General features: G+C 67.0%; 47 protein-coding genes (1 of these 47 cut by a window edge). 19 read left to right on the forward strand and 28 right to left on the reverse strand.

Annotated elements, in window-relative coordinates; all coding sequences use genetic code 11:
• The 4 genes from IFR23_RS16365 to IFR23_RS16380 all read right to left on the reverse strand — a co-directional run.
• Positions 1-2,026: AAA family ATPase (locus IFR23_RS16365; protein ID WP_192976820.1), on the reverse strand; the 2,026-nt coding region annotated here is incomplete at its 3' end.
• 265 nt (positions 2,027-2,291) lie between these two features.
• The gene (locus tag IFR23_RS16370; protein ID WP_056051660.1) at positions 2,292-3,032 is read right to left on the reverse strand and encodes a thioredoxin domain-containing protein; all 741 of its coding nucleotides are present in this window, start codon (positions 3,030-3,032) and stop codon (positions 2,292-2,294) included.
• A 26-nt stretch (positions 3,033-3,058) separates the two neighbouring features.
• Positions 3,059-3,724, reverse strand: coding sequence for a thioredoxin domain-containing protein (locus tag IFR23_RS16375; protein WP_192976821.1), 666 nt, complete (start codon positions 3,722-3,724; stop codon positions 3,059-3,061).
• Positions 3,724-4,287 (reverse strand): DUF721 domain-containing protein, encoded by a 564-nt coding sequence (locus IFR23_RS16380; RefSeq protein WP_192976822.1) that lies wholly within the window; start codon positions 4,285-4,287, stop codon positions 3,724-3,726. The genes IFR23_RS16375 and IFR23_RS16380 overlap by 1 nt, the downstream gene beginning before the upstream one ends.
• Positions 4,288-4,313: 26 nt before the next feature.
• Between IFR23_RS16380 and IFR23_RS16385 the strand changes: the two genes are divergently transcribed.
• Genes IFR23_RS16385 through nudC form a run of 3 tightly spaced genes read left to right on the forward strand, consistent with a single transcriptional unit; the run spans position 4,314 to position 7,596 of the window.
• Entirely contained in the window at positions 4,314-5,363 is a 1,050-nt protein-coding gene (locus IFR23_RS16385; protein ID WP_446740924.1) for an A/G-specific adenine glycosylase, read from the forward strand.
• The gene (locus IFR23_RS16390; RefSeq protein ID WP_192976823.1) at positions 5,360-6,712 is read left to right on the forward strand and encodes a serine hydrolase domain-containing protein; all 1,353 of its coding nucleotides are present in this window, start codon (positions 5,360-5,362) and stop codon (positions 6,710-6,712) included. The genes IFR23_RS16385 and IFR23_RS16390 overlap by 4 nt, the downstream gene beginning before the upstream one ends.
• Positions 6,713-6,717: 5 nt before the next feature.
• On the forward strand, positions 6,718-7,596 hold the full coding sequence (nudC, locus tag IFR23_RS16395; RefSeq protein ID WP_192976889.1) for an NAD(+) diphosphatase: 879 nt from the start codon (positions 6,718-6,720) through the stop codon (positions 7,594-7,596).
• A 155-nt stretch (positions 7,597-7,751) separates the two neighbouring features.
• On the opposite strand, the gene IFR23_RS16400 is transcribed toward nudC, so the two are convergent.
• Together IFR23_RS16400 and IFR23_RS16405 are read right to left on the reverse strand one after the other, a co-directional pair.
• The gene (locus IFR23_RS16400) at positions 7,752-8,750 is read right to left on the reverse strand and encodes an LLM class flavin-dependent oxidoreductase (RefSeq protein ID WP_192976824.1); all 999 of its coding nucleotides are present in this window, start codon (positions 8,748-8,750) and stop codon (positions 7,752-7,754) included.
• A gap of 98 nt (positions 8,751-8,848) precedes the next feature.
• A complete protein-coding gene (locus IFR23_RS16405; protein ID WP_192976825.1) occupies positions 8,849-11,173 on the reverse strand; it encodes a S8 family peptidase in 2,325 nt (774 codons plus the stop codon).
• Positions 11,174-11,307: 134 nt separating this feature from the next.
• On the opposite strand from IFR23_RS16405, the gene IFR23_RS16410 reads away from it, so the two are divergent.
• The 5 genes from IFR23_RS16410 to IFR23_RS16430 all read left to right on the forward strand — a co-directional run bounded on the left by IFR23_RS16410 (position 11,308) and on the right by IFR23_RS16430 (position 16,764).
• Complete coding sequence (locus IFR23_RS16410) at positions 11,308-11,985, forward strand: pyrimidine 5'-nucleotidase (RefSeq protein ID WP_192976826.1); 678 nt, start codon at positions 11,308-11,310, stop codon at positions 11,983-11,985.
• Positions 11,982-12,800, forward strand: coding sequence for a 2,3,4,5-tetrahydropyridine-2,6-dicarboxylate N-succinyltransferase (gene dapD / locus IFR23_RS16415; protein ID WP_192976827.1), 819 nt, complete (start codon positions 11,982-11,984; stop codon positions 12,798-12,800). The genes IFR23_RS16410 and dapD overlap by 4 nt, the downstream gene beginning before the upstream one ends.
• Before the next feature lie 113 nt (positions 12,801-12,913).
• Positions 12,914-13,885 (forward strand): class II fructose-bisphosphatase, encoded by a 972-nt coding sequence (glpX, locus tag IFR23_RS16420; protein ID WP_107963207.1) that lies wholly within the window; start codon positions 12,914-12,916, stop codon positions 13,883-13,885.
• Between the two features lie 243 nt (positions 13,886-14,128).
• Entirely contained in the window at positions 14,129-14,860 is a 732-nt protein-coding gene (locus IFR23_RS16425; protein WP_192976828.1) for a CPBP family intramembrane glutamic endopeptidase, read from the forward strand.
• Between the two features lie 53 nt (positions 14,861-14,913).
• The gene (locus tag IFR23_RS16430) at positions 14,914-16,764 is read left to right on the forward strand and encodes a CocE/NonD family hydrolase (protein ID WP_192976829.1); all 1,851 of its coding nucleotides are present in this window, start codon (positions 14,914-14,916) and stop codon (positions 16,762-16,764) included.
• A gap of 139 nt (positions 16,765-16,903) precedes the next feature.
• Here IFR23_RS16430 and IFR23_RS16435 read toward each other — a convergent pair whose 3' ends face one another.
• From IFR23_RS16435 to IFR23_RS16455, 5 genes are all read right to left on the reverse strand, one after another.
• A complete protein-coding gene (locus IFR23_RS16435; protein WP_056065813.1) occupies positions 16,904-17,665 on the reverse strand; it encodes an ABC transporter permease in 762 nt (253 codons plus the stop codon).
• Positions 17,662-18,591 (reverse strand): ABC transporter ATP-binding protein, encoded by a 930-nt coding sequence (locus IFR23_RS16440; RefSeq protein ID WP_192976830.1) that lies wholly within the window; start codon positions 18,589-18,591, stop codon positions 17,662-17,664. The genes IFR23_RS16435 and IFR23_RS16440 overlap by 4 nt, the downstream gene beginning before the upstream one ends.
• 144 nt (positions 18,592-18,735) lie before the next feature.
• Positions 18,736-19,446 (reverse strand): DsbA family protein, encoded by a 711-nt coding sequence (locus tag IFR23_RS16445; protein ID WP_192976831.1) that lies wholly within the window; start codon positions 19,444-19,446, stop codon positions 18,736-18,738.
• Entirely contained in the window at positions 19,443-20,798 is a 1,356-nt protein-coding gene (locus IFR23_RS16450; protein WP_192976832.1) for a M48 family metalloprotease, read from the reverse strand. Before IFR23_RS16450 ends, IFR23_RS16445 begins: the two co-directional genes overlap by 4 nt.
• Before the next feature lie 611 nt (positions 20,799-21,409).
• Positions 21,410-24,355 carry a ribonuclease E/G gene (locus IFR23_RS16455; protein ID WP_192976890.1) on the reverse strand — a complete coding sequence of 982 codons (2,946 nt, stop codon included), beginning with the start codon at positions 24,353-24,355 and terminating at the stop codon, positions 21,410-21,412.
• A gap of 552 nt (positions 24,356-24,907) precedes the next feature.
• Between IFR23_RS16455 and IFR23_RS16460 the strand changes: the two genes are divergently transcribed.
• Together IFR23_RS16460 and IFR23_RS16465 are read left to right on the forward strand one after the other, a co-directional pair.
• Positions 24,908-26,149 (forward strand): N-acetylmuramoyl-L-alanine amidase, encoded by a 1,242-nt coding sequence (locus tag IFR23_RS16460; RefSeq protein ID WP_192976833.1) that lies wholly within the window; start codon positions 24,908-24,910, stop codon positions 26,147-26,149.
• 162 nt (positions 26,150-26,311) lie between these two features.
• Positions 26,312-28,285: an OPT family oligopeptide transporter gene (locus tag IFR23_RS16465; protein WP_244655741.1), complete on the forward strand. Its 1,974-nt coding sequence runs from the start codon at positions 26,312-26,314 to the stop codon at positions 28,283-28,285.
• Positions 28,286-28,569: 284 nt separating this feature from the next.
• Here the strand turns inward: IFR23_RS16465 and IFR23_RS16470 are convergent, their stop codons facing one another.
• From IFR23_RS16470 to queF, 3 genes are all read right to left on the reverse strand, one after another.
• Positions 28,570-29,853 (reverse strand): glycoside hydrolase family 130 protein, encoded by a 1,284-nt coding sequence (locus tag IFR23_RS16470; RefSeq protein ID WP_056051630.1) that lies wholly within the window; start codon positions 29,851-29,853, stop codon positions 28,570-28,572.
• A 64-nt stretch (positions 29,854-29,917) separates the two neighbouring features.
• Positions 29,918-32,188 (reverse strand): glycosyltransferase family 4 protein, encoded by a 2,271-nt coding sequence (locus IFR23_RS16475; protein WP_192976834.1) that lies wholly within the window; start codon positions 32,186-32,188, stop codon positions 29,918-29,920.
• A gap of 158 nt (positions 32,189-32,346) precedes the next feature.
• Positions 32,347-32,805 carry a preQ(1) synthase gene (gene queF / locus IFR23_RS16480; protein WP_056411723.1) on the reverse strand — a complete coding sequence of 153 codons (459 nt, stop codon included), beginning with the start codon at positions 32,803-32,805 and terminating at the stop codon, positions 32,347-32,349.
• Between the two features lie 164 nt (positions 32,806-32,969).
• Between queF and IFR23_RS16485 the strand changes: the two genes are divergently transcribed.
• From IFR23_RS16485 to IFR23_RS16505, 5 genes are all read left to right on the forward strand, one after another.
• A complete protein-coding gene (locus tag IFR23_RS16485; RefSeq protein WP_192976835.1) occupies positions 32,970-34,517 on the forward strand; it encodes a cryptochrome/photolyase family protein in 1,548 nt (515 codons plus the stop codon).
• A gap of 24 nt (positions 34,518-34,541) precedes the next feature.
• Entirely contained in the window at positions 34,542-35,384 is an 843-nt protein-coding gene (locus IFR23_RS16490; RefSeq protein WP_192976836.1) for a sulfurtransferase, read from the forward strand.
• Entirely contained in the window at positions 35,381-36,577 is a 1,197-nt protein-coding gene (gene metC / locus IFR23_RS16495; RefSeq protein ID WP_192976837.1) for a cystathionine beta-lyase, read from the forward strand. Before IFR23_RS16490 ends, metC begins: the two co-directional genes overlap by 4 nt.
• Before the next feature lie 18 nt (positions 36,578-36,595).
• On the forward strand, positions 36,596-37,243 hold the full coding sequence (gene bluB / locus IFR23_RS16500; protein ID WP_192976838.1) for a 5,6-dimethylbenzimidazole synthase: 648 nt from the start codon (positions 36,596-36,598) through the stop codon (positions 37,241-37,243).
• 221 nt (positions 37,244-37,464) lie between these two features.
• Positions 37,465-38,313: a TorF family putative porin gene (locus IFR23_RS16505; RefSeq protein WP_192976839.1), complete on the forward strand. Its 849-nt coding sequence runs from the start codon at positions 37,465-37,467 to the stop codon at positions 38,311-38,313.
• Between the two features lie 386 nt (positions 38,314-38,699).
• Here the strand turns inward: IFR23_RS16505 and IFR23_RS16510 are convergent, their stop codons facing one another.
• The 7 genes from IFR23_RS16510 to IFR23_RS16540 all read right to left on the reverse strand — a co-directional run bounded on the left by IFR23_RS16510 (position 38,700) and on the right by IFR23_RS16540 (position 45,660).
• Entirely contained in the window at positions 38,700-39,113 is a 414-nt protein-coding gene (locus tag IFR23_RS16510) for a DUF3035 domain-containing protein (RefSeq protein ID WP_107963220.1), read from the reverse strand.
• Positions 39,106-39,609 (reverse strand): signal peptidase II, encoded by a 504-nt coding sequence (gene lspA, locus IFR23_RS16515; protein ID WP_192146736.1) that lies wholly within the window; start codon positions 39,607-39,609, stop codon positions 39,106-39,108. The genes IFR23_RS16510 and lspA overlap by 8 nt, the downstream gene beginning before the upstream one ends.
• A complete protein-coding gene (gene ileS / locus IFR23_RS16520; protein ID WP_192976840.1) occupies positions 39,602-42,517 on the reverse strand; it encodes an isoleucine--tRNA ligase in 2,916 nt (971 codons plus the stop codon). The genes lspA and ileS overlap by 8 nt, the downstream gene beginning before the upstream one ends.
• Before the next feature lie 68 nt (positions 42,518-42,585).
• Positions 42,586-43,509, reverse strand: coding sequence for a bifunctional riboflavin kinase/FAD synthetase (locus tag IFR23_RS16525; protein WP_192976841.1), 924 nt, complete (start codon positions 43,507-43,509; stop codon positions 42,586-42,588).
• Between the two features lie 123 nt (positions 43,510-43,632).
• Positions 43,633-44,097 (reverse strand): dihydrofolate reductase, encoded by a 465-nt coding sequence (locus tag IFR23_RS16530; protein ID WP_192976842.1) that lies wholly within the window; start codon positions 44,095-44,097, stop codon positions 43,633-43,635.
• Between the two features lie 195 nt (positions 44,098-44,292).
• Positions 44,293-44,811: a hemerythrin domain-containing protein gene (locus IFR23_RS16535; RefSeq protein ID WP_192976843.1), complete on the reverse strand. Its 519-nt coding sequence runs from the start codon at positions 44,809-44,811 to the stop codon at positions 44,293-44,295.
• A gap of 54 nt (positions 44,812-44,865) precedes the next feature.
• Positions 44,866-45,660: a thymidylate synthase gene (locus IFR23_RS16540; protein ID WP_192976844.1), complete on the reverse strand. Its 795-nt coding sequence runs from the start codon at positions 45,658-45,660 to the stop codon at positions 44,866-44,868.
• 85 nt (positions 45,661-45,745) lie between these two features.
• On the opposite strand from IFR23_RS16540, the gene IFR23_RS16545 reads away from it, so the two are divergent.
• The gene (locus IFR23_RS16545; protein ID WP_192976845.1) at positions 45,746-46,138 is read left to right on the forward strand and encodes a JAB domain-containing protein; all 393 of its coding nucleotides are present in this window, start codon (positions 45,746-45,748) and stop codon (positions 46,136-46,138) included.
• Between the two features lie 361 nt (positions 46,139-46,499).
• Here IFR23_RS16545 and IFR23_RS16550 read toward each other — a convergent pair whose 3' ends face one another.
• The 3 genes from IFR23_RS16550 to IFR23_RS16560 form a co-directional block, all read right to left on the reverse strand.
• A complete protein-coding gene (locus IFR23_RS16550; RefSeq protein ID WP_192976892.1) occupies positions 46,500-47,195 on the reverse strand; it encodes a class I SAM-dependent methyltransferase in 696 nt (231 codons plus the stop codon).
• A 23-nt stretch (positions 47,196-47,218) separates the two neighbouring features.
• Positions 47,219-48,346 carry a peptide chain release factor 2 gene (prfB, locus tag IFR23_RS16555; protein WP_056051599.1) on the reverse strand — a complete coding sequence of 376 codons (1,128 nt, stop codon included), beginning with the start codon at positions 48,344-48,346 and terminating at the stop codon, positions 47,219-47,221.
• 134 nt (positions 48,347-48,480) lie between these two features.
• Positions 48,481-51,000, reverse strand: a complete 2,520-nt coding sequence (locus IFR23_RS16560; RefSeq protein WP_192976846.1) for a penicillin-binding protein 1A — start codon at positions 50,998-51,000, stop codon at positions 48,481-48,483.
• A gap of 399 nt (positions 51,001-51,399) precedes the next feature.
• Here IFR23_RS16560 and hrpB point away from each other — a divergent pair, with 399 nt between their 5' ends.
• Together hrpB and IFR23_RS16570 are read left to right on the forward strand one after the other, a co-directional pair.
• Entirely contained in the window at positions 51,400-53,928 is a 2,529-nt protein-coding gene (gene hrpB, locus IFR23_RS16565; protein ID WP_192976847.1) for an ATP-dependent helicase HrpB, read from the forward strand.
• 9 nt (positions 53,929-53,937) lie between these two features.
• Entirely contained in the window at positions 53,938-54,219 is a 282-nt protein-coding gene (locus tag IFR23_RS16570; protein WP_056051595.1) for an ETC complex I subunit, read from the forward strand.
• A gap of 86 nt (positions 54,220-54,305) precedes the next feature.
• Here IFR23_RS16570 and IFR23_RS16575 read toward each other — a convergent pair whose 3' ends face one another.
• Genes IFR23_RS16575 through IFR23_RS16590 form a run of 4 tightly spaced genes read right to left on the reverse strand, consistent with a single transcriptional unit; the run spans position 54,306 to position 56,938 of the window.
• Positions 54,306-54,809, reverse strand: a complete 504-nt coding sequence (locus tag IFR23_RS16575; protein ID WP_192976848.1) for an NUDIX hydrolase — start codon at positions 54,807-54,809, stop codon at positions 54,306-54,308.
• Complete coding sequence (locus IFR23_RS16580) at positions 54,806-55,471, reverse strand: TPM domain-containing protein (RefSeq protein ID WP_192976849.1); 666 nt, start codon at positions 55,469-55,471, stop codon at positions 54,806-54,808. The genes IFR23_RS16575 and IFR23_RS16580 overlap by 4 nt, the downstream gene beginning before the upstream one ends.
• 1 nt (position 55,472) lies before the next feature.
• Complete coding sequence (locus tag IFR23_RS16585; protein ID WP_192976850.1) at positions 55,473-56,330, reverse strand: TPM domain-containing protein; 858 nt, start codon at positions 56,328-56,330, stop codon at positions 55,473-55,475.
• 11 nt (positions 56,331-56,341) lie between these two features.
• The gene (locus IFR23_RS16590; RefSeq protein WP_192976851.1) at positions 56,342-56,938 is read right to left on the reverse strand and encodes a LemA family protein; all 597 of its coding nucleotides are present in this window, start codon (positions 56,936-56,938) and stop codon (positions 56,342-56,344) included.
• Positions 56,939-57,041: 103 nt separating this feature from the next.
• Between IFR23_RS16590 and mscL the strand changes: the two genes are divergently transcribed.
• On the forward strand, positions 57,042-57,223 hold the start of the coding sequence (gene mscL, locus IFR23_RS16595; protein WP_056065888.1) for a large conductance mechanosensitive channel protein MscL. It continues 289 nt past the right edge of the window; the window shows 182 of its 471 coding nt (coding positions 1-182); its start codon is at positions 57,042-57,044; its stop codon lies beyond the right edge, outside the window.

The raw sequence follows: 57,223 nt of genomic DNA on the forward strand, positions 1-57,223 counted from the left end.
CGGCGGCGGCGCGGTCTTCCTGGCGGAGGGCGTCGCGCGCGGCGGTTTCGGCGCGTTGCAGGGCGGCGCGGGCGGTTTGCGACTCGCCTCTAGCCTGGGCGATGCGCTCGTCGATCGCGGCGCGGGTTCGTTCGGCGTCGTCCAGCGCTTTGGCTGCGACGGGGCGGGCGGCCTGGAGCGCGGCGAGGCGGTTGCGGCGGACGAGGCGTTCGGCGGCGGCTGCGCCGGTGCCGGTTGCGGTGAAGCCGTCCCAGCGGCGGAGTTTGCCGTCTCGGGTGACGATGCGCTGGCCGACGGCGAGGTGTTGCTGGCCGTCGGTGTCGACGACGAAGACCTGCGCGAGCCTGCGGGCGAGAGCGGGGGGCGCGTCGACATGCTTTGCCAGCGGTTCGGCACCGGCGGGCGCGGCGGGGTCGTCTTCGCGGGGTTCGGCGCCTGCCCATGCATTGAGGTTGGTGTCGAGATCGTCGCCGAGCGCTGCGGCGAGCGCGCGCTCGTAGCCGGTGCTGGCCGAGACGTGGTCGAGCAGCCGGTCGCGGCCGCTGCGCTGTGTTGCCTTGGTGAGCGCCGTTACTTCGCTGTCGATCGCGGCGAGGTCTGCGCGGGCGCTGGCACGGGTGGTTTCGGCGGCGTCTCGCGCACTGGTCGCGGCGGCTTCGTCGGTGTCTGCCTGGGTGATGGTTTGGCGGGCGGACTCTGCTGCGGCCGTTGCGGCGCGTCGAGCTTCGGCGGCGGTTTCGCGCTCTGCGGTTAGCGGGGCGGGGTCGCCGAGGGCGCGGAGGGCGGCGGCGATTTGGGCGGCATCGCGGTCGGCGCGGTCGGCGCGGGTCCGGGCGGCGGCGAGGGCTGCGCTGGCGACACGGACTTCTGCGGCGTCACGGGCTTGCGTGGCGAGCGCCTGGGCCAGCGCGACTTCTGCGTCGCGGGCGCTGCGTTCGGTTTCGGCGAGTGCTGCGTCGAGATCGGGGATCGCGGCGGTGGCGTCGGCGATCGCGGTGTCGAGCGTCTTGGCTTCGTCGGCGAGGCGGGCGAGCGCGGCGGCGGCGTCGCTGGCGAGCGATCCTTCGCGCGCGCGGTCGTCGGCGATCCGGGCGCGGGCGTCGGTGAGGTCGGCGATCCTGCGCTCGACGTTGGCCTTCTCGGTTTTTAGCGCGGCGAGGCGGTGGGCGAGATCGCCGACCAGGTCGCGCGCGGCGAGCGCTGCGGTGCGGGCGGTGGCGACGGCTTCGATCGCGCGGTGCTGGTTTGCGGCGGCTGCGCGTTCGGCTTCGGTGATTGCGCGGACGCGGGTTTCGGCGGCGGCAGCTTCGGCCTTGGCGGCATCGGCTGCGGTGGCGGCTTCGCGCCATCGGGCGAACACTGTGCGCGCTTCGGCGACGCGAATCTGCGCGGAGATGAGGCGGTAGCGTTCGGCGGCGCGGGCTTGGCGTTTCAGGGTGGCGGCGCGCGCGTCCTGGTCGGAGATGATCTCGTCGAGCTTGGCGAGATTGGCTTCGGTGGCGCGGAGTTTCCCCTCGGCGTCCTTGCGGCGGACGTGGAGACCGGCGATCCCGGCGGCTTCCTCGAGCATCGCGCGGCGGTCGGCGGGTTTGGCGGCGATGACCGCGCCGATCTTGCCCTGGCTGACGAGCGCGGGCGAGTGCGCGCCGGTGGCGGCGTCGGCGAACAGGAGCCCGACGTCCTTTGCGCGGACGTCGCGGCCGTCGATCCGGTAGGCGGAGCCGGCGCCGCGCTCGATCCGGCGGACGATCTCGCGTTCGTCACCGGCTATTTCGGCGAGGATAGAGACTTCGGCGAAGTCGCGGGGGGGGCGGGTGGCGGTGCCGGCGAAGATGACGTCTTCCATGCCGGCGCCGCGCAGGGATTTCGCGCTCGCCTCGCCCATCGTCCAGCGGAGCGCTTCGAGGAGGTTGGATTTACCGCAGCCGTTCGGGCCGACGACGCCGGTGAGGCCTGGTTCGATGCGGAGGTCGGCTGGGTCGACGAAGCTCTTGAAGCCGGTGATGCGGAGGCGCTTGATCTGCATTCTTGCGCCCCCCGACGGTTGGTTGTGATCGTGTGCCGAACCGCCGAGCTTGTTTCCCCGCGAAGGCGGGGACCCAGTCTGGGCTCCCGCCTTCGCGGGAGAACAAGGAAGAGCTGCCGTTAGTCCGAACTCCACCTCCCCCGGCGGAGGCCGGGGCCCAGTTGGAGAGGTGGCAGCAACGGAACGCAGCGCTGATCAGCGACGTCCCCCAACTGGGCCCCGGCCTTCGCCGGGGTGGTACGTGTGGATGGAGAGGACGTGCGTCTTACGCCCCAGCCGCCTTCAGCGCCTTCTCCATCTGATCCCAGCTCACGACCTGATCGAGCTTCTTGTCGTTGATCAGGAACGTCGGCGTGCCAGTCACGGTACCGGCCTGCATCGCGTTTTCGGTCGGCTTGGCCATCACTTCGAGCTGCTTCTGATCCGCGAGGCAGGCGCGCGCCTTCGCTTCCGGGATCCCGCGCTGCTTGACGAAATCGATCGCGCCCATCTGCTCGGCGAGTTTGGTCGCGACGACCGTCGGCGGCTGGTTGGCGAGCGCCTTCTGCTGGTCGGGGGTCATCGCCTGGAGCTTGTCGAGGAAGGCGATCTGGTTGCCGTACATCTGCTCGAGGATCGGGAAGAACGGCGCGACGCCGCCACACTGGCCGAGCAACGTCAGCGCCACGTCGGGTGCGCCGTGGACGAGGAAGTCGCGGAATTCGAAGCTGACCTTCCCGGTCGAGACGTACTTTTCCGTCAGTGGCTTGTAGGCTTCGCGGCCGAACGCGCCGCAGGTCGGGCACGAGCGCGCGCCGTATTCGACGAGCTTGATCGGCGCGTTCGGGTTGCCCATCAGGTAACCCTCGGGGGTCTTCACGACGGTCTCGGTCCAGTTCTGGCCGGCGGGGGCTGCGGCGGCTGCTACCGGTGCGGCGGCGGGCTGGTCGACGTTACCGGTCGAATCGTTCTTCGAGCAGGCGGCGAGCGCGAGCGGCAGGACGGCGAGCGTGGTCAGGAACTTCATCGGGTTACTCCAGTGGATCACGTGAATTAACGGGCGCCGGCCTTGCGGAGCGCGGGTTCGAGCTGTTCCCAGCCGACATGCGGGACGAGTCTGCCGTTGAGGTAGAAGGTCGGCGTCGAGTCGATCTCCTTCGGCGCGTCGGCGGTCAGTTTGACGATGCGGTCGATCTCGGGCTGGTTGGCGAAGCACGCGTTTATCGCGGCGTCCGAGAGCCCGCGTGCCTTGATCATCGCGGTCAGGCCGGAGCCGTCTGCGTTGGCGCGGATCTGGGCCGAGGCGGGGTACATCGCGAGGCGCGCGGCGTTGCCCTGCTGGTATTCGATCCCGCGCTCGAGCCATTGCGGTTGCGCGGCAAAGATCGCGGACGAGGTGGCGGAGAAGCCTTCAGGGCCGGTGCAGCGCGCGAGGATCGCTGCCGACAGGTCTAGACGGTCGCGGATGAAGTGGCGGAATTCGAGGCTGGTCGAGCCCGATGCGATCATCTGGCGCTTCAAGACGGGTTCGGACTTCACCGAGAAGTCGGCGCAGTGCGAACATGTGTAGCTCGCATACTCGACGAGCTTCACGCGCGCGGCGGGGTTGCCGATCAGGTAGGCGCCCGAGGGGAGGATACGCGCGGTCTGCGACCAGTCGCGCTTCGGCGCGGCGCCGGTCAGCAGGAAGAGGGCGAAGACAGCTAGAAGGACGCGCATCAGTTGATCCTGGGAAGGCCGTGCGTCGAGGCGACGCCGGCGGCGAGGGATTCGAGGACGGCGCGCAGTTCCGGATCGGCGATGCCCTTCAGGCTCATACCGAGATCGACGGGGACCGGGCGGATCGAAGGCGGCGCCTTCCGCGGGACGGGGGCGGCGACCTCGCCCTGGCGGATCGCGACCTTCACGATGGCTGCGTAACCGAAGAAGCGGTTCACGCGCTCGATGATCTCGGGCGCGATGTGCTGCATCATCGGTGCGTGCGCGCCGCGGACGGTGAGGGTCAGGACGCCGTCCTGTTTCTTGCCGACCGGGAAGCGGATCGATTCGGGGATGCTCGCGCCCGCCAGTTTCGCGCCGACGATCTCGGGCCAGCGGCTGACGATCGACGACTGGACGAAGCCGAATCGCCGGAATGCCGCGCCGCCGATCGCGGGCAACAGCTCGGCGACCGCGCGCGAGCGGTTCTCACGCGGGGCGTCGGGGTCGGTCCTGCCTTTCACGCGCTTCGTCGCCGGCTTGGGCGTCGCAGATTTAGGCACGGAAACGGGCGGCTTGCTCATCTGCGAACCCATGCCATAGGCGACGCGTGAACGCCAAGCGCTCTTCGGTCTCCGGGGCCCTGCTCGACTGGTATGACGCGCACCGTCGCGACCTGCCGTGGCGCGCGAAGCCGGGCGAGGCGGTCGATCCGTACCGGGTGTGGCTGTCCGAGGTGATGTTGCAGCAGACGACGGTGGCCGCGGTGACGCCGCGGTTCCTCGCGTGGACCGCGCGGTGGCCGGATTTCGCGAGCCTGGCGGCGGCGGACGATGCCGATGTCATGGCGGCTTGGGCGGGGCTTGGGTATTACGCTCGGGCGCGCAATCTGGTGAAGGCGGCGAAGGCCGTGGTCGCGGAGCATGGCGGCGTGTTTCCGCGAACCGAGGTGGAGCTGCGCGCGCTGCCGGGGCTGGGCGCCTATACGGCCGCTGCGGTGGCGGCGATCGCGTTCGGGGAGCGCGCGGTGGTGGTCGATGCGAATGTCGAGCGAGTGGTCGCGCGGCTGTTCGCGATCGAGACGCCTTTGCCGGCCGCGCGCCCTGCGATTCGGGTCTCGGCGGACTCGATCACACCGGATACTCGGCCGGGCGACTTTGCGCAGGCGATGATGGATCTGGGGTCGGGGATCTGCACGACGCGCGCGCCGAAATGCCTGTTGTGTCCGATCCGCGCGTTTTGCGAAGGCTTTGCGCAGGGCGCGCCCGAGCGGTTGCCGGTGAAGGCGAAGAAGGCGGCCAAGCCCCAGTGGTACGGGACGATATTCTGGCTGGAGCGCGACGGGCAGGTGTTGCTGGTGCGACGGCCGGACAAGGGTCTGCTCGGCGGGATGCGGGCGTTTCCTACCGGGCCTTGGGGTGACGCTGTGCCCGGTTTCGAGGACGCGCCGGCGCAGGCGGATTGGCGGATGCTGGACGAGACCGTCGCGCATGGATTTACGCATTTCGATCTGCAACTGACGCTTGCGGTGGCGACGGTCGAGGCGCATCAACCGCGCGTTCCAACGGCAAGCGAATGGTGGCCGATCGACGAGCTGGATACCGCCGGGCTCCCGACCGTTTTCGCCAAGGCCGGCAAAGCCATACGGAGAGCTGCATGAAATTGGTGCATTGGATTTCGACGGGCGGACTTGCCGCGCTGGCAGCCGCCACGGCTTATGCCCAACAGGCGCAGCCGCGTCCGCAGGTCAGCCCGCAGGCTCGGTCGACGCCGCGGATGACGATCCCGGTCAACGCATTGCTGCCTGCCACGTCCGCACTGTTCGATAGTTACGTTGCGCAGGACAAGATACCGGGGATCGTCGGTGCGTTCGGGGTTGGCGACGGTCCGACGCTGTTCCCGTCGGCGGGCAAGATCAGCGACGATCCGAATGCTCCGGCGGCAGGCCCCGATTCGCTGTGGCGCGTCTATTCGATGTCCAAGCCGATCACCGGCATGTCGGCGATGATGCTGGTCGAGGACGGCAAGCTCAATCTCGACGATCCTGTCAGCAAATATATACCCGCGTTCAAGGACATGAAGGTGGCGACCAGTCCCGACACGTCGCTCGCCACGCGGCCGGCGACGCGGCCGATCACGATCCGCAACCTGCTGACGCATACCGCCGGGCTCGGCTACACAATCATCACCAAGGGGCCGCTGCTCAAGGAATATGAGCGGCTCGGCATCCTGCCGCTGTCGGTCAGCGCGGCGATGGAAGAGAAGATGCGGCCCGTCCGGCCGACGTCGCTCGAGGAATTCGCCAACCGCGTGGCGACGCTGCCGCTGATCGCCGAGCCGGGGACCAAGTGGAGCTATTCGATCGGGCTCGACGTGATGGGCCGCGTGATCGAGGTCGCGAGCGGCATGAGCTTCGAGCGGTTCGTGCAGACGCGGTTGTTCGATCCGCTCAAGATGAAGTCGAGCTTCTGGCAGGTGCCGCAGCGCGAGGTCGGGCGGCTGGCGACCAACTATGCGTTTGTCGGCGACACGCGGACGCCGCTCGATCCGGCGGCGAACTCGGTGTTCCTGCAGAAGCCGAGCTTTCCGTATGGCGGCGCCGGCCTGGTGATGTCGGCACGCGATTATGACCGGTTCCTGCACATGATCCAGGACGGCGGCATTCTCGACGGCGTGCGCGTGATGAAGCCAGAGACGATCGCGCTGGCGACGTCGAACCTGTTGCCGGCGGGGGTGACCTATGGCGGCGTGAGCGGTGGTACCGGCGGGACGAAAGGCAGCAACATGGGCTTTGGCGCGGGCGGTTCCGTGGTGCTGGCCACCACGCCGAACGGGCCGGGCAAGGGCACCTATGCCTGGGGCGGCGCGGCGGGGACGATAGCCTGGGTCGACCCGGTCAAGCGGTCGCGCGGCAACGTGATGGTCAATTACTTCCCGGCGGATCGTATTCCGTTGCGTGAACAGGTCGTCGCGGCGCTGATGCAGGATGCGGCGAGGTTGCGCCGATGAGCGTGATGGAGGCACCTGGGTTTACCGGTGGGACGCTCGACCGGTCCGATGCGCTGCGTCACGACCCCGAAGGGCTGGCGGCGGCGCAGCGCGACTGGCGTGCACGGCTGCTGGTGCTCGATGGGTTGCTGCCGGGCACGACCGATGACGGGCATCTCGCCTGGACTTCGGTGGCGGATATGCCCGAGGATGCCGAGGCGATCCTGCTAGGGCTCGACGAGAGCGGGCGGCCGCATTTCGCGGCGCTGCTGGCGGGCATGCGCGTCGACAACGCGCCGGCGATGCGGTCGCCCGCGCTGATGGCGGTGCTGGCTGCGCTCGCGCCGGGTGAGGCAGCGACGTACGCTGGCGCACGGAGTGTTATCGACTGGCATGTCCGGCATGGCTTCTGCGCAAAGTGCGGATCGCCGACCGAGATGTTCCGGGCGGGGTGGGCACGGAAGTGTCCGAACTGCGGGACCGAGCATTTCCCGCGCGTCGATCCGGTGGTGATCATGATCGCCGAGCATGACGGGCGTGCGCTGCTCGGGCGGGGCAAGGGCTGGCCACCGGGGCGGTATTCTGCACTCGCCGGTTTCGTCGAGCCGGCCGAATCGATCGAGGAAGCGGTTGCGCGCGAGATCCTCGAGGAGTCGGGCGTTCGGGTCGGCAAGGTCCGGTATGTCGCGAGCCAGCCCTGGCCGTTTCCGTCTTCGCTGATGATGGCATGCGTTGCCGAGGCGGAGGACGATGCGATCACGCTCGATGTGAACGAGCTCGAGGATGCGATGTGGGTGCCGCGCGAGATGGTGCGCGCAGTGTTGCGCGGGGAGGAGGGGCCGTTCGTGGCGCCGCCGCCCTATGCGATTGCGTATACGCTGCTCAAGGAGTGGGCGGGGGAATAGGTCGCGAGCCTCCCGCGTGCACCACCCCGGCGGAGGCCGGGGTCCAATTGGAGAGGTCGCAGTAACGACGTGCTGCCCTCCGTTACTACCTTCCCCCAATTGGGCCCCGGCCTCCGCCGGGGTGGTGTCTTAAGCGGGAGCGGTTCGCGGCCGACTTACGCAGCGATCTTCAATTCCTGCATCACGTCGGCGGTGATCGACAAACTCCGCTTGCGTGCCTCGTGGTCGTAGATCGCGCTGGTCACCATGACCTCGTCGACGCCGGTCCGCTCGACGAACGCCGCTATGCCGCGCGCGACCTTGGCCGGGCTGCCGACCGCCGAGCATTGCAGCACGTGGTCGAGGATCTGGTTGCCCTGCGCGCCGAGCGACTCGCGATAGCCGGCGAGCGGCGGCTTCATCTGGCCGGGGTTGCCGGTGCGGAGCGCGACGAACGACTGTTGCTGCGAGCTGGCGAGCAGTTCGGCTTCCGCGTCGGTTTCCGCTGCGAACACGTTGAAGCCGGCCATGACGTGTGGCTTGGCGAGGCGTGCCGAGGGGCGGAAGTCGCGGCGGTAGATCGCGAGCGCGGCATCGAGCGCATCGGGCGCGAAATGCGAGGCGAATGCGTAGGGGAGCCCGAGTGCCGCCGCCAACTGAGCGCCGAAGGTGCTGGAGCCTAGGATCCACATCTCGACGTCCGCACCTGCGCCCGGGGTCGCGACGATGCCGGTCTGGCCGTCATTGGCGAAGTAGCTCTGGAGCTCCATCACGTCCTGCGGGAAGGCGTTGGCGTCGGTTTCCAGCGTGCGGCGCATCGCGCGGGCAACGCGCTGGTCGGAACCGGGCGCGCGGCCGAGGCCGAGATCGATGCGGCCGGGGAACAGCGCGTCGAGCGTGCCGAACTGCTCGGCGATCGTCAGCGGCGCGTGGTTGGGGAGCATGATGCCGCCCGAGCCTACGCGGATCGTCTTCGTGGCGGCGGCGATGTGCGCGATCACGACGGCGGTCGCGGCCGACGCGATGCCGGTCATGCCGTGATGTTCGGCGACCCAGTAGCGCTGGAACCCGACGCTCTCGGCGTGCCGCGCGAGGTCGGCCGCGTTGGCGAGCGATTGGGAGACGGTGCCGCCTTCGATGACGGGGACCAGATCGAGCAGGGAATAGCGTGTCATGCGGCAGAGATAGGTACCGAGCGGTAGCTTATCCAGTGATTGCGCCAAATGGTTTGTTCGGCTGACCTCTACACCCCTCCCTTCCGGGGAGGGGAGAGTTAGAAGCCCAGACTATATCGCATCGCCATGCCGTAGTCGTTCGGGAGCGCCGCGAAGTTACCGGGGTCGCGGCGGAAGAACAGGTTGGTGTCCAGGCCACCGCCGAGTGCGAGGACGCCGTAGCGGAATTCAACGTCGAGTTCGCGGCCTTGCGGGGCGAGGTTGAGGCGTTGGGTGGTCCAGTTGGTGACGGTACCGGACGTGTAATCGTAATAGGTCGGGAGGGCGAGGTCGATGCCGCCGCGGGCAACGCGCAACGGTTGCGCGATGCGGAGGCCGATGCTGTCGTGGGCGAACACGCCGTCCTTGCCGATGTCGGCGGCGAAGGCGTTGGTGCGGACGAGGCCGTCGCCGCCGAGACCGCCGCGGACCGCCGCGCGGGTCCAGCCCTGGCGCATCGATCCGCCGATGCTCCAGCCGCTCCCCGCATCGAACCGTGCCTTGGTATCGACGAACCACGTTGCCGCGCGGGTCGCGCCGAGCGCGGCGTCGAAGCGCGCGCCGAGGACGGTGTCGCGCTCGTCCATCCGCGTCGCGGCCACCATCGTCGACAGCGCGCCGAAGCGGCGGTCGACGGTCAGCGAGGCACGATTGTAGCCCGAGCGCTGCCAGCGGTCGCGCAGGCGGAAGTCGCCGTCACGCTGCGTCAGGACGTCGCCATTCTCGATTCCGGCGGTGACCCCGAACCCGCCGAAGCTCTGCCGCATCGCGCTCGAGGCTCTCGTGTTGCTGTCGAAGCCTAGGCCGCCGGTGTTGGCGATAAGGAAGGCGGGTTCGGACTGGCCCGACAACTGCGCACTGAGCGCGCTCGATCCTTGTGCGAAGCCGAACCCGAACGACAGCGTGCTGCCGAGTTTCTGCGTCACCATGCCGGCGATCGCGCGCGCGCTGGTCGCGTCGGCGTTGGAGAGGGACGTGCGATCGAGCGCGACGTCGCCGTTCGCGCGCGGCGCTAGCGTCATCGATACGGTCATGCCGCCCTGCGCCAGCGCGACCGTGCGGAATCGCGACTGGAGCGCGCCGCCGAGCGATCGTTCCGGGCTGCGGCGCGCGATCGTCTTGGCGAGGTCGATCGCGAACGCGCGGCTGTAGCCGTCGAGGATTACCGCGCCGAGTTCGCCTTGGGTCGCGTCGCCCATCGGCGCGGAGAGGGTGGCGTTGCCGCTCATCGAGACGACCGCTTTCGATCCCGCGATCGAGGTCGTGCCGAGCGGCTGGAACGCGCGCGTGAGGTCGAGCACGCCGTTGCCGTAGACCGCGTCGACGCCCGGCGCGCCGGCATCGCGTGCGCTCTTGAACAGGATGTCGACGATCTGCGCGCCGGTAAGGTTGGGGAAGGCCTGTGCCAGCAATGCGACCGCGCCGGAAATCTGCGGCGCGGCGAACGAGGTGCCGGACCAGAGATAAGGGGTATCGGTCGCGTCGGGCGCGCGGACGCTTTCGCCGACCGCGGTGAGGAAGTGCGCGGCGCCGGTGCCGGCCCGGTCGCTGAACGTAGAGATGCCGTCGGTGGACCCGACCGAACCGGCGATGATCACTTGGTTGCGCGCTTGCGCTTCGCTGGCGACGTTGGTGAAGGGGTCGGGGTTGACCGAACCGTCATTGCCCGCGGCGATCACGACGACGAGCCCCGCGGCGGTCGCGCGGCCGATCGCGTCCTTGAGGCTTTGCGGCATGTCGGAGCCGCCGAGCGAGATGTTGACGACCGTTGCACCCGCCGTGCGTGCCGCGTCGAGGCCGCGGGTTATCGCGTCGGTCGGAAATTTGCAGCCCGTATCCTCGTCATCCTTGCTGGCGGTGGCGCAGGTGCCGGGGCGGTCGGCGCGCAGGACGATCAGCGTCGCGTCGAACGCCACGCCGTGCGAGCCCGCGCCGTTTCGCCGTCCCGCGAGCGTGAACGCGACCGCGGTGCCGTGGCCGCCTTCGTCGTCGATCGTGCTGTTGCCGGCGACATCCTGCGATGCCGAGGAGACGCGGGAGCCGAACTCCTGGCTCTGCAGGTCGATGCCGCTGTCGATCACGCCGACGTTGACGCCCCTGCCAGTGGCGCCGACGTTATAGGCGGCGAGCGCGTTCATCGAGACGGCGCCGACGGTCGCACGGTATTCGGCAGTGTCGTTTGTCGAAGGTGCCGGCGTGGGGGTTGGCGTAGGCGTGGGAGCAGGGGTCGGCGTCGGCGTAGGGGCTGGAGTTGGCGTGGGAGACGGCGCTGCTGGTGGGGTCGGGGTGCTGTTGATGCCGCCGCCGCCGCCGCCGCACGCCGCGAGCAGGACCGTCGTCCCCAATGCCGCCGACCGCAACAGGCCAGCTTTTACGCCGTACATGAACGTCACCCCTTTGTGATCTTGATAACCTATTGGAATTGAAAGCGTTGAGCGATCGTAAACATCGGCCTTGACCGCGCCGGGGACAGAGCCGGCTTGTCGTCTAGCGACGCTCTGCTTAGAGGTTCCGATCGATGCCTGTCCGCCTTGACCCCCGCCTCGACCATGTCCGCAACTGGATCTTCGATCTCGACAACACGCTGTACCCGGCGAGCGCGGACCTGTTCGCGCAGGTCGACGCGCGGATGACCGGGTTCATCCAGGATCTGCTGGGGCTCGAGCATGACGAGGCGCGGCGCGTGCAGAAGGGATATTTCCACAATCACGGCACGACGCTGTCGGGGTTGATGGCCGAGCACGACGTCGATCCGCACGCGTTCCTGGCGCATGTCCACGACATCGAGATGGACGTGATCGAGCACGACGCGCCGCTGGTGGCGGCGATCGCCAAGCTGCCGGGGCGCAAACTCGTCTTCACCAATGGCGACACGCCGTATGCGGCGCGGATACTGGAGCGGCTCGGGTTGAGCGAGAGCTTCGAGGCGATCCACGACATTCACGCGATGAACCTGATGCCGAAGCCGCATGCCTCGGCCTATGCAGGGTTCTGCGCGGCGTTCGACATCGATCCGCGGGAGTCGCTGTTCGCGGACGACATGGCGCGCAACCTGACGCCGGCCAAGGCGATCGGGATGACCACCGTGTGGATCGACAACGGCTCCGAGCAGTCGCCCGATGCGGCGCGCGATCATATCGATTTTACCGTGCCGGTGCTTGCGCCATGGCTCGAAACCATCCTGGAGACATCATGACCTTGCAGACCATCATCGACGCCGCCTGGGACGACCGCGCGAACCTGGGGCTCGAGACGAAGGGCGAAGTGCGCGACGCCGTCGAGTCCGCGCTGGCGATGCTGGACGCGGGGACTGCGCGCGTTGCCGAGCCGACGGCTGACGGCTGGCAGGTGAACCAGTGGCTCAAGAAGGCGGTTCTGCTCTCGTTCCGGCTCAACGACAACGTCGTGATCGACGGCGGTTCGGCGGGCGCACCGGGGTTCGACAAGGTGCCGTCGAAGTTCGCGGGCTGGGGTGAGGCGGAATTCCGCGCGGCGGGTATCCGTGTCGTGCCGGGCGCGGTCGCGCGGCGCGGGAGCTTCATCGCCAAGGGTGCGATCCTGATGCCGAGCTTCGTCAATATCGGCGCGTATGTCGGTGAGGGGACGATGGTCGATGCGTGGGCGACGGTCGGGTCGTGCGCGCAGATCGGCAAGAACGTGCATCTGTCGGGCGGTGCCGGCATCGGCGGCGTGCTCGAGCCGTTGCAGGCGGATCCCGTCATCATCGGCGACGGCGCGTTCATCGGCGCGCGTGCGGAAGTGGCCGAGGGCGTCCGCGTCGGCGAGGGCGCGGTGCTGTCGATGGGCGTGTACCTCGGCGCCTCGACCAAGATCATCGATCGCGCGACCGGCGAAGTGTTCAAGGGCGAAGTGCCGCCGTACTCGGTGGTCGTGCCGGGCTCGATCGGTGGCGGCGACGGCAAGCCGGCGCTGTACTGCGCGGTGATCGTCAAGCGCGTGGATGCGCAGACACGCTCGAAGACCAGCATCAACGACCTGCTGCGGGACTGACGGCGCGCGCCCCACGTCTCGTCTCCCACGTCTCGTCCCGGCGAGGCTCGTGTCGGGTCGACAACGACGCGGACGCTGCCTATCCGGGACGAAACATACCGAGGAGAAATATTTTGACCGCTGCCGCCAGCCAGGTTCTCGACCGCGTTCTCGTCCTCGAAATGGTCCGCGTGACCGAAGCTGCGGCGATCGCCGCCTCCACGCTCGTCGGTCGTGGCGACGAGAAGGCAGCGGATGCGGCCGCGGTCGAGGCGATGCGCGAGGCGCTCAACTCGCTGTACATGGACGGCACCGTCGTGATCGGCGAGGGCGAGCGCGACGAAGCCCCGATGCTGTTCATCGGCGAGAAGGTCGGCTCGGCGATCGGCAAGGGCCCGAAGATCGACATCGCGCTCGATCCCTTGGAAGGCACGACGATCTGCGCGACCGCGGGGCCGAACAGCCTTGCCGTGCTGGCGATCGCCGAAGAGGGCGGGCTGCTCAACGCGCCCGACGTCTACATGGACAAGATCGCGGTGGGCCCGGGTTATCCCGAGGGCATCATCGATCTCGACAAGACGCCGACTGAGAACATCAACGCCGTCGCCGCCGCCAAGGGCGTGCCGGCGCGCGACTTGATCGTGTGCGTGCTCGACCGGCCGCGTCATGAGGCGCTGATCGCCGAACTGCGCAAGGTCGGCTGCGGGATCATGCTGATCGGTGACGGCGACGTCGCCGGCGTGATCGCGACGTCCGATCCGGAGACCACGGTCGACGTGTATATGGGTTCGGGTGGTGCTCCCGAGGGCGTGCTGGCGTGCGCTGCGCTGCGCTGCGTCGGAGGGCAGTTCAAGGGGCGGTTGCTGTTCCGGAACGACGACGAGCGTGGACGCGCTGCGAAGTGGGGGATCACCGATCTCGACAAGCAGTATGACCTGTCCGAGTTGGCGAAGGGCGACTGCATTTTCGCGGCGACCGGGGTTACCGATGGCTCGCTGCTGGCCGGCGTGAAGCGGAAGAAGGGCAAGATGACCACCGAGAGCGTGGTTATGCGGGCGTCTTCGGGGACGGTGCGTTGGGTCAAGGGTGAGCATCGGACTGACTGATCTCCCGATACCACCCCGGCGAAGGCCGGGGCCCAATTGGGAAACGCCACTAACGGAGCGATGCGCTTAGTTACTCTGGACGTTCCAATTGGGCCCCGGCCTTCGCCGGGGTGGAGCGTTGGGTCAGGGTGGTGACTCAACCACCATGCTTCCCCGCGAAGGCGGGGACACAGACTGGGCTCCCGCCTTCGCGGGAGAACATAACGGCCGAGCGGTGGAACGCATGAGGGACGAAGTGTCGGCATGATCCTGCCCAACGTCCTCCTCCTCGTCACGATCATGAGCCTCGTCTGGTTCCTCAAGGGCGACCTGCTCGGCTACCGCCGGATAAAGCGCCTCCCTGACACAGCCTCGCGCCAGAAGACCTACCGCCTGTGGGTCGCCAAAGCCGCGATCGCCTTCGTCCTGCCGGCGGTGATCGGACTCACGCTACTCGGACGCCTCGACGCGCTCCTCACGGTGCCGCCCGAGTTCGACACCCTCCGCACGCTCCTCCCTAGCTTCGAAGGCGACAGCCGTGCGGAACTGCTCGGCATGATCGGCGGCAGTGCATTCGGTGGCTTGATCATCGGCGCGGTGCTCGCGACGCGGGGCAACTGGCGGATCCTCAAGACGATCGGCAACGTCGGCTCGCTGCTCCCGCGCAACCGGCCTGAGATCGCGCATGCCGCCGCAATGTCGATCGTGGCGGGCGTTTCCGAGGAGCTCGCCTTTCGCCTGTTCCTGCCGCTGCTGGTCGCGCTCGTATCCGGCAGCGCGTTCGTCGCGTTTGGCGTCGCGGTGGCGGCGTTCGGCGCGATGCATCTGTATCAGGGGCGGGCGGGCGTGATCGCGACTACGCTGGTCGGCGCGCTGATGGCGGCAGTCTATCTGATGACCGGCGAACTGTGGCTGGCGATGGTCCTGCACGCGCTGATCGATCTCAATTCGCTGGCATTGCGACCGGCGCTGACCGGAGCATGGCGCGCGGCTTGACTTCGCACGCTCGGGTTCGTCCAATCGTGGCACGGTCCACGAAGGGAAATTCCATGTCGCGTCACGCCCTCCTGCTCGCGCTTGCCGTCACCGCAGCCGTCCCGGCCGCCACGCTCGCGCAGACCGCGCCGCAAACCGTGACCCAGTCGCCCTTTACCTTCGAGGAGGTGATGGTGCCGATGCGTGACGGGGCGAAGTTGCAGACGGTGATCATGCGGCCGCGCGGAATCACCGGGCCGCTGCCGATCCTGCTCCAGCGGACCCCCTACGGCGTGCCCGATGCGCCGTTTCCCACCGCCGATCGCTTCGCGCCGTTGATGAAGGACGGCTATGTCTTCGTCTTCCAGTCGATGCGCGGGCGGTTCAGGTCCGACGGCGTCTTTACGCTCTCGACCGCGGTCCACCCCGGTGATCCTAAAGCGGTCGACGAGGCTACGGATGCGTACGACACCGTCGGCTGGCTGGTGAATAATGTTCCGGCCAACACCGGCAAGGTCGGCATGTGGGGCGTGTCGTACCCCGGTTTCGCCGCCGCCGTCGCGCTGGCGAACCCGCATCCGGCGCTGAAGGCGGTATCCCCGCAGGCGGCGTGGATCGATTACTGGCAGTCGGACGATCTGCACCGCAACGGCGCGCTACGGTTGAGCTATGCGACCGACTGGGTGTCGTCGCTGCAACTCGACAAGACGAAGAATTCCGACTTTGCGTATCCGAGCGATACGTACGACTATTTCCTCAAGGTTGGCTCGGCGGAGGCAATCGATCGCAACGTGTTCAAGGGGCGCGTGCCGATGTTTACGGCGCTGCTCGATCATCCCAATCACGACGGCTTTTACACAGCGCAGCGCTGGACCGACGCGCTCGGGAAGACGACGGTGCCGACGCTCAACGTCGCCGGGTTCTGGGATCAGGAGGATCCGTGGGGCTCGTGGCAGATTTACGCCAAGCAGAAGCGCAATGATCCGAACCATCTGGCGCAGATGGTGGCGGGGCCGTGGCGGCATGGTGGGTGGCAGGGGGTGGCGGATCACCTTGGTCCGATCCCGCTCGGAACGGCGAGTGGCACCCAGTTCCAGGAACAGATCCAGGCGCCGTTCTTTGCATACTGGCTGCACGGCAAGGGCCCGCGGCCGGACTTCGCGGCGAAGATGTTCCAGTCGGGCTCGAACGTGTGGAAGACCTATGCGGCCTGGCCTCCGACGGGCGCGAAGGCGACGAACCTGTACCTGCATGCGGACGGCAGCCTGTCGTTCACCGCGCCGGCGGCTGGCGAAGGGTGTCGCGATTACGTGTCCGATCCGGCGAACCCGGTGCCGTTCCGCCGGCGGCCGATGTCGGCGACCTATGCCAGCCCGGATTGGGCGTGGTGGGAGGCGGACGACCAGCGCTTCGTCGATCACCGGCCCGATGTGCTGGGGTATGTGTCGGAGCCTCTGACTGCCGACCTGACCGTGACGGGGGCGCTGTCGGCGACGTTGCAGGCGTCGACGAGCGGGACCGACAGCGATTTCGTGGTGAAGCTTATCGATGTGCTGCCCGACGATACCGAGTCGATGACGGGGCGTAGCCTTCAGCCGGGCGACTATGCCCGGACGCTCAACGGGTATCAGTTGCCGATCGCGATGGAGGTGCGGCGTGGGCGCTTCCTGGCGAGCGATACGGCGCCGCAGCCGCTGGTACCGGGGAAGGTCGTCGCGTGGGATGTGCCGCTGCGTGACCACGACCATGTCTTCAAGGCTGAGCACCGAATCATGGTGCAGGTGCAGTCGAGCTGGTTCCCGATGATCGACCGCAACCCGCAGTCTTTCGTGTCGAACATCGGGCGGGCGAAACCGGGGGACTATGTGAAGGCGACGCAGAAGGTCTGCGCGGGATCGCGGATTACGTTGCCGGTTATGCGGTAGGGTTTGCGGACAGTTGCCCACCCCGGCGGAGGCCGGGGCCCAATTGGAAAGGTCGAGGTAACGGAGCGCGGTCCTTCGTTATCACCGTCCCCCAACTGGGCCCCGGCCTCCGCCGGGGTGGGGCTTGCCAGTCTTCAGCTCAGTTCTTCATTCGCCAGCCGGTCTTGAAGATCCACGCGATCGCGATCAGGCACACCGCGAGGAAGCCCGCCGTCACCGCGAGGCTGACCCCGACCGCGACGTCGCCGACCCCGAAGAAGCTCCAGCGGAAGCCGCTCACCAGGTAGACGACCGGGTTGAACAGGCTGAACGTGCGCCACGGCTGGGGCAGCATGTCGATCGAGTAGAACGCGCCGCCGAGGAACGTCAGCGGCGTGATCAGCAGCGCGGGGACGAAGTTCAATTGTTCGAAGCCGTTGGCCCAGACGCCGATGATGAACCCGAACAGGCTGAACGCGACCGCAGTCAGGATCAGGAACGCGATCATCGCGAACGGGTGCTCGATCCGCAGCGGCACGAAGAATGAGGCGGTCGCGAGAATGATCAGCCCGAGGATCACCGACTTGGTGGTCGCCGCGCCGACATAGCCGATCACCATCTCCATCGCCGAAACGGGCGCCGACAACAGCTCGTAGATCGTGCCGGTGAATTTGGGGAAGTAGATGCCGATCGACGCGTTCGAGATGCTCTGCGTGAGCAGCGACAGCATGATCAGGCCGGGGACGATGAAGCTGCCGTAACCGACGCCGCCGACCTGCTGCATCCGGCTGCCGATCGCGCCGCCGAAGACGATGAAATAGAGTGAGGTCGTGAGAACGGGGGTGACGAGGCTTTGCCACAGCGTGCGCAGCGCGCGCGCCATTTCGAAGCGATAGATCGCCCAGATGCCATGGGTATTCATGCACGTTCTCCGACGAGATCGACGAAGATGTCTTCGAGGCTCGACTTGCTGGTTTCGAGGTCCTTGAAGCCGATGCCGAGTTCGGCGAGTTTGCGCAGCAACGAGGGAATGCCGGTATGATCGGCCTGCGCGTCGAACACGTAGCGCAGGCGTTTGCCGTCGTCCTCCAGTGACACGTCCCAGTCGGCGAGTTCCGGGGGAAGCGCCGTCATCGGGTCCTGGAGCGCGATGTCGAGTTCGCGCTTGCCGAGCTTCTTCATCAGCGACGCCTTGTCGTCGACGAGCAGCAGCTTGCCCTTGTTGATGACCCCGACGCGGTCGGCCATTTCCTCGGCTTCCTCGATGTAATGCGTCGTCAGGATGATCGTCGTGCCGCCTTCGCGCAGGCGGTGGACGAGCTTCCACATGTCGCGGCGCAGCGCCACGTCGACGCCGGCGGTGGGCTCGTCGAGGAACAGGATCTCGGGCTCGTGCGCGAGCGCCTTGGCGATCAGGACGCGGCGTTTCATGCCGCCGGAGAGTTCGCGAATCTTCGCGTCGCGCTTGTCCCAGAGCGAGAGGTCGCGGAGCACCTGTTCGATGTAATCGCTGTGGCCCGAGCGGCCGAACAGGCGGCGGCTGAAGGTGACGGTGGCGAGCACCGTCTCGAACATGTCGACGTTGAGTTCCTGCGGCACGAGGCCGATGCGGCTGCGCGCCTGCTTATAGTCGCGGATCGCGTCGTAGCCGGCGACCTTGATCGTGCCGGCGGACGGCGTGACGATGCCGCAGATGATGCTGATCAGCGTCGTCTTGCCCGCGCCGTTGGGGCCGAGGAGAGCGAAGATCTCGCCTTTCTGGATGTCTAGGTCGACTGGGTGGAGGGCTGTGGTGCCGCTCTTGTAGGTCTTGGTGACGCCCGCGATGGACAGGATCGGTTCGGTCATTGGCACCCCTTTTTGTGAGGGGAAGATGGGGGTGGCGGGGTGGGAAAGTAAGGGCTGCCGCCTTGTTCTCCTGCGAACGCAGGAGCCCAGGATACCGGGCGTCGCGCTTTGTAACCCTGGGCTCCTGCGTTCGCAGGAGAACGGTTAGCCGGCGCGGGCGGCTGCTACGGCTTTTTGCAGGTCTTCGAGCGGCAACGCGCCGGATAGGACCCGGTCGCCGACCACCCAGCTCGGGGTACCAGTCATGCCAAGTTTGGCGGCGGTTTCCATGTTCTTGGCGATCTCGGCGTCGGCTGTCTTGGTGAAGCTCGCCTGCGTCGTGTCGACCCCGGCCTTGCTCGCAGCCGCGGCGATCGAGGCGTCGCTGACCGGGCCGCCGGCGTAGAGCGCGTCGTGGAAGGTGGCGAACTTACCCTGTTGTGCGGCGGCGAGGCTGGCGCGCGCGGCGATGCGGCTTTCGGCGCTGAGGATCGGGAGTTCGCGGAAGACCACGCGGACTTTCGGGTCGGCGGCGATCAGCTTGGCGATCATCGGCAGGCTCGCGCGGCAGTATCCGCAATTGTAATCGAAATACTCGACGAGCGTGACGTCGCCCTTGGGGTTGCCGGCCCAGGCGCTGCCGAACGGGGTGATGATCGCGTCGCGGTTCGCGGTGACGGTCTTGCCGGACTCGCGGTCACGGAGTTTCTCCATCGCCTCGGGCAGGATCTCGGGGTGCGCCAGCACATAGTCGTGGACGATCGATTCGACCTGCGCGCGCTCGACGCCGCCGCCCTGACGATCGAAACCCCAGACCGCGAGGCCTCCGATGACGGCGCCGGCAATAGCGATCGCCGGGAATGTAAGTTTGCTCATTTGCGGCGCTTATACTGCTTGGGATTGTCGTCCATCTCGTTCTGCGCGGCCATCGCGATGTCCTGCGCGCGAATCCAGTCGGTGGTGTTCGCCGGGATGTTGGCGAGGGCATATTGCGCGCTCGCCGACGCGGTCCGCATGTCGCCGCCCATGCTCGCGCGCTCGGCGGTGGCGAGCGCGGCGCGCGCTGTGTCGCCGGTCAGTTCGTAGACGGTGCCGAGCTGCATCCAGGCGAACGGATTCTGGTCGTCGCGACCTACCGCGGTGCGCAGGACCCTGGTGGCCTCGGGGTAGTTCGCCTTGTTCTCGGTCGCGATCAGTGCGTGGCCGAAGGTGGTGGCGATCAGCGGGTTGTTGCGAGAACCCTCCGTGGCTTCGCGCAGGGGAATTAGCGACTCGGTTGGTTTGCCCGCTTCGAGCAGGATCTGCCCCTTGATCTCGAGGAAATACGGATCGGTGGGCTCGGCCTTTACCAGTGCGTTGGCTTCGGCATCGGCTTTCTCAGGGTAGCCCGCTTTGTGATACGCGTAGGCGCGGGCGTAGTGTGCGTAGATCGACTGGTTGCTGGGCGGGTAGGCCTGCAGCGTCTGGTCGGCGGGCATGACGTAGCCGGCGAGCTTCGCCTTCACGCGGCGGAAGCGTTCCTCCAGCGCGGCGTCGGGCTTGTTGGCCCAGGCGGGCGAGGCTTGGAGGTCGGCGGTGAGGGTGGCGACACGCTCGCCGGAGAGCGGATGCGACTGCATGAAGGGATCGATGTTGGCGGTGCCGAAGCGGTATTCCTGCTGCTGCAATTTCTTGAAGAAGCTGAGCATGCCGCGGCCCGAGACGTTCGCCTCGCGGAGGAATTTCGCGCCGGTCGCGTCTGCGGTCGATTCCTGGACGCGGCTGAACGAGAGATAGCTGCCCATCGCCGCCTGCTGACCTGCCGCCATGATGCCGGCGCCGGCCTCGCCGCTGCCGGCTGCCATAGCCGCGAGGCCGAGGACCATCGAGAGCAGGTACATGCCCATTGCCGGCTTGGTGCCGCGGTCGGCGAGGACGACATGGCCGTCGGCGATGTGGCCGAGCTCGTGCGCGATGACGCCCTGGACTTCGTTGGCGTTGTCGGCGGCCTGGATGAGCCCTGAGTGGACATAGACGGTCTGCCCGCCAGCGACGAACGCGTTGATCGACTCGTCGTTGATGAGGACGACCTTCACGTCGCGCGTCGAGAGCCCGGCCGCCTTGATCAGCGGGTTCGACATCTCCGCGAACATGGTTTCGGTCTCGGCGTCGCGGAGGATCGACTGGGCCTGGAGGGGCGTCGTCCAGAGGAGGAGGGCGGTGGCTGCGGCGGCTGTTAGGCGCTTCATATTACGGGGTATCGTCGATTGGGGGCGGAGGGGCAATGGTCGTGCGGTCGGGCGTGCGGTGGAGTGAAGTACAGGAAGTGCAGACGCTGGGAGCTGTTTTGCGGTTGGTGGGAGTGTGGGTGGCATTGGGGGAGGGGAGCAGGGTTTGGGTGTGTAGGACAGGGGTTTGAGGGTAGCGCGCCTTAAGAGGTTGCTGCGCCAGCTATCGGCCACTTACTCGGCAATTGGTTCCCTCCCTGGCTAGCAGGCCACCGCCCCGGCGGAGGCCGGGGTCCAATTGGGGGACCGGGCTAACTGAGGGTGGCGCTTCGTTATTGGCACCTTTCCAATTGGGCCCCGGCCTTCGCCGGGGTGGTGGTGGGTGGGGGGAGCTCGGCGTGCATCATCAGAGGAGCTAGAACACAAACCTCGCATCTCCCCCTGGTCTTGTTCACCCGCGAAGGCGGGTGCCCAGTCTGGGTCCCCGCCTTCGCGGGGATACAAGCTTTTCTCGTTCGCCACGTGAGGCATTGGGCGCTCACGGATATCGTGCTGCCGGAGGATCGCTCCCCACAAACGAAAACGGGCGCGGCCTTTCGGTCGCGCCCGTTCTTTGGTCTCAGCGTCCGGGGTTAGCCGAAGGTGCGCTGCCACCAGCCGCGGCGGGGGGCGCCGTCGGGGTCGTCGTTGGTGTCCGAAGTCGCGACGTCCTGTGGCTGGACTTCGGCCTTGGGCGGGGTGGTTGCGATCGGCTCGGCGAGGGGTTCGCTGGTCGGGGCGGCATCGCCGGCATCGACCACAGCTGCTTTCCGCGGACGGCCGCGGGGCTTGGCGACCTTGGCAGGCGCTTCCTCGACGACCGGCGCTTCCACCGCCGGGGCTTCGGCCACCGCGTCCGACGCCTTGCGACGCGCACGCTTGGGCTTTGGCGCCGAGGCTTCGATGGTCTCGGCGGGCGTTGCGCTCACCTCGTCCATCGTAGCCTCCGCAACCGCCTCGCGACGGCGACGACCGGGCTTCGGTGCAGCTGGCTCGGCCGCGACTGGCTCCGGGGCGATCGGCGCCGGAACCACTGGCTCCGGTGCAACCGTCTCGGCGTCCGCTTCGACCGCACGTGGCTTGCGACCACGACGTGCCTTGGGGGCTGCATCGGCGACCGCCTCGGCGATGTTCGCCGCTGCGGCTGCTGCACGAGCACGCGGACGACGGCGCATCTTCGGACCCTCGGCGACTTCCGCCACCGGGGCTTCTTCGACGGCGGGCTCGAACGCGGGTTCGTAAGGCGGCTCGGCATAGGTCGACTCGACCGGCTCGTACGCTTCCGGCTCGGGGGCCTCGGCGATCAGCTGGGCGTCGTCGACGCTGCTGACGGCGACCGACTGGCCGTTCTCGGCGCCCTGCTCGTTACGGCGACCGCCGCGACGTCCCCGACGACCGCGACGACGACGGCCTTCGCCCTCTGCGCCATTGGCCTGCTCGGATGGCGCACCAGCCGAGACCATTTCGCCACCGCCGACTTCGACGATCTCGCCCTCGACCTCGTCGATTTCCTCGACATTGGTGTCGGCGTCCTCGAAATTACCGTCGTCGTTGACGCCCTCAGCTGCACCTTCCTCACCGGGACGTGCGCGACCGCGACGACCGCGGCGACGACGGCGCTTCTTGCCGCCTTCACCGTCGGCATCGCGAGCCTCACGGGGCGCACGCTGCTCGCCATTGCCTTCGCGGGGCTCACGACCCCCCTCACGACGGCGCGGCTGCTCGGCCTCGGCCTCCTCGACTTCCTCTTCCTCGATCTCGTCCTCGATCTCCTCGGGGAGGTCGTCTTCGTCTTCCTCGATGATCTGGACGAACTTCGGCGCGTGCGCGGGCGGCGGGCCACTGGCCTCGACCGTCATGTGCGCGCCTTCCTCGTCCTGGCCGGGGATGATCTCGACGATCACGCCGTAGCGATCCTCGATCTCGGCGATGTCGGCACGCTTGCGGTTGAGGATGTAGACCGCGGCTTCCTGGCTCGCGCGCAGGGTGAGCAGCGAACCGCGACCGCGGGCGGCCTCGTCCTCGATGAGGCGAAGCGCGGAGATGCCCGACGACGATGCGGTGCGAACGAGGCCGGTGCCCTCGCAATGCGGGCAGGCGCGCGTCGACGCTTCGAGCACGCCGGTGCGCAGGCGCTGGCGGCTCATTTCCATGAGGCCGAACGACGAGATGCGGCCGATCTGGATGCGCGCGCGATCGTTCTTGAGCGCCTCCTTCATCGCCTTCTCGACCTTACGGACGTTGGAATTGTTATCCATGTCGATGAAGTCGATGACGACGAGCCCGGCCATGTCGCGCAGGCGGAGCTGGCGGCCGATTTCCTGGGCGGCTTCCAGGTTGGTCGCGGTCGCGGTCTGCTCGATCGAATGCTCGCGCGTCGAACGGCCGGAGTTGATGTCGATCGAGACGAGCGCCTCGGTCGGGTTGATGACGAGGTAGCCGCCCGACTTCAGCTGGACGACGGGGTGGTACATCGCGGCAAGCTGATCCTCGACGCCGGCGCGCTGGAACAGCGGCACGGGATCGGCGTAATGCTTGATGCGCCGCGCGTGCGTCGGCATCAGCAGGCGCATGAACTCGCGCGCCTGGCGATAGCCGTCCTCGCCCTCGACGATGACCTCTTCGATTTCCTTGTTGTAGATGTCGCGGATCGCGCGCTTGATCAGGTCGCTGTCGCCGTAGACGAGCGCGGGGGCCGACGCCTTCAGCGTGGCCTCGCGGATGCCGTCCCAAAGACGGGCGAGGTAATCGAAGTCGCGCTTGATCTCGACCTTCGAGCGCTGGAGGCCCGCGGTGCGAACGATGCAGCCCATCGATGGCGGCAACTGCATGTCGGCCATGATCGTCTTGAGGCGCTTGCGATCGCCCGCGTTCGAGATCTTCCGCGAGATGCCGCCGCCGTGCGACGTGTTCGGCATCAGCACGCAGTAGCGACCGGCAAGGCTCAGGTACGTGGTCAGCGCCGCGCCCTTGTTGCCGCGCTCCTCCTTGACGACCTGGACGAGCAGCACCTGACGGCGATGGATCACGTCCTGGATCTTGTAGCGGCGGCGCAGGTTCATGCGACGCTCGCGCAGGTCCTCGACCGCGGCATCGTCGGCGCTTGGCTTGCGCTTGCGACGGGGTGCTTCGCCGCCTTCGAGTTCCTCGGCGACGTCGGGGTCTACACCGCCATCGTCCTCGAAGCGCTCGATGTCGTCCTCGTCGTCACCCTCTTCGTCGTCCGAGTCGTAGTCGGCGCGCAGGGCGGCTTCCTCGGCGGCGTGCTCTGCTTCTTCACGGAGCAGCGCGTCGCGATCTTCCTTGGGGATCTGGTAGTAATCGGGGTGGATCTCGCTGAACGCGAGGAAGCCGTGGCGATTGCCGCCGTAATCGATGAACGCCGCCTGGAGCGACGGCTCGACCCGCGTGACCTTGGCGAGGTAGATATTGCCCTTGAGCTGCTTGCGTTCGGCACTCTCGAAATCGAATTCCTCGATCCGGTTACCCTTGACGACTGCGATCCGGGTCTCTTCCCGGTGGCGTGCGTCGATCAGCATGCGCGTTGTCATTGTAGATTCTCCGCGCGCGCGCCGGGCCTGTCGGCAGCCGTCGCGCGCTTGATGGTGGTGCGGTCGGGCACGGACGCCCGGACTCGCGTATGGTATGCGAAACTGCCTCTGCGCGAAGTGCATGCCGCGGGAACTCTCCCTGCGGCGCCCGCACGACCGCGAGTCCGTCGGCGAAGGCCGGTCGGAGTGCGGGGCGGGGGGAATGCGTCATTCGAGCGTCAACCTGAATTGCCGCGCCGGCGAGAATCCGCTGGCGGGCGTCGAGACCGGCGCGTCGCTGGTAAAAACTAGGCGACACACGGCTGTACGACAGGACTAGCACTGCATACCCGATCTCGCAACTAGCCCCGGAACCGTCGCTTTCGCGGGCGTTTCGGCTCGAAATAGGGGCAGCGAGGCGCAGACTTGCCGGGGCGGCAGAGCCTTGCCGGCAAATACATGGCAAACGGCAAATTAACCGCACTGCGCAACCGCGTCTTGTGATGCGAGGCGCTATCGCTCGCTCACAGAGATCGGATGTATCGATCAAAGGGGTGTAGCATGGGTTTTCGCTGGACCGGCGGCAGGGCCGCACGGCAAGGACGCGAGGTGTTGAGGGTCATCGCCCTCATCGCCGGCTGGCTGGCGAGCGTCCCCGCCTGGGCGGCGACCGTGCAGAGCGTCGCGATCAGGGACGGGCGGATCGTCATCCGCTTCGACGAGGCGGTCGGCGATGCCGCCAGCCGCGTTCTGACGGGGCCGCGCCAGATCGCGGTCGACGTGTCGGGCGCTACTCCGGGGCGGGAGATCACCGCGCGCGGGCTTGTCACCGGCGTCACGCAGATGCGCAGCGGGCGATCGGGCATGCGGATGGTGTTCGATCTGGCCGAGCCGGCGATCGTCACCGACGGCGGGTTCGACTCCGACGGGCGCGAGCTGACGCTGGCGTTGCGCACGGTCGATTACGACCAGTTCGCGGAGGCCGGGATCGCCGGGCCGCTGAACTTCTTCCCGTTCAATTTCGGGGCTGCGTCGCGGCCGAAGTACAAGGTGTCGGTGCCGGTGCCGCCCAAGGCGCGGGGCATGAAACTGCCGCGCGTGCAGGGCGACGATACGCGGCCGCTGGTGGTGATCGATGCGGGACATGGCGGCGTCGATCCCGGCGCGATCGGGCCTAACGGCCTGCGCGAGAAGGACGTGACGCTGAAGGTCGCCAAGGCGATCCGCGACGAGTTGCTCGCATCGGGGCGCGTGCGCGTGGCGCTGACGCGGAACGACGACCGCTACCTGATTCTGCGCGAGCGGTATGGGGTGGCGCGGCGGTTGAAGGGTGACCTGTTCATCTCGATCCATTGCGACAGCACTGGGTCGGAGAACGCTACCGGCGCAACGGCGTACACGTTGTCGGAGGTGGCGTCGGACAAGGAAGCGGCGCGGTTGGCTGCGCGCGAGAACAAGGCGGACGTGATCTCCGGCGTGAACCTCGGCGAGGCGCCCGCGGACGTGTCGTCGATCTTGATCGACCTGACGCAGCGCGAGACGATGAACGCGTCGGCGACGTTTGCACGATTGCTCGGGCGCGAGGCCAGGCCGTTGATGCCGTTGAAGGCGAACTTCCACCGGATGGCGTCGTTGATGGTCCTGAAAGCGCCGGACATGCCGTCGATCCTGTTCGAGACGGGGTATATCTCGAACCCGCAGGATGCCGCATTCCTCGACAGCGAAGAGGGGCGGCACCGGATCGCGGAGAGCGTCACGCGGGCGGTGGAGGTGCATTTCGCGCGGCGGATGGCGGCTCGGTAGGGTTCGGGGAGGGGGTACTCGCTCCTCCTTGTTCTCCCGCGAAGGCGGGAGCCCAGTCTGGACTCCCGCCTTCGCGGGAGAACAGGCTAGTTACGGTCGATACTGTTTCCTCTGATCGCACATCATGCCACAAGTCGCCCAAATTGCTTTGAGGCTGACCAGATGACCGACGCGACGCGGGGCGTAACCGACACGGGCCCCGAGACCAGCATGCGCGAGCTTACGTTTCGCGGGATCGTGCTCGGCGGGATCATCACGCTGCTGTTCACCGCGGCCAACGTGTATCTCGGGCTCAAGATCGGGCTGACGTTCGCGACGTCGATCCCGGCTGCGGTCATATCCATGGCGGTGCTGCGGTTGTTCAAGGATTCGACGATCCTCGAGAACAACATCGTCCAGACGATCGCGTCCGCCGCGGGCACGCTTGCGGCGATCATCTTCGTGCTGCCGGGCCTCGTGATGATCGGCTGGTGGCAGGGCTTTCCGTTCTTCACCACCGCGGCGATCACGATGTTCGGCGGCGTGCTCGGCGTGCTGTTCTCGGTGCCGCTGCGCCGTGCGCTCGTCGTCGACACCGTGCTGCCGTATCCGGAAGGCCGCGCGGCCGCTGAAGTGCTGAAGGTCGGCGCGGGGAGTCGCGAAGGCGGCGAGGAAAGCGCGCGCGGGCTCGGCATCATCGTCGCCAATGCGGTCGTCTCGGCCGGGTTCGCGATCCTGACGCAGACCAAGCTGGTTGCCGCCGAGGCCGCGACGTGGTTCCGCGTCGGCGCGGGTGCGACCGGGATCTCTGGCGGGCTGTCGTTCGCGTTGCTTGGCGCGGGGCATCTGGTCGGCATCTCGGTCGGCATGGCGATGTTCGCGGGCGTGGTAATCGGCTGGTGGATCCTGCTGCCGATCCTGACCTCGGGCGGGAGCGTCACGGGCACCGCGGAAGTGATCGCCAACACCGTGTTTCGCTCGGACGTCCGCTTCTTCGGCGCGGGCGTGATCGGTGTCGCGGCGATCTGGACGTTGTTGAAGATTGCCGGGCCGGTGGTCGGCGGCGTCCGCTCGGCGCTGGCGGCGTCGGCGGCCAAGCGTGGCGGCGAAGTGCTGGCTCTCGAAGAGCGCGACATTCCGATCGGGATCGTCGGGATCGGCTCGCTGGCGATGCTGGTGCCGATCGGCATCCTGCTCTGGACCGTGCTTCAGGGCGGGCCGCTGGAGGCGTCGGCGATCGGGCTGATCGCGGGGAGCCTGGTGTTCATCCTCGTCATCGGCCTCGTGATCGCGGCCGTCTGCGGGTACATGGCGGGGCTGATCGGTGCGTCGAACTCGCCGGTGTCGGGGATCGGCATCCTCGCCATCCTCGCCGCGTCGATCCTGCTGGTGTCGTGGTTCGGCCGCGCGGTCGAGCCGGGGACGACGCAGGCTTTGGTCGCTTACGGGCTGATCGTGACGGGGATCGTGTTCGGGATCGCGACGATCTCGAACGACAATCTGCAGGATCTGAAGACGGGCCAGCTGGTCGGCGCGACGCCGTGGAAGCAGCAGGTCGCGTTGCTGATCGGCGTGGTGTTCGGGTCGATCGTGGTGCCGCCGGTGCTGAACTTGCTCGGGAGCACGCTTGGGTTTGCGGGCGCGCCGGGGGCGGGGCCGAATGCTTTGGCGGCGCCTCAGGCGGCGTTGATCTCGGCGCTGGCGAAGGGTGTGCTGGGGGGTAACCTCAATTGGGCTATGATCGGATACGGGGCGCTGACTGGCGTTTTGGTGATCGTGGTCGATGAGTTGCTTGGCAAGGCGGGGAAGCTGCGGTTGCCGCCGCTTGGCGTCGGGCTCGGGGTGTATCTGCCGATGTCGGTGACGTTGCCGGTTACGATCGGGGCGGTCGTGGGGTTTGCGTATGATCGTTGGGCGGATCGGGCTCGCGATCCCGAGCTTGCCAAGCGGATGGGTGTGCTGACGGCTACCGGCATGATCGTCGGGGAGTCGCTGTGGGGCGTTGGCTTTGCGGGGATCGTGTATCTGACCAACAAGGAGACGCCGTTGGCGCTGGTTGGGGACGGGTTTGCTAGCGTGGCGCTGGTTGGCGGGACGGTGTTGTTCGCGGTGCTGACTTGGGTGATGTACCGGCGGACGATGGCGGCTTCGCGGTAAGCGCGGCGAGAGCTTGTTTCCCCGCGAAGACGGGGATCCAGACTGGGCTCCCGCCTTCGCGGGAGAACAAGATTGGGTTGGGACCTTGGCCTAGTCCACCACCCCGGCGAAGGCCGGGGCCCAGTTGGGGGGCGCCGCTAACTGAGCGATGTGCTTCGTTACTGCAGCCTTGCCAACTGGGCCCCGGCCTTCGCCGGGGTGGTGCTTATGCGGGGGTGGCGGCTTAGTGCCGGGGCAGTGCTTACGCAGGGGAGAAGGATGGCGTCCGTCCGGACGCCCCCCCTTCACTTCATCGCAGCAAGCATGTCCTTGATCGGCACGAACGCGAAGCCGACCGAGCTGTCCGCAATCCCGTACGGCATGAAGATCGTGTCGCCATGCTTCAGCGCGCCGCAGCTGTAGACGACGTTGGGCACATACCCTTCACGATCCTGGTCCTTCGCCGCCAAAATCGGCTGGCTCGTCCGGCCGATCACCTTCGACGGATCGTCCTTGTCGAGCAGCACCGCGCCGATCGAATACTTCCGCATCGCGCCGACGCCGTGCGTCAGCAGCAGCCAGCCCTCGTCGAGCTCGATCGGCGGGCCGCAATTGCCGATCTGCACCAGCTCCCACGGATATTCGGGCGTCAGGATCTTTTCGCCGTCGTCCCAGTCGGTCAGCGTGTCGGACTTGAGCAGGAAGAGGTTCTCGCCGTCCTGCCGACCGATCATCATGTACTGGCCGTTCACCTTCCGCGGGAACAGCGCCATGCCCTTGTTGCGCGCGGCGGGGCCGGTCATCGGCACGAGGTCGAATGCGCGGAAATCGCGGGTGCGCATCAGTTCGGACTGGATCACCGAGCCGTTATACGCGGTGTAGGTACCGATCCACTCGTAATCGCCGTCCTCGTGCTGGAAGCGGACGATGCGGAGATCCTCGAGGCCCTTCGACTGCGCCTGCGTGATCGGGAAGATCACCGTGCCGCTCAGCGTGCTGTCGCGGTGGCGATAGACGGTGACGGGGCCGATCGGCATCTCGTCCTCGCCGCTGCCGACCGCATCGGTCGCGGTTGCGAACGGCGGCTCGGGCGCGAGCTTCATCTGGTTTTCGCAGGTGATGATGCCTTCGCGGAACGCAACCGACGAGATGTGACCCTCGCCGACCGCGCGCAGGCTCATCAGGATGCGCATCGAGCCCGGCGGCATACCCGACTGGTCGAAATGCGGCACCGCGCTGGGGTTCATCAGCGCGGCGGCGGCATAGCTGTATTCGTGGCAGAAATAGGCGCCGATCAGCTGGCGCTTCTCGTCACCGATCTCCGCGCCGTTCAGCCCGAGCATGTCCTCGATCTGGTCGTAGCGCGTCATGAACACGCGCCGCGTCTGCCAGTGGCGTGCCTCGAAATCCTTCAGCACGACCTCGAGCTGCGCGCGCGCCTGTGCGGGCGACATCTCCAGCACTTCGCCGACGAGCCGCTCGGTGCGGCTCGGTGCGCCGCCATGACCGCCCCAGGCGATATGGAACGGCCGCACGACGACACGCGAAGGGTCCGCGTGCAGCCGCAGCTGGTGGTTGAACAGATCCATCGTAGCAGTGCCCCGCGTCGTTCCACTCAGCGCACCGTCGCCTGTCAGGCTCTCTCTAGCGTGGCTAGGCGACGACGCGCGCCGCTCCTGCCACGCTTTGCGCTGCCTTTGATACCCCTGAAATGGCACAACTTGCGAGTTGGAGCGCCAAAATCGACTCGGCACCCTGGTTTCGGTTGAGCCCGGTCGGCATCAGGCCGTCATAGCAACCGCCATCCGCGACGCTCGCCAGCGGCAGGTCGAGGTCGTTGACGCCGAGGAACCAGCCGTATGCGCGCAACGCCTCGTCACGCCAGCGCACGTCGCCGGTCGCGTCATACGCCGCGGCGCACGCATCGACGGTCGCTTGCGCTTCCAGCGGCTGCTGGTCGAACTGCAACGGCTCCGCGTAAGGGCGGTTGAAGCTCTCCGACCCGACCGCACGGAAACGACCCTCCGGCGAGGTCTGCTTGGCGACGATCCAGTCGAGCGTGGCGAGGCCGCAGTCGATCAGGTCCTGACGCCCGAGCGCCTGGCCTGCGCGGATCAGCGCCTGCGGAAGGCGCGTATTGTCGTAGGCGAGCACGATCTCGAACCACTGCCACTCTGGACGGCGCGCCTTGGCGAGCAGGTCGAGATGGACCTTGGGGAAGGCTTCGAGGATCGAGAGCGACAGCTGGTGCCCGGGCTTGGCCTCCAGCATCGCCGCCGCGCCGAGCATCGCGAACGCCTGCGCACGCAAGGAGCCGAGTTCGAGCGCCATCGACGCGGTCGAATCGAACATCGCGGTCGCCCAGTCGCGGTGCTTGGCGGCCTGCGCATCGCGCGCGGTGACGCCGAGCGACCAGAGCGTGCGGCCGTTCGAATCTTCCGAGCCCGAATCCTCGCACCAGGTGCGATCGAAGTTCATGAAATTGCGGAACCGGCGCGTGTCCGGGTTCCAGGCGTACTGCACGAACGACGCGTAGATCGTCATCCACTTGTCGCGGGTGACGTCGTCGAGGTCGGGCAGTGCGCTCATCAGCATCAGCGCGCGGCAATTGTCGTCGATGCAGTAGCCGTGGCGACGATCGGGGATCGAGTAGATCGAATGCTGGAGCATGCCGGTCGAATCGCTCATCCGCTCGACCGCGGCGAAATCAGGCGTCAGCTGCTTCAGCGGGGCTGGCACCTTGGCGAGGCGAAAAGGGCGCGCCGCCACGATCGCACGGATCTCCGTCATCATCGCCTCGGCGAGCTTCGGCCAGATCATCGTGCGGCCGCGCGCATAGGCACGCTCGGCGAGACGGTTGCGATCGCGGTCGTTCGACATCAGCGCGTCGATCTCGCGCGCGAACGCGTCGACATCGCCGAAGGGCACGAGCACGCCGTGGCCATCCGCGAGGATCTCGGTCGCATGCACGTACGGCGTCGAGATGACGGGCTTGCCGACACCGATCGCGTAGCTGAGCGTGCCAGACGTGATCTGCGCGGGGTTGGTGTACGGCGTCACATAGACGTCCGCCGCCTGGAGATAATCGAGCAGTTCGCCATGCTCGAGGAAGGCATCGACGAACGAGACGTTGTCGGCGACGCCCTTCTCGGCGGCAAGCGCCTTCAGCTTGTCGCGGTATTTCTCGCCCTCGTACGCGACGAGGTTCGGGTGCGTCGCGCCGAGCACGACGTAGAGCAGGTCGGGATGCTTCGCGATCACCGCGGGCAGCGCGTTGATGACCGTCTCGATCCCCTTGTTGGGGGCGAGCAGGCCGAACGTCAGCATGACCTTGCGGCCTTCCCAGCCGAACTTGTCCTTCAGTACGGCGGGATCGAGCAGGTCGCGATCGGGCACGCCGTGCGGGATCATGACGATCTGGCGCGAATTGGCGCCGTAGACGCGCTGGAGGATGTCGCGACCACGTTCGGCCATGACGATCACGCGGGCAGCACGACGCAGCAGCCCCTCGAGCACGCGACGCTCATCGGCGTTGGGCTTTTCGAGGATCGTGTGCAGCGTGACGATGACGGGCAGCGTGGTACGATCGAGCAGTGCGAGGATATGCTCGCCTGCCGGACCGCCGAAGATCCCGTATTCGTGCTGGAGCCAGATCGCCTGCGCGCCGCTGGCCTCGATCTTGCGCGCGGTGTCGATGTAAGCCGACAGATCGGGCTCGGGGATCGTGCCGGTGACTTCGGCGGGGTAGTCGTATTTGCCGGGGTGATCGTCCATCGCGTAGACGTCGACGGCGATCTCGGGGAAGCGCGCGCGCATGGCCGTGAAAACGTCGGTCGTGAAGGTGGCGATGCCACACTGTCTCGGCAGGAAATTACCGATCAGCGCCAGTCGCGCGATATTCCCACCGTCCGCCGGTTTCACCATACCCTGTCCCTCGTTTGAGCGCGCACTTCTGGGAGAACCCGGTCGCGCATCCATTTGAACGGTTCAGGTAGCATAAAGTTTCATCACATACTGCAGTGCAGCACGGGAATAATATCAATCTAAATCAAACCGATATTTCGCGTCGTCGTCCTGGGCCCTCAACCGCGACCGCGATACGAGGCGACTCCCTGGTCCGGCAGCCACAGATCTTGCGGCGGTGCACTCGATTGCCAGAACACGTCGATCGGGATTCCGCCACGCGGATACCAGTAGCCGCCGATGCGCAGCCACACCGGTTTCATTTCGTCGAACAGGCGCTCGCCGATGCCGACGGTGCAGTCTTCGTGGAACCCGGCATGATTGCGGAAGCTGCTCAGGAAGAGTTTGAGCGACTTGGATTCGACGATCGTCTCGCCGGGGACATAGTCGATGACGAGGTGCGCGAAGTCGGGCTGGCCGGTGACCGGGCACAGCGAGGTGAACTCGGGCGCCGCGAACCGAACGAGATACGTCCGGCCCGGCCGCGGGTTCGGAACATAATCGAGCACGGCCTCTTCTGGAGAGGCGGGGAGGGCGCTGTTTTGGCCGAGATGCAATGGGTTCTGGGGAGCGGTCATGTGCCGCCATGTAGGATGCGATTCGAATGCCGCAAAGTGGGTGATGTTTTCCTCCGTCATGCCGGGCTTGTTCCGGCATCCACGGTGCCACGGACTCCACGGTCGGCGAGCGTGCGGAACGGTGGACCCCGGAACACGTCCGGGTTGACGGAGTGGGCGCTGATATGACGACGACACTCGTACCGATCCTCGGCGACCAGCTCACGATCGACCTTGCCTCGTTGCGGGACTGTGATCCTGAAACCACGATCGTGCTGATGATGGAGGTTGAAGAGGAGACGACTTATGTCCTTCACCACAAGCGCAAGATCGCGTATATCCTGTCGGCGATGCGGCACCACGCGGAGGCGCTGCGCGAGGCCGGGTGGACGGTCGAATACACCAAGCTCGACGACCCCGATAATGCAGGCAGCTTCACCGGCGAGATCGCGCGCGCGGTCGAGCGGCATGATCCTGAGCGGATCGTCGTCACCGAGGGCGGCGAGTGGCGCGTGATGGCGATGCTCGAAAGCTGGGAGACGCTGTTCGGCGTCCCCGTCGAGATCCGCAGCGACGACCGCTTCCTCGCCAGCCATGCCGACTTCGAGACCTGGGCCGCCGAGCGCAAGTCGCTGACGATGGAGTGGTTCTATCGCCAGATGCGGACGCGCACCGGGCTGTTGATGACCGCCGGCAAGCCCGAGGGCGATCGCTGGAACTTCGACAAGGAGAACCGCAAGCCCGCCAAGAACGACTTGCTGATGCCGCGCCCGCTAGTGTTCGCGCCGGATGCGATCACGAAGGACGTGCTGGCGCTGGTGGCGGAGCGGTTTGCCGATCATCCGGGGAGCCTCGACGGGTTCGAGTACGCCGTTACCGCGAAGGATGCGGAGCGGCAGGCGGTAAATTTCTTCAAGCACGCGCTCGCGCAGTTCGGTGACTACGAGGACGCGATGCTCACCGGCGAGCGGCATCTGTGGCACTCGATCCTGTCGCCCTACATCAATTCGGGGCTGCTCGATCCGCTCGATCTGTGCCGTCGCGCGGAGGCGGAATATCGCGCCGGGCGTGCGCCGCTGAACGCGGTCGAGGGGTATATCCGCCAGATCATCGGCTGGCGCGAATATATGCGCGGGATCTACTGGCGTGAGGGGCCGAATTACGTCGAGCGCAACTTCCTCGACCACCACCGCGAGTTGCCCGTCTGGTACTGGACCGGCGAGACCGACATGCATTGCCTGCGCGAGGCGATCGGCCAGACGCTGGAGACCGCGCACGCGCACCATATCCAGCGGCTGATGGTGACGGGCAATTTCGCGCTGCTGATCGGCGCGGACCCGGCCAAGGTGCACCTCTGGTACCTCGAGGTGTATGTCGACGCGTATGAATGGGTCGAGCTGCCCAATACGCTGGGGATGAGCCAGTTCGGCGATGGCGGCTTGTTGGGGTCTAAACCGTATATCTCGTCGGGTGCGTATATCGACCGGATGTCCGATTATTGCGGGACGTGCCGGTATAACGTGAAGCAGCGGATCGGGCCGGATGCGTGCCCGTTCAACGCGCTGTATTGGGATTTCCTCGCGCGGCACGAGGACAAGCTGGGGCGCAACAACCGGCTGGCGATGCCGTATCGCAACTGGGCGAAACAGTCCGAGGCGGACCGCGAGGCGACGCGTGCGCAGGCAGCGGGGTTCCTCGCCTCCCTCGACGCGAGCGGCCCCGCTGGCTACTGACCGATCGAGCACAAGGAGCCGCATATGGACGCGTTGGTAAGCACCGAATGGCTGGCGAACGAACTGGGCGCGGCATCAGGAGGGGGCGATCTGCGGATCGTCGACGCGACCTACGCGGAAGGGCGCGATGCGGCGGCGGAGTATGAGGCCGCGCACATCCCCGGCGCGGTGTTCATGAACCTTGCCGAACTGCGCGATACCGACAGCGACCTCCCCAACACGCTGCCTTCGGCGGAGAAGTTCGCGAGCCGGATGCAGACGCTGGGGCTCGGCGATGGCAGTCGGATCGTGCTGTACGACAGTTCGCCCTGGCATACCGCCGCGCGGGCGTGGTGGATGCTGCGGCTGTTCGGCGCGCACAATGTGGCGATCCTCGACGGCGGGTTCGCCAAGTGGCAGGCCGAGGGGCGCGAGATCGCGACGGGGAAAGAGACGCCGCGGCATCGCCACTTCACGACCTGGGCGGACCTGAAGGGCGTGCGCGATCTCGATCAGATGAAGGCGAACGTCGCAAGCGGCGCGGAGCAGGTGCTCGACGCGCGCTCCGCGTCGCGCTTCACCGGCGCGGAGGAAGACCCGCGGCCGGGCACTGCGCCGGGGCATATTCCGGGCTCGAAGAATCTGCCGCAAGGCGCTGTGTTCAACGCCGACGGGACGTGGAAGACGGGCGATGCGCTCAAGGCCGAGTTCGGCAAGGCCGGCATAGATCTGGCGAAGCCGATCGTGATGACCTGCGGCTCTGGCATCACTGCGTCGGTACTGGCGTTCGGCGCGCACCTGCTCGGCAACGACGCAGCGCTGTACGACGGCAGCTGGTCCGAATGGGGCTGCGATCCCGAGACCCCAAAGGCGACAGGAACGGCATGAGCGACACGAACAAGCCGGTCGGCGACGCGACCAAGGTCGTCCTCGCCGGTCGTCGCCCGGAATGGACTCAGGGCATCGTCAGCCCGCCGGTCTGGCGCGCCTCGACGATCCTCTACGATTCGGTTGGCCATCTCCGCGACAGCGCCACGCGCGATACGCATCACCGGCTGTTCTACGGGCGCAAGGGCACGCCGACGCAGTGGAGCCTCGCCGATGCGCTGACCTCGCTCGAGCCCGGCGCGGAGGGGACGTTCCTCTATTGCTCCGGCGTCGCGGCGATCGCAGCGGCGTTGCTGTCGGTGCTGTCCCCAGGCGACGAACTGTTGCTGGTCGACAGCGCCTATGACCCGACGCGCGGGATGGCGGGCGGGCTGCTCAAGCGGTTCGGCATCACCACGCGCTATTACGATCCGATGATCGGTGCGGGCATCGCCGACCTGATCGGCGAGAATACGCGGGCGATCTTCATGGAAAGCCCGGGTTCGCTCAGCTTTGAGGTGCAGGACGTCCCTGCGATCGTCGCTGCGGCGAAGGCACGCGGCGTGACGACGTTGCTCGACAACACCTGGGCCACCCCGCTGTTCTTCCCCGCGATCGAGCGCGGCGTCGACCTGACGATCCTCGCCGGCACGAAGTACGTCGTCGGTCATTCGGACGTCATGCTCGGCTCGGTCACCGCCGCGCCCGGCCATTTCAAGAAACTGCGCGAGACGAGTTTCCAGCTCGGCCAGGTCGCGAGCCCCGACGATTGCTGGCTTGGCAGCCGGGGCTTGCGCACGATGGCGGTCCGCCTCGCGCAGCACCAGTCTAGCGCGCTGACGATCGCCAAGTGGCTCCAAAGCCGACCCGAAGTCGCGCAGGTGCTCCACCCGGCGCTCCTCGATTGCCCCGGCCACGACCTGTTCGTCCGCGATTTCAAGGGCTCCAGCGGCCTCTTCTCGTTCGTCCTGAACGGCGGCGACGAGGCATCGCGCGCCGCGCTGATCGATGCACTCCAGCTGTTCGGCATAGGCTACAGCTGGGGCGGTTTCGAAAGCCTCGCCATCCCCGCCGACCCGCAGCGCCACCGTAGCGTCACTAAGCGTGATGCCGCAGGCCCGATGGTCCGCCTTCAGATCGGCCTCGAAGACCCCGCCGACCTGATCGCCGATCTCGACGCCGGGCTCGCGGCCTTCTCTGCCGCAAAGGTCTAGACGATTTCCGATCGAGGCGTGTCCGCGCGGGAGGCCGACGCACCCATCTTCGGCCCCGCGTTCCAGGCCGAGCTGGACGCGCTGTTCCGCTGGCGTCGAGACGTCCGGCGGTTTCGGCGCGATGCGTTGCCGGACGGGCTGATCGACCGGTTGCTGGCGACGGCGAACGCCGCCCCATCGGTCGGACTCAGTCAGCCGTGGCGGTTCGTCACGGTCGACGACCCCGCACGCCGCGTCGCGGTCCGCGCTGATTTCGAAGCGTGCAATGCAGCGGCGTTGGCGACGCAGGATGGGACGCGGGTGGCCAACTACGCGCGGCTCAAGCTCGAGGGGCTCGAACAGGCGCCGTGTCATGTCGCGGTGTTCGTCGAACCCGACCCGGAGCAGGGCCACGGTCTCGGCCGCCGGACCATGCCCGAGAGCGTCGCCTATTCCGCCGTCATCGCGGTCCACACCCTGTGGCTGGCAGCGCGCGCGCACGGAATCGGCCTCGGCTGGGTCTCGATCCTGGCCCCCCCCCGCATCCGCGCGATCCTCGAAATCCCCGAGACATGGCAGCTCGTGGCCTATCTTTGCGTCGGATATCCGGAAATCGAGGCCATTACCCCGGAACTGGAACGCGAAGGCTGGGAAAAACGGCGTTCGATCAACATCGTGGTGCGCTGAGGCACGCTAGATACCCGCTTCAACCGTCCGGCGGCACTGTGGCGGTTGCGCAACATGCGTGCTGTCAAAGCCCGATTGTACGCAAGATTCGCTTGTGCAACGCACCATGGACTGTCATCGCGGTGTCACCGTTGGAAAGACCGCACTGGGGTTTGGCCCCGAAAGATGCGGCGTCCACGGATGCAGGGCGGACATCGACTTCCGGTATCGAAAGGGAAACGATGCGCTTCACCACACTTCTTCTCGGCGGCATTGCTTTGGCTGCCGCAACGCCAGCGTTCGCGCAGGACGACACCGCACCTCCCAAGGAGGTCACGGTCAGCGGCGCGGTCGGGCTCGTCAGCGACTACCGCTTCCGCGGCGTGTCGCAGTCGGACGAAAACCTCGCCGTCCAGGGCGGCATCACGATCACGCACAAGAGCGGGCTGTATATCGGCACCTGGGGTTCCAACCTTGCAGGCTGGGGCACGTTCGGCGGCGCCAACATGGAGCTCGATCTGATCGCGGGCTACAAGGTGCCGGTCGGCGGCGGCGCACTCGACGTCGGTGCGACGTGGTACATGTACCCGAGCGGCTTCAACAACACCGACTTCGTCGAGCCCTATGCCAAGCTGTCGGGCACCGTCGGCCCGGTCGCGCTGCTCGCGGGCGTGGCCTATGCGCCCAAGCAGCAGGCGCTCGGGCCGTGGTACACGAACGGTGCCTCGGTGGCGGTCGGCTACGACCGCGTCAACGCCAAGGACGACAACCTCTATCTCTGGGGCGACGTCAGCAGCGGGATCCCGACGACCGGCGTGACCGTGAAGGCGCATGTCGGCTATTCGCGCGGCAACAAGGGCCTCGGGCCATTCGCAACCAGCGTGTCGCCGACCGGCGAGTATTGGGACTGGCTGCTCGGCGCGGATTACGTGATCCCGACGACGCCGCTGACGCTCGGCGTGGCATATGTCGATACCGACATCGGCAAGGGCGAGTCGGCGTATCTCCAGCCGAGCTTCAGCCGCGGGCAGGACGGCAACGGCTCGATCGCCAACGGCAAGGTTCTGGTGTCGCTGACCGCGGCGTTCTGAACTGAAACCGTCCTCCCCCTACCTTTCACCGACAAAGGGAGGGAGAGGACGGCGCTACCGAAGGTTGTTTCCCCGCGAAGGCGGGGACCCGGACTGAGCTCCGGCCTTCGGGCCCCCTTCAAAGTAGTACTTTGAAGGGAAACCCTTCGCGGGAGAACAAGGAGGGGCGCTCGGCGCTTGCTGGAGGGCCTCGAACTCATCCATCGCCCCACCCGACCCGTCATCCTGGGCTCGACCCAGGATCCAGAGCCGCAGGCGTTGCGCTCATGGCTCTGGATCCTGACTTTCGTCAGGATGACGGGGGCCGGCGGCGGAACGAGCCGTCAGACACGAAAAAGGGCGGCTCCGCGAGGAGCCGCCCTTTTTCGTCAGCCGCTGGGACGCGATCAGTTCGCGGTGGTGCGTGCGTCCTGGCCGTCGCCCTCTGGTGCTGCGACGATGTCGCGCGTCGTCGAGCCCTTGTCGACCACGGTCGTGCCGGGATCGCCGACGCTCGACCGGATGCCGGGATCGTCGCTGTCTGCGCCGGCATCGTTGACGACACCCGTCTCGGCAGCACTACGCGGCGCAGTACCACCGAACAGCGCGTCGAGCGTCTGCGCGTTGGCGGCAGTGTCCTGCGGGCGAGCCGCGCCGGGCTGTGGCGGGACCAGTGCGAAGTCGGGCGGGATCACGAGCGGCGCCTGGCGCGCTACGGCGAACTCGTCCGGACGTGCGTGATCGAGGCTACGGCCTGCCCCACAACCCGAGAGCAGCGCGACGCATGTGAGGCCGGCGGCCAGGGGTACGAACTTACGCATGGGAATTCTCCACAGGGGGCTTCTCGCGCACGAGGAGCGCCCGAACAAGCAGGACGAGCACGCCGACAGTAATCGCTGCATCGGCGACATTGAAGACCAAAAACGGACGCCACTCGCCGATATGCAGGTCGGCGAAATCGACGACGTAGCCGAGCCGGATCCGGTCAAGGATATTGCCGATCGCGCCGCCTAGCACGAAGCCGAGCGCGACCTGATCGGCGGGGTTCTTCTCGCGCGTCATCCACACCGCGACGCCGATCGCGATCGCGCCGGTCAGCAGCACCAGCGCCCAGCGGGTGAGGTGTCCGTCGGCGGGTAGCAGCCCGAGCGAGATACCGATGTTGGGCACGAAGCGGAGGTCGAAGAACGACGTGATCGTCTGCGAATCACCGAGCGAATCGATCCCGAGCGGCTTGGTCACCGCCCATTTGCTGAGCTGGTCGGCGAGGAACAGCGCGATCGCAGCGCCGAACCCGGCTTTGGGCAGGTTACGCATCGGCCACTACCTCGTCGCATCGGTTGCAGAGTTCGCCGTCGACGGTCACCTCGGGGAGGTGACGCCAGCAGCGGCCGCATTTGTGGAAGTCGGTCCGCGTTACCGTGACCGCGTCGCCCGGCGTGACCTTGGCGACGATGAAGGCTTCGGCCAGTTCCGCAGCTTCAGTCGGCGCGAGAGGCGACATCGATTTGATCGTGACCTCTGCCTCCAAACTCGAACGCACGGTCTTTTCGCGACGCATTGGCTCGATCGCTTCGGTAACCGTTTCGCGAAGTGCACGGATTTGCGTCCACTTCTTGCCGACTTCGACGCCATCCTCCACTTCGGGCAGCGACGGCCATTCGAGGTAGTGCACCGAGCTGTCGTCGTTGGGGAAGCGCGACTGCCACACTTCTTCCGCGGTGAAGCAGAGCACCGGCGCCGCATACCGCACGAGCGCGTGGAACAGCACGTCGAGGACGGTGCGGTACGACCGGCGCTTGATGTCGTCGGTCGCGTCGCAATAGAGCGAGTCCTTGCGGATATCGAAGAAGAACGCGGACAGGTCCTCGTTCGCGAAGTCGGTCAGCAGGCGCGTGTAGCGGTTGAACTCGTACGCTTCCGCCGCCTGGCGCAGTTCGGTGTCGATCATGGCTAACTTGTGGAGCACGTAGCGCTCCAGCTCGGGCATGTCGGACACCGCGACGCGCTCCGAGTCGTCGAAGTCTTCGAGCGCGCCGAGCATGTAGCGGAACGTGTTGCGCAGCTTGCGGTACGCGTCGGAGGCGGTGGCGAGCACTTCCTTGCCGATCTTCACGTCGTCGAAATAGTCGGTCGAGGCGACCCACATGCGCAGGATGTCGGCGCCGGACTCGCCGATGATCTTGAGCGGATCGACGACGTTGCCGAGCGATTTCGACATCTTCCGGCCCTGGCCGTCGAGCGCGAAGCCGTGCGTGAGGACCGCGTCATAGGGCGCGCGACCGCGCGTGCCGCAGCTTTCGAGCAGCGACGACTGGAACCAGCCGCGATGCTGGTCCGAGCCTTCGAGATACAGGTTCGCGCGCGTGCCTTCGCCGTAGCGTGCTTCGACCGTGAAGACGTGCGTGCAGCCAGAGTCGAACCAGACGTCGAGGATGTCCTTCACGACTTCATAGTCGGCGAGGTCGTAATCGGGGCCGAGCAGCGCCTGGTGGCCGTCCGCATACCAAGCGTCCGCGCCGTTCTGGCGGAAGGCTTCGACGATGCGGGCGTTGACGGCGGGGTCGTTGAGGTACTGGCCGGTGGCGCGGTTCACGAACAGCGCGATCGGCACGCCCCAGGCGCGCTGGCGCGAGATGACCCAGTCGGGGCGGCCCTGCACCATCGACGTGATCCGGTTTTCCGCGCGCGCGGGGATCCAGGTGGTGGCCGCGATCGCGTCGAGCGCGATTTCGCGGAGGGTGGCGCCGTTGCCTGGCTCCCTCTCCCCGTCGGGGAGAGGGCTGGGGTGAGGGGCTGTTCCGGGCGCAACATTGCTGGGCTGCCCCTCACCCCGACCCTCTCCCCGCAGGGTAGAGGGAGCAGAAGACGCATCCATCGGGATGAACCATTGCGGGGTCGCGCGGAAGATCACCTTGGCCTTCGAGCGCCACGAATGCGGGTAGCTGTGCTTGAAATCGTCGCTCGCCGCCAGCAACGCGCCGGCCTCGCGCAGGTCGGTGCAGATCGGGCCGTCGGCGCTCACGAACTTCTTGTTGATGACGCTGCCCTGGCCGCCGAGCCATGCCCAGTCGGCGCGGTACATCCCGGCGCCGTCGATCGCGAAGACCGGGTCGATGCCGTATTGCTTGCAGAGTTCGAAATCGTCCTCGCCGTGGTCCGGCGCCATGTGGACGAGCCCCGTGCCCGCATCGGTCGTGACGAACTCGCCTGGGAGGAAGGGGCGTGGCTTCGCGAAGAACCCGCCGAGTGCGTGCATTGGGTGGCGCGCGGTTGCGCCGTCGAGCTGCGAGCCCTTGCCTTCCCAAAAAATGCCTGCGGTCGCTCCCGTGTCTTCAAGATCTACAGGTTTAAAACGCTGGATAAATGTTTGTACGAGAGGTTCTGCAATCAGGAAGATCCGATTGTCCGCGTGGCTGATCTTCACAGCCAGATAATTGATCTCAGGACCATAGCTCAGCGCCTGGTTCACCGGGATCGTCCACGGCGTGGTCGTCCAGATCACCGCATGCGCGCCAACCAGTTCGGGCGCGTTCGGGGCTTCCACGATCTCGAACGCGACATCGATCTGCGTCGAGACGATGTCCTCATACTCGACCTCGGCCTCGGCGAGCGCGGTCTTTTCAACCGGCGACCACATCACCGGCTTGGCACCGCGGTACAGCTGGCCGCTCTCGGCGAACTTAAGCAGCTCGCCGACGATGGCGGCCTCGGCCTCGTACTTCATCGTCAGATACGGATCGGCCCAGTCGCCCATCACGCCGAGCCGTTCGAACTCGGCCTTCTGCACGGCGACCCATTTCTCGGCATAGGCGCGGCATTCGGCGCGGAACTGGTCGACGGGGACGTCGTCCTTGTTGAGCTTCTTCGCGCGATACGCTTCCTCGACCTTCCACTCGATCGGCAGGCCGTGGCAGTCCCAGCCGGGGACGTAGGGCGCGTCCTTGCCCATCAGCGACTGCGAGCGGACGATGATGTCCTTCAGGACCTTGTTCATCGCGTGGCCCATGTGGATGTCGCCGTTCGCATACGGCGGGCCATCATGCAGGATAAAGCGCTCGCGCCCGAGCCGCTGTTCGCGCAACCGGTCGTAGATGCCGAGCTTGGCCCAGCGCTCCAGGATCGCCGGCTCCTTGGCGGCAAGGCCCGCCTTCATCGGGAAGTCGGTCTTCGGCAGGAAGACGGTGTCGCGGTAATCGCGGGCGGGCGCAGGAGTATCGGTCATAAGTGGGCCGGGCTGTAGCCGGTAGCGGCTCACGTTGCCATCCCTCTCCCTCGCGGAGAGGGGCGCGGTTATGCCAGGATCGTCCGTGCGCGCGCGCAGTCGGCGTCCATCTGCGTGATGAGCGCATTGAGGTTGGCGAACTTGGCTTCCGGGCGGAGATACTCGATCAGCGCAACCTCGATCCGCTGGCCGTACAGGTCTTCGCCGAAATCGAAGAAATGCGGCTCGAGCAATTCCTTTGGCGGATCGAAGCTCGGGCGGATGCCCAGGTTCGCGGCGCCCTTGAGCACGCGACCGTCTTCCAGCCGCCCGGTCACCGCGTAGATCCCGTAGGCGGGGCGCAGGTAATTGCCCATGTCGAGATTGGCGGTCGGATAGCCGATCGTGCGGCCGACCTTGTCGCCGTGCTGGACGAAGCCCTGGATCGCGAACGGCCGCGTCAGCAGGCGGGTGGCGGTGGCCATGTCGCCAGCGCGCAGCGCCTCGCGGATGCGGGTGGAGGAGACGGTCTCGCCCTCCAGCTCGATCGCGCTCACCGTTTCCGCGCGAAATCCGTGCGCGGGCCCACGCGAGGCGAGCGTGCGGACGGTGCCGGCCTTGCCCTTGCCGAAGGTGAAGTCCTCGCCGGTCACGACGCCCGCGACGCGCAGGTTGCGTTCGAGCCGCTCGGTGATGAAGCGTTCGGCCGTCAGCGCGGCGAGATCGCCGTCGAAATTGAACACGACCATCGCATCGGCGCCGGCCTTCTTGAACAGCTCCAGGCGTTGATCGAGCGTGGTCAGGCGGAACGGCGCGGTATCGGGGCGGAAATGGCGGACCGGATGCGGATCGAACGTCGCCACCAGCGCCGGACGCCCCTCGGCCCGCGCCCAGGCGACCGCACGCGCGACCACCGCCTGGTGACCGAGGTGAAATCCATCGAAATTCCCCAGCGCGACGATCCCGTTCGCCAGATACGACGGGAGCACCGCACCGCCGTCGAGACGTTGCATGCGCGGGTCAGTAACCAGCCGTCGCGAAAGGCGATAGTCCTTCCGTGCGGTTGCCTGCTGCGCGTCTTGTTCTCTCGCCAAAGCGGGGGGCCAGTCTGGCTCGCGCCGTCGCGGGAGAACAGCTCAGGGACGGGTGAGCGTGACGAAGCTGTAGGCGGGCCGCGCGTTTTCGGCGGGGTGGTCGTCGCGGGCGATCTCGTGCCAGCCGTCGAAGGCGGGGACGGTCGCGTCGCCTTCGGGGGTGACGTGGACTTCGGTCAGCTCGATGCGATCCGCGTGGGAAAGGAACTGCGCGTAAATCTGCGCACCACCGATCACTGCGACGTCGTCGCCCGCCATCGCCAGTGCCTCGTCGACCGAATGCGCGACCTCCGCGCCCTCAGCACTCCAGTCGCCCCGCGTCAGGACGATGTGGCGGCGACCAGGGAGGGGGCTCGGGAAGCTCTCGAACGTTTTCCGGCCCATCACCATCGGCTTGCCCATGGTCAGCGCCTTGAAGCGCTTGAGGTCGGCGGGGATGCGCCAGGGGAGCTGGCCGTCACGACCAATAACGCCGTTGCTGGCGCGGGCTAGGTAGAAGGTGATCATGTGGAGGTCATGCAGGATTGGGGGGCGTGGTTCTAGTCCGGGGATTACGCCCGAACCAAACGCTAGCACCTCCCCGGCGGAGGCCGGGGTCCAGTTGGGAAACGTTGCTAACGGAGCGCTGCGTCCCGTCACTCCCACCTTTCCAACTGGGCCCCGGCCTTCGCCGGGGAGGTGGAGTTTGGGGACATGTGTAATTTAGCTCGGCGCGTGTTCCTTCACATACGCCTCGGGATCCTTGTCGACGACCTTCACCCCGTTCAGGTGGTTGGCCTCAAACGCCGCAAACCGCACACCCAGTTCATGCCGCTCCTCCAGCGTCGCATGCTTGCGGAAATCGGTCAGGCCCTGGCGTTCTTCCTCGGCCAGGTGATCGCTGTTCGCCTTGTTGCACTCGCCGACCGCTGCGAACCATGCGTCCGAGCCGACCGGGTGCTTGTCGACCGCTTCGCCGGTCTCACGGATGTCGTTGTGATCCTCGATCGCGTCCTCGGTCTCCTCGGCGGCGGAGTCCGCGTCGTTGCCGCCGGTGCCGACCTTCATCAGCCGCGGGTAGAAGCAGCGCTCTTCCGCCTCGGCATGCGCGTCGAGCAGGTTCTTGAGGCGGGTCCAGAGCGCCGACAGCGCCTCGGTGTCCTTGGCGTCGATCGAATCGATCTGCGCGAACAGTGCGCGCTGCTGCGCGTGTTCGTCGAGAATGAGCTGTGTGATATCCATGCGCATCTGAACCGCGCGCGCTGCCCGGGGTTCCTATTGCGATTCGCTCTCGTATCAAACCGCGACAGGTGCCTTGATATGCGCCTGCGCGACGTAATCGTGGAGGACGAAATCCTCATACTCGTACGCGTCGATCGAATCCGGCTTCCGTACGATCTCAAGGCGCGGGAGGGGCCCCGGCGACCGCGTCAGTTGCAACTGCGCCTGCTCCAGATGGTTCGAATAGAGGTGGCAATCGCCGCCGGTCCAGATGAACTCGCCGACCTCGAGCCCGCATTGCTGCGCCAGGATGTGCGTGAGCAGCGCGTAGCTCGCGATGTTGAACGGCACGCCGAGGAAGATGTCGCCCGAGCGCTGGTAGAGCTGTAGCGAGAGCTTGCCGTTGGCGACGTGCGTCTGGAACAGGCAGTGGCACGGCGCGAGCGCCATGGCGTGGAGGTCGCCGGGGTTCCACGCGCTGACGATCTGGCGGCGTGAGGCGGGGTTGGTTTTGATCTGCGTTATGAGTTCGGCGATCTGGTCGATATTGCGACCGTCCGCGGCGACCCAGTCGCGCCATTGCTTGCCATAGACCGGGCCGAGATCGCCGTTCTCGTTCGCCCACTCATCCCAGATCGCGACCTTGCGCTCCTGCAACCAGCGGACGTTGGTGTCGCCGCGCAGGAACCAGAGGAGTTCGACGATGATCGAGCGGAGGTGGAGCTTCTTGGTGGTGAGCACGGGGAAGCCCTGCGCGAGGTCGAACCGCATCTGCGCGCCGAACACGCTGAGCGTGCCGGTGCCAGTGCGGTCCATCGTCTCGACGCCGGTCGAGAGCACGCGGTCCATGAGGTCTAGATATTGGCGCATGCTGGGGGCGTAGCGGCGCGGGGGCGGGGGCTCAAGCGGATGTAGTTGCGCGTGCGGTCGTTGGCGGCGCGGGGCAGGCGGGTATGTGCCGCCGCCGTTCGAGCCTTCGTGTCGTATCGCCGACCTCGCTGCGGCGCGGGCGCTGTTCGCTGAGCTGCGTGATGCCACGGTCGAGACGGTCGCGGTGGCGTATCTTGATCCGAAACGGAGGCTTCTCGGGATGCGGCACGTCATCGGCGGGCGGGATCAGGTTGCGATCTCGATCCGGACAATCGCGGTGGATGCGCTGGCGTTCGGTGCTCACGGGGTGATCATCGCGCATAACCACCCGAGCGGGGATGCGACGCCGAGCGAGCGCGATGTGGCGTTCACGCGGGCGCTGTCGGCTGGGTTGCGGACGTTGGAGGTGGTGTTGCTCGATCATCTGGTGATCGCGGGGGACGAGCTGACGAGTTTGCGAGCGATGGGGATCGTCTGACTTGTCGCATCGATCCCGACCGAACTGAGGCTGGCATCAGCGGGATGGGGGCGTCTCCCAGTTGACGACACAAAAGTTTGTTTCCCCGCGAAGGCGGGGACCCAGACTGGGCTCCCGCCTTCGCGGGAGAACAAGGAAGCGTGGGCTGCCGTCGGATTGCGGGCGACGGATTCAAAAGTCTGCGGGAATGGCGTGGTGTGAGGAGCGCTTGTCCCCAATTCCACCACCCCGGCGAAGGCCGGGGCCCAATTGGGGGGCGTTGCCAACTACGCACAGTTCGTCGTTACTGCGACCTTTCCAATTGGGCCCCGGCCTCCGCCGGGGTGGGGCATCTGGATCGGTTACAACTCGGAACCCAAATTCACCCCAACCGACACGCCCGGATCGCTTCCGGCGCCGGCCGCGGCCCGGTCGCGCGGAACGTCGCGATGTAGCCTCCCGCCGAGGGCATGTCGTCGGTATCGATCTGCGTATACCCCACCGCCGCGAACTCGCACTTCAACAGCGCCGGCGGCGTGCCGTGGTTCTGCGTCGGGCGGTTCGCATCGACCACCACCACCAGCCCGTCGGGCTTCAGCGACGGCCGCAGCCGCCACAGGAACTCGTAGGGCTGCTCGATCTCGTGATACATGTGCACCATCAGCACCCGGTCGAAGCTCGCCTCGGGCAGCTTGGGATCGTTCGCCTCGCCCAGCTTCACGCTGACGTTCACCAGATCCTCGCGCGCGACGCGTTCCGCGAGCTGGTCGCGCACCGCCGGGATGATGTCCTCGGCGAGCACGCGGCCGTCCTTACCGACGCGCGCGGCGAGGCGGATCGTGTAGTATCCCTCGCCCGCGCCGATGTCCGCGACCGTCATGCCCTTGCGGATCTCGCCCTTGTTCATGACCTCGCCGGCTTCGTTCAGTCGGTCGCGCGCTTCCTCGTTCGACCAGCGCGTCGAGACGATCGACGCGACCGGACGGTCGGCGGCGGGAAATACCGGCTCCTTGGGCTCGCGCTTGATCAGCGGCTTGCTGCCGTCGCAGGCGCCCAGCACGAGCATCGGCAGGACCATCAGGGCAAGGGCACCCTTGAGCGTCAATCGACGTCCTCCACCTCCACGGCCTCGCCGGTCACGCGCTGCGACAGCGCCGCCGCCATGAACATCTCGAGGTCGCCGTCGAGCACGTCCGACGGGCTGGTCGATACTACGCCGGTGCGCAGATCCTTCACCATCTGATACGGCTGGAGCACGTAGCTGCGGATCTGGTGACCCCAGCCGATGTCGGTCTTGCCGGCGTTCTCGGCATTCGCCGCAGTCTCGCGGATCGCCAGTTCGCGCTCGTACAGACGCGCGCGAAGCTGGTTGTACGCCTCGGCCTTGTTCTTGTGCTGTGAACGCTGGTTCTGGCACTGCACGACGATGCCGGTCGGGATGTGCGTGATACGCACCGCCGAATCGGTCGTGTTGATGTGCTGGCCGCCGGCGCCCGACGCGCGGTATGTGTCGATGCGCAGGTCGCTCTCGTTGTATTCGACCTCGATATTGTCGTCGACGACCGGATACACCCAGACGCTGGCGAACGAGGTGTGCCGCCGCGCCGCCGAGTCGTACGGGCTGATCCGGACCAGCCGGTGCACGCCGCTCTCGGTCTTGGCATAGCCGTACGCGTTCTCGCCCTTGAGCAGCAGCGTGGCGGACTTGATCCCGGCCTGCTCGCCCGAATGCTGATCGACCAGTTCGACCTTCAGCCCGTGGCGCTCGCCCCAGCGCGAATACATCCGGCTGAGCATGCCCGCCCAGTCCTGGCTCTCGGTCCCGCCGGCGCCGGCGTTGACCTCGATATAGGTGTCGTTGGCATCGGCTTCGCCCGCCAGCAGCGCCTTGATCTTGTCCTTGTCGGCACGCGCGGCGAGTTCGGCGAGCGACGCAACGCCGTCCGCCTCCATCTCGGTATCGCCCTCGGCCTCGGCCATCTCGATCAGCTCGGCGGTGTCCGACAGTTCGCTCTGGATCGCGCGCGTCGCGCTGATCGCCTCGTCGAGACGACGACGCTCGCGCATCACCTCCTGCGCGGCCTTGGGATCGGACCAGAGCGCCTGATCCTCGACGCGCGCGTTCAGCTCGTCGAGACGACGCAGCGCGCGGTCCCAGTCGAGGAAGCGGCGCAGCAGCGCCAGCGCGTCGTTGATGGTGTCTACGTGAGCCTGCGCTTCGGCGCGCATGATATTCTCCAAAAATTCCGCCGCCCCGACGGAGGCCGGGGAAATTTCGTCGTCCCAGCGGAGGCCGGGATCGCCGTCCCAAGCGAGCGGGGCGGGTCTCCGGGGGGCGCCAGGATGACGTCTATATAAGCGCGCTAGTAGATTCCGCCTTGTCTTTGCAAGAAATCGCTGTCGCGCGGGGCTTCGGCCTTCTTGACCGCGGTCGTCGTCGTGGCAGCCGTAGGGGCGGCATCCGAGCGTCGCGCCGCACGGCGCGGTTCGCTCTCGGGCTTGAACGCTTCCCAGATCACTGCGGGCTTGGGATCGCTGGTGTCGGGCCAGGTGCCGTAGACCGGCCGGCCGCTACCGCGATCGATACGCACCATGCGGATCCCGGCGGGGGCACGGAACGGCAGCTTGGGTAGATCCTCATACGCCTTCACCGCGAACTGCTTGAAGATCGGCGCGGCGAGCGTACCGCCCTGTGCCGCGCCACCGAGATTCTTGGGCGTGTCGAAGCCGATATACAGCCCGCCGACGAACTGCGGCGTGCCCCCGACGAACCACACGTCGGTCGGGCCGTTGTTGGTGCCGGTCTTGCCGAACATCGGCCGGTCGAGATCGCGCAACGTCACGGCAGTGCCGCGCTGGACGACGCCTTCGGTGATGTGGACCATCTGGTACGCGGTCATCGCATCGAGCACCTGGCGCTGGCGCGTAATCGGCCGCGGCATCGGCTTGCCGTCCCAGTCGGGCGCATTGCAGCGATCGCAGGGCCGCCAGTTCTCCGGCCAGATCACCTTGCCGTGACGATCCTGGACGAAGTCGATCAGCGACGGCGGGCCGCCCTTGCCGTTGTTGGCGAGGATCGAATACGCGTTGACCATCCGCCCGACGGTCGTCTCGCCGGCGCCGAGCGCGTAGGAGAGATAGGGCGCGTAATCGCCGACGCCCATCTTCTTGATCGTCGCGACGACCTTGGGCATGCCGGTCTGCGCAGCGGCGCGCACGGTCATCAGGTTGCGCGACTGCTCGATACCCCAGCGCATCGTGTGCGGGCCGGACCCGCGAGAATTGCCGAAGTTGCGGAAGCATTTCTGCCCGAGCCGCGCGCCCTGATAGACGCAGAACGGCCCGTCGACGATGATCGACGCGGGGGTCATGCCGTTGTCGAGTGCCGCAGAATAGACGATCGGCTTGATCGTCGAACCCGGCTGGCGCATCGCCTGCGTGGCGCGGTTGAACGCCTGCAACCGGTCGTCGAAGCCGCCCTGCATCGCCAGCACGCGGCCCGACGCCGGCTCCTCGACGACGAACGCGCCTGAGACCTTGGGGATCGCCCGCAGCGAGAACTCTCCGCCGTCGGGCGCTACCGCGATGATATCGCCCGTCTTGATCGCGCCGAACGCGTTGCCGCCCTTGCCGCGTACCGGCATCTGCGCGGCATAGCGCGGCAGCGTGCCGGTCTTGCCGGTGCGGAAGCCCAGGCTCCAGGCATTGCCGTCTTTGCCCGTCACGATCGCCGCGACCCAATCGCGGTAATCGAGCGCGATATTGCTGTTGAGCAACGGCTGGAGCCAGTTGTCGTCCTCGATCTCGACATGACGGATGGGACCGTTCCAGCCGCGCCCGCTGTCGAACCGCACCAGACCATCGCGCAAGGCCTGCTGCGCGAGATCCTGCAACTTCGCGTCGAACGAGGTCCGCACCCACAGCCCGCCCGAATAGACGCTGTACGGGCCGTCCTTCGCGTTCTCGCCGAACTTCGCCATCAGCTGGCGACGGACTTCCTCGACGAAATAGCCGCCGACGCTCTCGAATTTCGGCGTGCGGCGCATCACCGCGCCGAGCGGCTCGGCATTGGCCTGATCATGCTGCGCGCGCGTGATGAACCCGTTGTCGAGCATCCGGTTGAGCACATAGTTGCGCCGGATCATCGCGCGCTCGGTGTTGCGCACCGGATCGTAGTTCGACGGACCCTTGGGCAGGATCGCGAGATACGCCATCTGCGCGAGATCGAGCTGGTCGAGCTCCTTGTCGAAATACGCATGGCTCGCGGCCTCGACGCCGAACGCGTTCCGGCCGAGCGCGATCTGGTTGAGATACAGCTCGAGGATCTGCTCCTTGGTCAGCGTATCCTCGATCTTGTACGCCAGCACCGCCTCGCGCAGTTTGCGCGACGGCGAATAGGCGTTGCCGATCAACAGGTTCTTGGCGACCTGCTGCGTGATCGTCGAGCCGCCCTTGGCGCGCTTGCCGGTGCCGAGCTTGGTCGCATAATCGTACACCGCGCCGGCGAGGCCGGGATAATCGACGCCGTGATGCTCGAAGAACGACTTGTCCTCGGCGGCGAGGAACGCCTTCACGAGCAGCGGCGGATATTCGGCGTAGCTCAGTTCGACGCGCCGCTCGCGCGCATAGGAATGGATAGGCGCGCCATCGATCCCGCGGACGTTGGTCGGCAGCGGCGGCTCGTAGGTGCGCAGCGTATCCACGGAGGGGAGGTCGCGCATGACCGCGAACCAGAACGCGAAGATCGCGACGAAGCCGAGCACGACCAGCACCAGCGCCGCCTTGGTCCACCGACTCGCCCACGCGCGCGAGACCCTGCCGCGCAGCCGGTCGGAAGTGCGGCCTGTCGCCGTCGTCGAGGTGGGGGAGGGATCGGACGCCATGATTACTGGCGCAGCGTCTAGCAGGTTCGCGGGCGCTTGCCAGCCTTCGGTGGGATAGGGGCGGGGGCAGCTGTCGCAACGTGTTCGGCAGCGATCAACTCGTCTGGTGCCCGGCCCGTCCGGATATGCGCACCACCCCGGCGGAGGCCGGGGCCCAATTGGAGAGGTGGCAATAACGGAGCGCAACGGCCTTCACCGCCGTTTCCCAATTGGACCCCGGCCTTCGCCGGGGCGGTGCTGTTGGCGGGTAGGTAAGCCATCGACGTCCGTGAGCTCGAACGATCCTCCCCCTGGCGGGGGGAATCGAAAGCGCGCAATCGTTGGTTTGAACTCGCACCCTCCCAAGGACCGTCCAAGCAAAACCTGTCGCCAACCCCGCTACTGTGGCAGCAGGCGCGCATGACCCCGCCGCCGCTCCCGATCCTAGCCGTACTGCCCGACCTGCTCGCAACCTTACGCGACCGCACTTCCGCGGTCCTCGTCGCCCCCCCAGGCGCCGGAAAGACCACCGCAGTAGCGCCGGCCCTCCTCACCGAACCCTGGTGCACCGGCGAGATCCTCCTCCTGTCCCCACGCCGCCTCGCCGCGCGCGCTGCCGCCGAACGCATGGCCTTCACCGCGGGCGAACCCGTCGGCCAGACCTTCGGCTACGCCACCCGCATGGACAGCAAGCGCTCCGCCGCCACTCGCGTGACGGTCATCACGGAGGGCATCTTCGTCGCCCGCATTCAGGCCGATCCCGAACTCGCCGGCGTCTGCGCGGTGCTGTTCGACGAAGTCCACGAACGCAGCCTTGACGGCGATTTCGGCCTTGCGCTGGCGCTCGACGTCCAAGCCGGCTTTCGCCCCGACCTCCGCATCGTCGCGATGTCTGCAACGCTCGATGGCGCGCGGTTTGCTGCGTTGATGGACGGCGCCCCCGTCATCGAAAGCGAAGGCCGGAGCTATCCCCTGACCCTTCGCCACATCGGTCGCCAAGCCGAACTACGCATCGAGGACTCGGTCGCTAGCGCCATCCGCCGCGCACTCGGCGAAGCGGAGGGCGGCGTGCTCGCGTTCCTCCCTGGCGTCGCGGAGATCGAACGGACCGCCGACCGCCTCGCCAATTTGCCCGACGACATCGTCCTGCACGAACTTCACGGCAGCCTCGACCCCGCGGCCCAGCGCGCCGCGATCCTCCCCGAGCCGGATGGTCGGCGCAAAGTCGTGCTCGCCACCAGCATCGCCGAGACCAGCCTGACGCTCGACGGCATCCGCATCGTCGTCGATTCCGGGCTCGCGAGACGCCCACGCTACGACCGCGCCGCCGGCATGACGCGCCTGGTCACCGAGCGCGCGAGCCAGGCCGCGGTCACGCAACGCGCCGGTCGTGCCGCGCGGCTAGGGCCGGGCATAGCGTATCGCCTGTGGGAGGAAGCGGCGACCGCCGGCCTCCCGCGCTACGATCCCCCCGAAATTCTCGAAGCGGACTTGTCCGCGCTGGTTCTCGCTTGCGCGTTATGGGGTGTCGGCGACCCGCGCGACTTGCGCTGGATCGATCCGCCTCCCGCAGCGGCGATCGACGAGGCGATGGCGCGGCTGACGACGCTAGAGGCGATCGAGGACGGCCGGCCGACCTCGCACGGCCGCGCGATTGCCAAGCTGCCGATGCCGCCGAGACTGGCGCACATGCTCCTACGAGCGGGGGAGCGCGGGTTGGCAAATGTAGCGGCGCAAATCGCCGTTCTGCTCGGCGAGCGCGGCATCGGCGGCCAAGACGTCGACCTGGAAACCCGCCTCCGCCGCTGGAAAACCGAACGCGGTTCAAAGGCACAGGCCGCAAGAGCGATGGCCGATCGCTGGGCGAAACTTGCTCCCCCGCCCGCCTGCGGGAGGGGGCTGGGGGGTGGGCTCGCGCCATCCTCGTCGCGCGACGTCGAAACCGGGCGCCCACCCCCCAACCCCCTCCCGCAAGCGGGCGGGGGAGCAGAAGTGTGTGTCGCGCTCGGCTTCCCTGATCGCGTCGCGCGACGGCGAGACGCGTCCGGCGAAACCTGGGCCTCGGTCGGCGGCCGCGGGTTCAAGCTCGACCCGACCTCGCCGCTCGCCCGCTCCGAATGGCTCGCCGTCGCCGACACGCAGGGCTCGGCTGCCGGCGCGCGCGTTCTCTCGGCCGTGGCGATCGAGCAGGCGACCGTCGAGACCCTCTTCGCCGATCGCATCGAATCCCGCCGCACCGTGACGTTCGACCTGGCGACGGGCGGCATTCAGGCCCTCCGCGAACGCCGCCTCGGGGCGATCCGTTTGTCGAGCGGTCCCGACAGCGGCGCCGACCCCGACGCGATCCTTACCGCGCTCATCGACGGCGTCCGCGAGCACGGCCTCGTGCTGCTACCGTGGAGCGACGGCGCGCAAGCGCTGCGCGACCGTGCCGCCTATGCCGGCGTACCGCTCGACGACGCGACCCTTCTCGACCGCGCCGACGAATGGCTAGCCCCGCTCCTGACCGGCAAACGCCGACTCGACGCGATCGCCCCCGGCGCGCTTGCCGAAGCGCTGCGCAACCTGCTCGGCTGGGACGCGATGCAGACGATCAACCGCCTGGCCCCGCCGGATTTTACCAGCCCCGCCGGCAGCACTCACGCGATCGACTACGCCGCGGAAGGTGGCCCCCGGGTCGAACTCCGCGTGCAAGCCTTGTTCGGCCTCGCGGTCCACCCGGTGATCGGCGAGGCCCGCGTACCGCTGGTGCTGAGCCTCACATCGCCCGCCGGCCGTCCGATCCAGACAACGCGCGACCTGCCCGGTTTCTGGGCAGGCAGCTGGACCGCGGTGGCGAAGGAAATGCGCGGGCGCTACCCCAAGCATCCGTGGCCCGACGACCCCGCCGCGGCGTCCGCCACGCTGCGCACGAAAAAGGCGGATGCAAGGGCCGCCGGTTCGCGATAAGGGGGGCTCATGCCAACCGCCCGTATCTTCCAGCGCCCCAAGAACGCCATGCAGTCCGGCAAGCACCGGACCGACGCCTGGCAGCTCGAATTCGAACCCTCGGAGCCCAAGCGCCCCGACCCGCTCACCGGCTGGGCCGGCAGCGGCGACACCCGCGATCAACTGCGCCTGCTGTTCCCGACAGCCGAAGCGGCGATCGCGCACTGCGAACGCGAGGGCTTCGGCTACACCGTCGTCCCGGCGCCGCAGAAGACGCTGAAGCTGCAGAGCTACGCGGACAATTTCAAGTAAGCCGAGGGGGCGTCCCATTAACTTGTTCTCCCGCGAAGGCGGGAGCCCAGTCTGGGTCCCCGCCTTCGCAGGGAAACAAGTCTTGGTTAGAGAATCGATCCTGCCAGGATCAGCAGCATCTTCGTATCGATCGCCACGCCAGCCGCCCGCTTCTCGGCCACGAACGCCGGCACGTCCGCCAGCGGCACCCGGTGCACGGTGATGTTCTCGTCACCATCGCCGCCGCCATCGCTCACCTTCGTCAGCCCGGTCGCGCGGACCAGCGTGAAGCATTCCGACGTCATCCCGGGCGACGAATAGAACACCCCGAGGTCCTCGATTGCCTTCGCGCGGTATCCGGTCTCTTCCTCCAGCTCGCGGCCGGCCGCTACCGCGACGCTCTCGCCCGCGGTTTCGTCACCGACCAACCCGGCCGGCAGTTCGAGACAAGCGCGGCCTAGCGGCACGCGGAACTGCTCCACCAGGATCACGTCGCCGTCGTCGATCGCGACGATCACCGCCGCCGCGATCTCGCCCTGGCGCGCCGCGAATTCCCACGTGCCTTCGGTCTGCACGGTCAAGAATTTCCCGGCCCATACGGTCTTGCTCATAGTTCGATCAGCCTGTCCGGAAGTTCGTTCACCGGCGCACCGGTCCGCGGGAAATGCTCGGCCAGCACCGCGCCGATCTGCGCGACTGCGTCCGCCATGCCGTCGGCGGGGCGATCGTCGCGGACGCCGGCGAGCACGGCGGCCATCGCCGCCCCCCAGGTTTCGTTCGGCACGCGCGAGTGGATCGCGTCGTCGGCGATGATCTCCGCGCGGTGCTCGGCGAGCGACAGGTACAGCAGCACGCCGGTCGAGCCTTTGGTCCGCTTCTCGGCACCCGCACGGAACAGGATCAGAGCCCGCCGCCGCACGCGCCGCGCCTTGGTCGCACCCGGGGTCAGCGCAAGCCGCGCTGGTGTCCACGCCAGCACCAGCCGCACGGCCAGGAACACCAAAGTCACCAGCACGAGCGCGACCACGTACAGCGCACCCTGCGGTGCCGCCTGCCAGGGATCGACCAACGCGTAGATATGGTCCGCCGCGACCGGGTGATACGCGAGCAACGCCAGCGTCAGCAGCATCGCCAGCACGCCCCAGTGCATCGACACGTCGTGATAGGCATCCGACTGGCGCGCGACGATCGTGACGATCTCGCCGGTCGTCGCGGTCTCCGTCTGGGTGACCGCCGCCGTGACGCGATCATGGTCGGTGTCGCTCAATCGCATGTCACCATCCCCCCGATGCGCCGCCGCCGCCGCCGGATCCACCGCCGCCGCCGCCAAAACCACCGCCGCCCCAGCCGCCGCCGCTATCGCCGCCGCCGCCGCCCCAGCTTCCGCCGCCGCCATTACCGCCGCCACGAGTCATCGCGTCGGCGATGCTCCACAACACGATCGGCAAGGCCCCACTGCCACCGCCCCGGCTGCCGCCATCGACGTAATGCTTCCCGCCCGCGCGGCGCGAGATCATCGGAATGACGATTGCCGCCAGGACGATGCCAAAGAAGATCAGCCCGACCGGCACGCCGCCGCCGCCTGAGTTCGAACGACGATGCGTCTTGTCGTACTCCGCCGCCGCAGCCGTAACCTTCGCGCGCGCCTCCGCATCGGGCAGCGCGAGCTGGTCCGCCACCGCGTTCGTCCCCGCGACGATGCCGCCGGGGATGTCGCCCGCCTTGAAACGCGGCAGGATCTGCTGGTTGATGACGACGCTGGAGAACGCGTCGGTCAGCACCGGCTCGAGCCCATACCCGACCTCGATCCGCACCTTCCGGTCGTTCGGTGCGACCAGCAGGATCGCGCCGTTGTTCGCATCCTTCAGCCCGACGCCCCAGCTCCGCAGCAGGCTATTGCCGTAATCTTCGATCGGATAGCCTTCGAGATCGGGCACCGTCGCGACCACCAGCTGGTTGCCGGTCGACTTTTGCAGGTCGTCGAGCCGCTTGGTCAGCGCCGCTTCCTGATCGGGCGGGATGACGTTCGCCGCATCGACGACGAAGCCGGTGAACTTGGGAAGCGTCTGCGCGGTAGCAGCATTGCTTCCCAGCAACACCGCGAACGCGAGCGTCAGGAGGTGGCGGAGCATAGGGCCCCCGATCAGCTCGCGTTGCCGAAGTTCACCGTCGGCGCGGTCTCGGCACCCGGCGTGGTCGCGGCGAATGGCACAATTGGCTTGGCGCCATAGAAGATCTTCGCGCCGACCGCGTCGGGGAAGGTGCGGATCTTGGTGTTATACGCCTGCACCGCGCCGTTGTAATCGCGTCGTGCGATCGTGATGCGGTTCTCGGTGCCTTCGAGCTGGCTCATCAGCGTGGCGTAGTTGCCCTGGCTCTTCAGCTCGGGATACGCCTCCTGCAAGCGCTGGAGCGATACGCCGACCGCACCCTGGACGCGCTGATACTGCTCCATCTTCGCCGGATCGGAGAGATCGGCGGCCGATACCTGCACCGAGTTCGCGGCGGAGCGCGCCTGCGTCACCTGGACGAGGATGTCCTTCTCCTGCGCCCCCGCGGCCTTCACGGTCGCGACGAGGTTGGGGATTAGGTCGGCGCGGCGTTGATAATTGTTCTGGACGTCGGCCCAGCGTGCCTTGGCAGTCTCTTCCGCGGTCGGAATGCTGTTGATCCCGCATCCGGCCAGCGCCGATGCGAGGAGGATCGCGGCGGTACCGCGGGCGATTGGGGCACGTGACATCGGGGCTCTCCTGAATACCTGTGTCACCCTCATAGGACAGTCCGCAGGGTTGGCGAAACCGAAATCGATGGTTAGCGTCGGTGGGGCAACAGAGGGGGCGTAGATGCTCAAGGAATTCAAGGCGTTCATCATGCGCGGCAACGTGCTCGATCTCGCCATCGCGGTGATCATCGGCGCGGCGTTCGGGAAGATCGTCACGTCGCTGACCGACGACGTGCTGATGCCGGTGATCGGCAAGATCTTCGGCGGGCTCGATTTCTCGAGCTATTTCTGGCGGATGGGGCC

The sequence above is a fragment of the Sphingomonas sp. CFBP 13603 genome, from assembly GCF_014892665.1.
In the GTDB taxonomy this organism is placed as follows: domain Bacteria; phylum Pseudomonadota; class Alphaproteobacteria; order Sphingomonadales; family Sphingomonadaceae; genus Sphingomonas.

Excerpts from the sequence above, each read along its gene's own strand:
- IFR23_RS16370 (WP_056051660.1), bottom strand. The coding sequence starts at position 3,032 with ATGAAGTTCCTGACCACGCTCGCCGTCCTGCCGCTCGCGCTCGCCGCC.
- IFR23_RS16375 (WP_192976821.1), bottom strand. The coding sequence starts at position 3,724 with ATGCGCGTCCTTCTAGCTGTCTTCGCCCTCTTCCTGCTGACCGGCGCC.
- IFR23_RS16380 (WP_192976822.1), bottom strand. The coding sequence starts at position 4,287 with ATGAGCAAGCCGCCCGTTTCCGTGCCTAAATCTGCGACGCCCAAGCCG.
- IFR23_RS16390 (WP_192976823.1), top strand. The coding sequence starts at position 5,360 with ATGAAATTGGTGCATTGGATTTCGACGGGCGGACTTGCCGCGCTGGCA.
- nudC (WP_192976889.1), top strand. The coding sequence starts at position 6,718 with ATGGAGGCACCTGGGTTTACCGGTGGGACGCTCGACCGGTCCGATGCG.
- IFR23_RS16400 (WP_192976824.1), bottom strand. The coding sequence starts at position 8,750 with ATGACACGCTATTCCCTGCTCGATCTGGTCCCCGTCATCGAAGGCGGC.
- IFR23_RS16405 (WP_192976825.1), bottom strand. The coding sequence starts at position 11,173 with ATGTACGGCGTAAAAGCTGGCCTGTTGCGGTCGGCGGCATTGGGGACG.
- IFR23_RS16410 (WP_192976826.1), top strand. The coding sequence starts at position 11,308 with ATGCCTGTCCGCCTTGACCCCCGCCTCGACCATGTCCGCAACTGGATC.
- dapD (WP_192976827.1), top strand. The coding sequence starts at position 11,982 with ATGACCTTGCAGACCATCATCGACGCCGCCTGGGACGACCGCGCGAAC.
- IFR23_RS16425 (WP_192976828.1), top strand. The coding sequence starts at position 14,129 with ATGATCCTGCCCAACGTCCTCCTCCTCGTCACGATCATGAGCCTCGTC.
- IFR23_RS16430 (WP_192976829.1), top strand. The coding sequence starts at position 14,914 with ATGTCGCGTCACGCCCTCCTGCTCGCGCTTGCCGTCACCGCAGCCGTC.
- IFR23_RS16435 (WP_056065813.1), bottom strand. The coding sequence starts at position 17,665 with ATGAATACCCATGGCATCTGGGCGATCTATCGCTTCGAAATGGCGCGC.
- IFR23_RS16440 (WP_192976830.1), bottom strand. The coding sequence starts at position 18,591 with ATGACCGAACCGATCCTGTCCATCGCGGGCGTCACCAAGACCTACAAG.
- IFR23_RS16445 (WP_192976831.1), bottom strand. The coding sequence starts at position 19,446 with ATGAGCAAACTTACATTCCCGGCGATCGCTATTGCCGGCGCCGTCATC.
- IFR23_RS16450 (WP_192976832.1), bottom strand. The coding sequence starts at position 20,798 with ATGAAGCGCCTAACAGCCGCCGCAGCCACCGCCCTCCTCCTCTGGACG.
- IFR23_RS16455 (WP_192976890.1), bottom strand. The coding sequence starts at position 24,355 with ATGCTGATCGACGCACGCCACCGGGAAGAGACCCGGATCGCAGTCGTC.
- IFR23_RS16460 (WP_192976833.1), top strand. The coding sequence starts at position 24,908 with ATGGGTTTTCGCTGGACCGGCGGCAGGGCCGCACGGCAAGGACGCGAG.
- IFR23_RS16465 (WP_244655741.1), top strand. The coding sequence starts at position 26,312 with ATGACCGACGCGACGCGGGGCGTAACCGACACGGGCCCCGAGACCAGC.
- IFR23_RS16470 (WP_056051630.1), bottom strand. The coding sequence starts at position 29,853 with ATGGATCTGTTCAACCACCAGCTGCGGCTGCACGCGGACCCTTCGCGT.
- IFR23_RS16475 (WP_192976834.1), bottom strand. The coding sequence starts at position 32,188 with ATGGTGAAACCGGCGGACGGTGGGAATATCGCGCGACTGGCGCTGATC.
- queF (WP_056411723.1), bottom strand. The coding sequence starts at position 32,805 with ATGACCGCTCCCCAGAACCCATTGCATCTCGGCCAAAACAGCGCCCTC.
- IFR23_RS16485 (WP_192976835.1), top strand. The coding sequence starts at position 32,970 with ATGACGACGACACTCGTACCGATCCTCGGCGACCAGCTCACGATCGAC.
- IFR23_RS16490 (WP_192976836.1), top strand. The coding sequence starts at position 34,542 with ATGGACGCGTTGGTAAGCACCGAATGGCTGGCGAACGAACTGGGCGCG.
- metC (WP_192976837.1), top strand. The coding sequence starts at position 35,381 with ATGAGCGACACGAACAAGCCGGTCGGCGACGCGACCAAGGTCGTCCTC.
- IFR23_RS16505 (WP_192976839.1), top strand. The coding sequence starts at position 37,465 with ATGCGCTTCACCACACTTCTTCTCGGCGGCATTGCTTTGGCTGCCGCA.
- IFR23_RS16510 (WP_107963220.1), bottom strand. The coding sequence starts at position 39,113 with ATGCGTAAGTTCGTACCCCTGGCCGCCGGCCTCACATGCGTCGCGCTG.
- lspA (WP_192146736.1), bottom strand. The coding sequence starts at position 39,609 with ATGCGTAACCTGCCCAAAGCCGGGTTCGGCGCTGCGATCGCGCTGTTC.
- ileS (WP_192976840.1), bottom strand. The coding sequence starts at position 42,517 with ATGACCGATACTCCTGCGCCCGCCCGCGATTACCGCGACACCGTCTTC.
- IFR23_RS16525 (WP_192976841.1), bottom strand. The coding sequence starts at position 43,509 with ATGCAACGTCTCGACGGCGGTGCGGTGCTCCCGTCGTATCTGGCGAAC.
- IFR23_RS16530 (WP_192976842.1), bottom strand. The coding sequence starts at position 44,097 with ATGATCACCTTCTACCTAGCCCGCGCCAGCAACGGCGTTATTGGTCGT.
- IFR23_RS16535 (WP_192976843.1), bottom strand. The coding sequence starts at position 44,811 with ATGGATATCACACAGCTCATTCTCGACGAACACGCGCAGCAGCGCGCA.
- IFR23_RS16540 (WP_192976844.1), bottom strand. The coding sequence starts at position 45,660 with ATGCGCCAATATCTAGACCTCATGGACCGCGTGCTCTCGACCGGCGTC.
- IFR23_RS16550 (WP_192976892.1), bottom strand. The coding sequence starts at position 47,195 with ATGGTCCTGCCGATGCTCGTGCTGGGCGCCTGCGACGGCAGCAAGCCG.
- prfB (WP_056051599.1), bottom strand. The coding sequence starts at position 48,346 with ATGCGCGCCGAAGCGCAGGCTCACGTAGACACCATCAACGACGCGCTG.
- IFR23_RS16560 (WP_192976846.1), bottom strand. The coding sequence starts at position 51,000 with ATGGCGTCCGATCCCTCCCCCACCTCGACGACGGCGACAGGCCGCACT.
- hrpB (WP_192976847.1), top strand. The coding sequence starts at position 51,400 with ATGACCCCGCCGCCGCTCCCGATCCTAGCCGTACTGCCCGACCTGCTC.
- IFR23_RS16570 (WP_056051595.1), top strand. The coding sequence starts at position 53,938 with ATGCCAACCGCCCGTATCTTCCAGCGCCCCAAGAACGCCATGCAGTCC.
- IFR23_RS16575 (WP_192976848.1), bottom strand. The coding sequence starts at position 54,809 with ATGAGCAAGACCGTATGGGCCGGGAAATTCTTGACCGTGCAGACCGAA.
- IFR23_RS16580 (WP_192976849.1), bottom strand. The coding sequence starts at position 55,471 with ATGCGATTGAGCGACACCGACCATGATCGCGTCACGGCGGCGGTCACC.
- IFR23_RS16585 (WP_192976850.1), bottom strand. The coding sequence starts at position 56,330 with ATGCTCCGCCACCTCCTGACGCTCGCGTTCGCGGTGTTGCTGGGAAGC.
- IFR23_RS16590 (WP_192976851.1), bottom strand. The coding sequence starts at position 56,938 with ATGTCACGTGCCCCAATCGCCCGCGGTACCGCCGCGATCCTCCTCGCA.